Genomic DNA, 52,659 nt, shown 5'->3' with positions numbered 1-52,659 from the left:
GCAAAGCCCGTGAGCGGGACGACTACCTGGTCTACAACAAGAAGACGGGCGTGCTCTCCTATGATGCGGACGGCTCCAGCCGGGGCGCAGCGGTGGAGTTTGCCCAACTGTCGAAGAACCTCTCCCTCACCTACAAGGACTTCTTCGTCATCTAACTCTAGCTCACCCAAAAAGCCCCGGCCGAAAGGTCGGGGCTTTTTCGTATCGGTCAAAGATATTCCGCCTTGCGCTTCACCGGGACCCGAACCTGCGGATCGCGGTTGAGTGATCGGGAGGAGAGGTGACAATTTACTCCGGTATCTATAATGACGAGGCAGTTTCACGACGAAAAGAAACGATTTAGATATTTCACATCTGAAAGATGATTAATATGGCTGCCCATGGAGCCCTGGATCTGATCGGCAGGACCCCTCTCGTCGAGGTGACGAGCCTCGATACCGGTCCCTGTAGGCTCTTCCTGAAGCTGGAGAGCGCCAACCCCAGCGGCTCCATCAAGGACCGGCCGGCGCGGGCCATGATCGAAGCGGCCGAAGCCGATGGCCGCCTGAAACCCGGCGGCACGATCATTGAGGCCACCGCAGGGAATACGGGCGTCGGCTTGGCTCTGGTCGGCGCCAGCAAAGGCTATCGCACCCTTCTCGTGGTGCCGGACAAGATGTCCCGGGAGAAGGTGCTGCACGCCAAGGCGCTTGGGGCCGAGGTGGTCATCACCCGCTCCGACGTGGGCAAGGGCCACCCGGACTATTACCAGGACCTTGCCCAGGCAATCACCGCCAAGACGCCGGGCGCCGTCTACATCAACCAGTTCGAAAACCCGGCCAATCCGGCTGCCCACGAGGCAAGCACCGGCCCGGAGATCCTGGAGGGAATGGGCGGCGATGTGGACGCCGTTGTTGTCGGCGTCGGCTCCGGCGGCACATTGACCGGTGTCGGGCGGTTTCTCCGGAAGGCCTCGCCGAAGACCGCCATGGTCCTGGCAGACCCCGCAGGCTCGATTCTTGCGCCGCTGGTCGAAACCGGAGAGATGACCGAGGCCGGCTCCTGGGCCGTGGAGGGCATCGGGGAGGATTTCGTGCCGCCGAACTGCGACCTCTCTTTGGTCAGGAAAGCCTATTCCATCACCGACAAGGAGAGCTTCACGGCGGCCCGCGAACTGCTGCGCAAGGAAGGCATCCTGGCGGGATCCTCGTCCGGAACCCTGTTGGCTGCGGCGCTCCGCTATTGCCGCGTACAGACCGAGCCGAAGCGGGTCGTCACCCTCGTGTGCGACACGGGCGCCAAGTACCTGTCGAAGGTTTTCAACGATGCCTTCATCGCCCAGGAAGGTTGGCTCGACCGCAAGGTCACCGGCACGGCGCGGGATGTGGTGATCAATCCCTTCGGCGAAGGCGCGACCATCTTCGTCTCGCCCACAGAGACCCTGCGCTCGGCCTTCGCCCGCATGCGCTCCTCGGACGTCTCGCAACTGCCCGTGATCGACAATGGCCGCGTGGTGGGACTGGTCGATGAAAGCGACATCCTGGATGCGCTGGTGGCCAGCGAGGGCGCGCCGCAGAGTGTGTTCGACAAGCCGGTGCGCGACGTGATGGTCTCGCGCCTGCAGACCATTTCGGCCGATGCTCCCGTCCGGGAGCTTCTCCCCCTCTTCGCCTCCGGCCTCGTGCCGGTGATCATGGATGGCGATTCCTTCGTAGGCCTCGCCACCCGCATCGACCTTATCAACTTCTTCCGGATCCAAGCCCAATGACCGCCCGCAATCAGCTCGATTTTGCCACCCGCTGCATCCATGCGGGCCAGTCGCCGGATCCTACCACCGGCGCCGTCATGATGCCGATCTACGCCACCTCGACCTTCGCACAGGAGAGCCCCGGCGTTCACAAGGGCTTCGAATATGCCCGCTCGCAGAACCCGACACGCATGGCCTTTGAGCGCTGCATCGCGGATCTGGAAGGGGGCACGGCGGCCTTTGCGTTCTCCTCGGGTCTGGCGGCGAGCGCCACCGTGCTCGATATGCTGGAGCATGGATCGCACATCGTCGCGTCCGACGATCTTTATGGAGGCACGCGCCGTCTGTTCGAGCGCGTACGCCGGAAGTCGGCGGGGCTCGACATCACGTATGTCGATCTGGGCGATGCCGACGCCGTGAAGGCGGCCCTGCGCCCCAACACGAAGCTCGTCTGGGTCGAGACGCCCACCAACCCGCTCCTCAAGCTCGCCGACCTCGAAGCGATTGCGGCCGCAGCGCGTGGGCATGCCACCTGGCTCGTCGCCGACAACACCTTCGCCAGTCCTTATGTACAGCGTCCGCTTGAGTTCGGCTTCGACATCGTGGTGCATTCCACCACCAAGTATCTCAACGGACATTCCGACATGGTCGGCGGCGTGGTGATCGTCGGCCAGGACCAGGAGATCCGCGAGAAGATCGCCTTCCTGCAGAACGCCGTCGGCTCCGTCTCCGGACCTTTCGACAGCTTTCTGGCCCTGCGCGGCCTGAAGACCCTCTCGCTGCGCATGGAGCGCCACTGCACCTCGGCCCTCAGGATCGCGCAGTTTCTGGAAGCCCATCCGGGCGTCGACGGGGTGATCTATCCGGGCCTCGCCTCGCATCCGCAGCATGAGCTCGCCAAGCGCCAGATGCGCGGCTTCGGCGGCATCATCACGGCCCGCATCAAGGGCGGGCTCGACGGGGCGACGCGCTTCCTGGAGCGCTGCCAGCTGTTCACCCTGGCCGAGAGCTTAGGCGGGGTGGAGAGCCTGATCGAGCATCCGGCCATCATGACCCATGCCTCCGTGCCGCCGGAGGTGCGGGCGGAACTCGGCATCGACGACGGGCTCGTGCGCCTGTCGGTGGGCATCGAGGATGCGGACGACCTGATCGATGATCTGCGCTCGGCTTTGGGGTAAGCGTTGCCTAAAGCGAAATTCCTCCCATCTCGTCATCACCGGCCTTGTGCCGGTGATCTCGATTTGAGGCACATCCACTGTCATTCCGGGGCCGCGCAGCGGAGCCCGGAATCCATAACCGCTGACGACTCAGAATAAGAGGTAACGGCGTTCATGGCGTTCTAAGCTGCGGCGTCGTGTTTATGGATTCCGGGCTCGGCTCTACGAGCAGCCCCGGAATGACAGTGAGGGTATTATCCCAGTCCCTGCGAAAGCCGGGGATAATACGCCCCGTTCAAGCAACGGGCGAGAACCGTCCCACAAGCTGGTGCCTGTCGCCGGGATAGGTGATCCGGGCCTCGGTCACGAAGGCACCTGCCTGCCAGGTCCGCCGCTCCAGCATGAGACAGGCTGATCCGGTCTGGATTCTGAGCCGTTTGGCCATTGCGCTGTCCGCATTGACCGCGCGGACGATGTGCTCCGCATCCGTCCACGGCACGCGCCGCAGCAGCCAGGTGCCGGGCGGGTCGTCTTTGAACAACTCGTCGCCGGCTTCAGGCACAGTGGCAAGGTTGATCAGACGTTGCTCGAAGGCTTGCGGCACGTCATCCATCACGTGAAGCGTCGAGAGACAGAGCATCTCCGTCCCAGCCGGCAGCCCCGTGCGCTGCGCCGCGGCGGCATCGATGGGCTCGATGGAGCGGCTCAGGATCTTGAAGCGATACTCCACTCCAGCGCGGGCCGCCTCCAAGGCGAAATCCTGGATCTGCAGCACGGCCTGCTGGTTGCTCGGCTCGGCTACCACGGTGCCTGCCCGGCGCCGGCGCGTGATGAGGCCGTTGGCGGCGAGCGTCGAGAGCACCTTGTTCACGGTCATGCGCGAGCAGCCGTACTCGCCCATCAGCTCATGCTCGAAGGGAATGCGGTGCCCCGGAGGCCACTCGCCGGACATGATCCTGGCCTCGATGTCGTCGCGGATGCGCTGGTGCAGATGCTTCATGCCTGCGTGATCTTTCCTCATCCAAGGATGCGGGCCATGGCCCGCGCATAGCGGGCATGGATCGTATCGCGGTTCAGATGGCGGCCGCTCCTTACCACGGGCCTGCCCGCAACGAACACCGTATCGATGGCGGCCTTACCGGCCACGAAAACATAGGAATCGAGCCAGCGATCGCCTGAGATGGCGGCGAGATCGGCATGCTCCCCATCGAGCACGACGAGATCGGCACGATACCCCTCGGCGATTGCACCGATGCGCCGCCCGAGCGCCTGCGCTCCGCCCGACAGTGCCTTCTCATAGAGGCTGCGTCCCGTCGACTGCCCCTCCCGCTCGGCCAGAACGTTGCGCGCGCGGTGCTTGAGGCGCTGACTGTACTCGAACTGCTTGAGTTCTCCCGGCGCTGAAATCTCGATGTTGGAATCGGACCCGACGCCGAAGCGCCCTCCTGCTGCGAGATGACCGACACCCTCGAAAATACCGTCGCCGAGATTGGCCTCGGTGATCGGGCACAGGCCCGCCACCGCGCCGCTCATGGCGATGCCCCTCACCTCCTGCGGGTCGAGATGCGTGGCGTGGATAAGGCACCAGCGGTCGTCGACGGTCGCATGGTCGAGCAGCCACGACACCGAGCGCTGCCCTGACCATGCGACGCAGTCCTCAACCTCCTTCACCTGCTCGGCGATGTGGATATGGACCGGCCCCTCGCCTGCCAATGCTATCACTTCGCTCAGGCTCTCGGGCGTCACGGCGCGCAGGCTGTGCGGCGCAATGCCGACGATCGCATCATCGAGAACGGCAACGCTTTGGCGGGCGCCCTCGAGGAGACGCCCATAGCGCTCGACGCCGTTGACGAATCTCCGCTGACCCTCCGTCGGCGCAGCACCGCCGAAGCCGCCCTGCGCGTAGAACACCGGCAGCAGCGTCAGGCCCATGCCGGTTTCCTGCGCGGCGGCCGCGATGCGTCCGGAGAGCTCCGCGATGTCGGCGTAGGGGCGGCCTTCCGCGTCGTGGTGCAGGTAGTGGAATTCTGCGAGCGCGGTGAAGCCGCCTTCCAGCATCTCCATCATGGCGAAAGCCGCGATGGCCTCCGCGTCGTCCGGCGTGAGGGAGCCGAGGAAGCGGTACATCACCTGCCGCCAGGTCCAGAAGCTGTCGCCCTCCGGCCCGCGGGTTTCGGCAAGCCCCGCCATGCCGCGCTGAAAGGTATGGCTGTGCAGGTTCGGCAGGCCCGGCAGCGCGATTCCGGCGACGCGCTCGCGGCCATCGGGTGAAGCCTCCGGTTGCACGGCCGTGATCGTTCCACCCTCGATGTCGAGGCCGACATTCCGGGCCCAGCCGCGGGCAAGGAGGGCATGATCGAGAATGAGCCTGCGCATCGCTGTCACCTTTGCTGACGGGTAGCCTAGCCGTTGGCAGCCGCCAAAAAGCCACGCCGCCGCCCGACCATCAGAGCCGATCGAATACGTCTAGACAATATCGATAGTTCGCGATTATGTATAGACATTATCGCAACCGCACCGGAGCAGGAACATGCGCTTCGACCGGGTCTGGCTCAACGCCCGCCTCGCTACGCTCAGAGGAGACAGCCTCGGGATCGTCGAGAGCGGAGCCGTCGCCGCCAAGGATGGCCGCATCGCCTTTGCCGGACCGGCCCAGGACCTGCCGAGCGGCTGGGATGCGGCCGAGCAGATCGATTGTGAGGGCCGCTGGATCACCCCTGGCCTCGTCGATTGCCACACCCACCTGGTCTATGGCGGCGACCGGGCGCACGAGTTCGAGCTGCGCCTGCAAGGCGCGAGCTACGAGGAGATCGCCCGGGCCGGCGGCGGTATCGTGTCAACCGTGAAGGCCACCCGCGCGGCAAGCGAGGACGTGCTTGTCGCCAGTGCCCTGCCCCGGCTCGATCACCTCATCAGTGAGGGCTGCACCACCATCGAGATCAAGTCGGGCTACGGGCTCGACCTCGAGACGGAAGCGCGAACCCTTCGCGCCGCGCGGCGTCTTGCCGGCGAGCGCCTCGTTTCCGTCACCACCACCTTCCTCGGCGCCCATGCCCTGCCGCCGGAAGCGAATGGCGACAAGGACGCCTTCATCGAAAAGATCTGCACCGAGATGCTGCCGGCCCTGGCCCGCGAAGGATTGGCCGATGCGGTCGATGCCTTCTGCGAGGGCATCGCGTTCTCGCCCGCGCAGACCGCTCGCGTGTTCGATGCGGCAAAGGCGGCTGGACTCAGCATCAAGCTGCACGCGGACCAGCTCTCCAACCTGCATGGCGCCAAGCTCGCGGCCGATCATGGCGCGCTCTCGGCCGATCATCTTGAATATACGGACGAGGACGGCGCCGCCGCGATGGCGAAGGCCGGCACCGTGGCCGTGCTGCTGCCGGGCGCCTTCTACATGCTGCGGGAGACCAAGGTGCCGCCCATCGCTGCGTTCCGCAAAGCCGGCACACACATGGCGCTCGCAACTGACTGCAATCCCGGCACCTCGCCGCTCACCTCGCTGCTGCTGACCATGAACATGGGCGCCACCCTGTTCCGCCTGACCGTCGAGGAATGCATCGCGGGCGTGACGCGCGAGGCCGCCCGCGCGCTCGGAAGGCTCGATGAGATCGGCACGCTGGAGCCCGGCAAGAGCTGCGACCTCGCCATCTGGAACATCGAACGGCCCGCGGAACTCGTCTACCGCATCGGCTTCAACCCGCTTCACACCCGTGTCTGGAGGGGACAGTGACACAAACCATCATGCTTCATCCCGGCTCGGTTTCTCTGGCCGACTGGCGCAGCGTCTATTTCGGGGCGGATATCGCTCTGGATCAGGATAGCCGCCGGGCTATCGAGGCCAGCGCCAAGACCATCGAGACCATCGTGGCCAAAGGCGACCCGGTCTACGGCATCAACACCGGCTTCGGAAGGCTCGCGAGCGTACGCATCGGCACCGCCGATCTGGCAACCCTCCAGCGCAACATCGTGCTCTCGCATGCGGCGGGCGTCGGCGAACCTTTGCCCGCTTCCGTTGTGCGCCTCGTGATGGCGCTCAAGCTGGCAAGCCTTGCGCAGGGCGCGTCGGGCGTGAAGTGGTCCACCATCGAGCACCTGACCGCCTGCCTCAAAGCGAACCTCGTTCCCGTCATTCCCGGTCAGGGATCCGTCGGCGCCTCGGGCGATCTCGCCCCCCTCGCCCACATGACCGCAGCCCTCATGGGCGTCGGCGAGTTCTTCGTCGATGGTGTGCGGGTGAAGGCGGAGGCGGCTCTTGCGCATGCCGGTCTTTCGCCGCTGACCCTCGGCCCCAAGGAAGGCCTGGCGCTTCTCAACGGCACCCAGGTATCGACGGCTCTCGCGCTCGCAGGTCTGTTCGAAGCCGAGCAGGTGTTCCGTGCTGCACTCATCACGGGAGCGCTCGCCACCGATGCGGCCAAGGGTTCGGACGGCCCATTCGACGAGCGCATCCAGAAGCTGCGCCGTCACCGCGGGCAGATCGAAGTGGCCGCCTCTCTGCGCGCTCTGATGCAGGGCAGCGCCATCCGCGCGTCGCACCTCACCAATGACGACCGGGTGCAGGATCCCTACTGCCTGCGCTGCCAGCCGCAGGTGATGGGCGCCGTGCTCGACCTGCTGCGCCAAGCGGCTGAGACGCTCGGCACCGAGGCGAACGGCGTCTCCGACAATCCGCTCGTCTTCTCGGATACCGGAGAGGTCATCTCCGGCGGCAACTTCCATGCGGAGCCGGTGGCTTTCGCCGCCGACATGATCGCCATGGCCCTGTGCGAGATCGGCTCGCTCGCCGAGCGGCGCATCGCCATGCTGGTCGACCCGACGCTCTCTGGCCTGCCCGCCTTCCTCACGCCGAAGCCGGGCCTCAACTCCGGCTTCATGATCCCACAGGTGACGGCCGCGGCACTCGTGTCCGAGAACAAGCAGCGCGCCTATCCGGCGAGTGTGGATTCCATCCCGACCTCCGCCAACCAGGAAGACCACGTCTCCATGGCGACTCATGGCGCGCGCAGGCTCCTGCCGATGGCGGCGAACACCGCCAACGTCATCGGCATTGAATACCTCGCGGCCGTCCAGGGCTGCGATTTCCATGCGCCGATGACATCGAGTGAGCGCCTGGAGCGCGCCCGCGCGCTGCTGCGCGCGCAGATCCCGCATCTCGACGACGACCGGCACATGGCGCCTGAAATGCAAGTGGCTACGGCCCTCATCGCCTCCGGGGCGCTGGCCGATGCCGTAGGCCACGACGTGCTGCCGCTCGTGACGGACGAGGCAAGGTGATGAGCATGGAGCATCCGGACTGGCTCACCGTCGTCCGTGGCGACGCGCCGCTCGTGGTGAGCCTGCCGCATACGGGCACGGACATTCCGGCTGGGTACGAGCATGGTCTCGTGTCACCCTGGCTGTCGCGCAAGGATGCGGATTGGTGGATCGAGCAGCTGTACGATTTCGCAGCCGGCCTCGGCGCCACGGTGATCCGCACGACCATCTCCCGTACGGTGATCGACGTGAATCGCGATCCGTCCGGCGTCTCTCTCTATCCGGGACAGGCGACCACGGAGCTTTGCCCGACAACAACCTTCGACGGCGAGCCGCTCTACGAGCCGGGCGCCGAGCCGACAGCGGAGGAGATCGCCGAGCGTCGCGCCCGCTTCTTCGATCCCTATCATGCGGTGCTGCGCGCTGAGACCGAGCGGCTGCGGGCCAGGCAGGCCAACGTGGTGGTCTATGATTGCCATTCGATCCGCTCGGTCATACCCCGCCTCTTCGACGGCACCCTGCCCCACTTCAACATCGGCACGAATGGCGGAACGACCTGTGACCGGTCCTTGAGCGACGCCATCGAAAAAGTCTGCGCGAGCAGCGGCTTCAGCCATGTGGTCAACGGCCGCTTCAAGGGCGGCTACATCACGCGAAGCCTTGGTCATCCTGATGCGGGTGTCCATGCCGTCCAGATGGAGCTCGCCTGCCGCGGCTACATGCGCGAGCCGCTCGGCCCCGTATCCGAGGGCCAGTGGCCGACACCGTACGACGAGGCCTATGCGGCACCCCTACGCGCTGCGCTCACCCTCATCCTCCAGACCTGTCTCACCTTCGCCCAATCCAAAGCCTGAGGATCCGTCTCATGACCCGCATCGATAACGCCCGCGTGATCCGCGCCCCCCACGGCACCGACCTGTCGGCCAAGAGCTGGCTGACGGAGGCTCCGCTGCGCATGCTGATGAACAACCTCGATCCAATGGTCGCCGAGAAGCCCGGCGAGCTCGTGGTCTATGGCGGCATCGGCCGCGCGGCGCGCGACTGGGACAGCTTCGACCGCATCGTGGCCGCTTTGAAGAACCTGGAAGAGGACGAGACCCTGCTCGTGCAGTCAGGCAAGCCCGTGGGCGTGTTCCGCACCCATGCGGACGCACCGCGCGTGCTGATCGCCAATTCCAACCTGGTGCCGCACTGGGCCACCTGGGACAAGTTCCATGAGCTCGATCGCAAGGGGCTCATGATGTACGGTCAGATGACCGCCGGCTCCTGGATCTATATCGGCACGCAGGGCATCGTGCAGGGCACCTACGAGACCTTCGTGGAAGTGGGCCGCCAGCACTACAACGGCGATCTCTCAGGACGTTGGATCCTTACCGGCGGCCTCGGCGGCATGGGCGGCGCACAGCCGCTTGCCGCCACCATGGCGGGTGCGTCGTGCCTTGCGGTCGAGTGCCAGCCGAGCCGCATCGAGATGCGCCTGCGCACAGGCTATGTGGACCAGCGCGCCGACAACCTCGACGAGGCACTCGCCATCATTGAGCAGTCCTGCCGCGACAGGAAGCCGGTCTCCGTCGGCCTCCTCGGCAACGCCGCCGAGATCTTCCCGGAGATCTACCGGCGCGGCATCCGCCCCGATGCGGTCACGGATCAGACCTCCGCGCACGATCCCATCAACGGCTACCTGCCGAAGGGCTGGACGCTTGCCGAATGGGAGGCCAAGCGCGAGACCGATCCCAAGGCCGTGGAGCATGCCGCCAAGCAATCCATGGCCGAGCACGTGCGCGCCATGCTCGACTTCCACAAGGCCGGCGTCCCGACCCTCGATTACGGCAACAACATCCGCCAGATGGCGAAAGAAGAAGGCGTCGACAACGCCTTCGACTTCCCGGGCTTCGTTCCGGCCTATATCCGCCCGCTCTTCTGCCGCGGCATCGGGCCGTTCCGCTGGTGCGCGCTCTCGGGCGATCCGGAGGACATCTACAGGACGGACGCCAAGGTGAAGGAGCTGCTCCCGGACAACAAGCACCTGCACAACTGGCTCGACATGGCGCGTGAGCGCATCAAGTTCCAGGGCCTGCCGGCGCGCATCTGCTGGGTCGGCCTCGGCGATCGACACCGCCTCGGCCTCGCCTTCAACGAAATGGTGGCCAAGGGCGAGCTGAAGGCCCCCATCGTGATCGGCCGCGACCATCTCGATTCCGGCTCGGTGGCGAGCCCGAACCGCGAGACGGAGGCCATGAAGGACGGCTCGGATGCGGTCTCCGACTGGCCATTGCTGAACGCGCTTCTCAACTGCGCCTCCGGGGCTACCTGGGTGTCGCTGCATCATGGCGGCGGTGTCGGCATGGGCTTCTCGCAGCATTCGGGCATGGTGATCGTGTGCGACGGCACGCCGGAAGCGGCCAAGCGCGTGGAGCGCGTGCTCTGGAACGATCCGGCGACCGGCGTCATGCGCCATGCGGATGCGGGCTACGACATCGCCGTCGACTGCGCCCGCGAACACGGTCTCAACCTGCCGAGCCTGCGCTGATGGAGGCGCGCGTCATCCGCAGCGAGGACCTCGTCCGCGTTCCGTGGAAGAACGGCGGCGGCACCACTGCGGAGGTCGCGGCCTTTCCGGAGGGCTCCGGCTTCGACACGTTCGGATGGCGCATCAGCATGGCGGATGTAGCCTCCGACGGACCGTTTTCGGTTTTCCCGGGGATCGACCGCACGCTGATCGTGGTCGAGGGCGACGGCATCGAGCTTGAGGTGGAGGGCATCGCCTACCGATTGGACAAGGACGTTCCCAAGCTCTCCTTTACCGGCGATGACACCACGAGCGGTCGGCTCCTTTTGGGACCGATCCGCGATCTGAACGTCATGACCCGGCGTGGACAGTTCCGGCACCGGACGCGGTTCGTGGAGTCGGGCGTGGCGCTGCTGTCGGAAGACACCGTGACCGCCTTCATTGTCGCCCTCGACGGCTCCTTCGACGTGACGCTCGGCTCGACGATTCATTCGCTGCATGTGCTCGACACGCTGATGCTGGAGGCGATGCAGGATCTCATCCTCCTCTCCGGCACTGGACGGGCGATCTTGGTGGAGATTGCGTCGGACCAGCCTGAAACTCTGGCTCATGACCCTCATGCCTCATCCTGAGAATGTGGCTCACAAAGATAGGCCACGTGTTTCCCTCCCCTTGTGGGGAGGAGGGCTGCCGGTGCCTTATGAGCCGGCCTCTCAGGATGAGAGCTCAGGGGAAGGCATCACTTCTGGCCAGACTTTTAGAAGCGCAATTTTTGGCGGGCGCTGCCCAAAACAACGGCAGGTCCAAATGTATAGACATTTGACATTGCCGCTCCGGCATGGTGCCATTCGCCCGCTCGAAGACAATGCACGATGCGAGAAGCGCAAAACCCTCCAGTGGGTGCGGTCGGCAAACGAGCCAGGGAACTTGGATAAATCGGAGGCTGCAATGAAGGCGGTATTGGGTGGTTTGGCCGTGTTGGCGCTGGCGGTCGGGTCCGCCTCGGCGCAGGAGACGAAGGTGACCGTCGGCATCTCGGGCTGGACGGGCTTCGCCCCCCTGACGCTCGCGAAGGAGGCCGGCATCTTCAAGAAGAACGGCCTCGACGTGACGATCAAGAAGGTCCCGCAGGCGAGCCGCCACCTTGCCATCCAGTCCGGCGACATCCAGTGCGCCGCCACAACGGTGGAGACCTGGATCGTATGGAACGCCAACGGCGTGCCCACCAAGCAGATCTTCCAGCTCGACAAGAGCTTCGGTGCCGACGGCATGGTGGTCAGGAACGACGTGGGCTCGATCAAGGACATCAAGGGCAAGCAGGTGGCGGCCTCCGCGCCCGGCACGTCGCCCTATTTCGTGCTGGCCTGGATGCTGAAGAAGAACGGCCTCTCCGTGAAGGACGTGACCGTGGTCAACATGGAGCCGGGCCCTGCGGCTCAAGCCTTCATCGCCGGTCAGAACGATGCGGCCATGACCTACGAGCCGTATCTCTCCTCCGTGCGCGCAGCGCCTCAGTCCGGCAAGATCATCGCCACCACCCTCGACTACCCGGCCGTGATGGACACCTTCGGCTGCACGCCCAAGTTCCTGACCGACAACCCGAAGGCCGCGAAGGCCCTGGCCGACAGCTATTTCGAAGCGCTCGACATGATCGCCAAGGATCAGGCGAAGGCCTACGAGATCATGGGCGCCGACGTGAAGCAGACCGGCGAAGCCTTCGGCAAGTCGGCACAGTACCTGCGCTGGCAGGACCGCGAGGCCAACAAGAAGTTCTTCGCGGGCGAGTTCAAGACCTTCTCGGCCGAGGCCGCGGACCTGCTGCTTGAGACCGGCATCATCAAGCAGAAGCCGGACATGGAAGCGCTCGCCGATACGAGCTTCATCCAGTAAAGCATCCTTCCGGCGGTGGCTCTCTTCCATGCGGGCCGCCGCCTGATCCATTCTTCACAAGCGTCGTCCGGAACACACATCCGGATCGCAGAGCAGATCCCTCATGCCTCGTCCTCTCGAACCGGTCAGCCAGGGCACGCGCGTCACGCTCGGCATTTCCTTCTTCGTCCTCTTCGTGGCGGCCTGGGCCTTCGCGACGCTCGGCGGTTTCGTGTCGCGCACCTTCCTGGCCGATCCCATCACCATGCTGCAGGACGGCTGGCTGCTGCTCACGCGCTTCGGCTTCCTGAGCGACATCGGCATCACCGTCTGGCGCGTCGTCGGGGGCTTCGTTCTCGCTGCGGCCATCGCCGTGCCGCTCGGCATCATGATGGGCGCCTATAAGTCCTTCGAGGCGTTCCTCGAGCCCTTCGTGTCCTTCGCACGCTACCTGCCGGCTTCCGCCTTCGTCCCGCTGCTCATCCTCTGGGCCGGCATCGGCGAGATGCAGAAGCTCCTCGTCATCTTCATCGGCTCGGTCTTCCAGATCATCCTCATGGTGGCGGTGGCCGTGGGCAACACGCGGCGCGACCTCGTCGAGGCCGCCTACACGCTGGGTTCCAGCGACCAGGGCGTCGTGAAGCGCGTGCTCATTCCGGCGAATGCCCCGGAGATCGCCGAAATCCTGCGCCTCGTGCTCGGCTGGGCCTGGACCTATGTGATCGTCGCCGAACTCATCGGCTCCTCGTCCGGCATCGGCCACATGATCATCGACAGCCAGGCGCTGCTCGCCACGGGCCAGATGATCTTCGGCATCATCATCATCGGCATCATCGGCCTCATCTCCGATTTCCTTTTCAAGGCCGTCAACCGCAAGCTCTTTCCTTGGAGGCTCGCATGAGCAACGCGATCCTCAAGATCGACAACGTCTCGCGCGTCTTCCCCGGCGTGCGCGGCGGCGCGCCCGTGCGGGCGCTCGAGCCCACGAACCTGCAGGTGGCGCAGAACGACTTCATCACCATCCTCGGCCCCTCCGGCTGCGGAAAGTCGACGCTCCTGCGCATCGTTGCAGGCCTCGATCGGCCGACCGACGGGCGCGTGCTGCTCAACGGGCGCGAGATCAAAGGTCCCGGCGCCGACCGGGGCATGGTGTTCCAGTCCTACACCCTCTTCCCCTGGCTCACGATCGCCGAGAACATCGCCTACGGCCTGCGCGAGAAGGGCACGCCGAAAGCGCGGCGAGACGAGATCGTCGCCTCCTACACCGAGAAGGTGGGCCTGCGCGGCTTCGAGAACCACTTCCCCAAGCAGCTCTCCGGCGGCATGCAGCAGCGCACCGCCATTGCCCGCGCGCTCGCCAACGATCCGGAGATCCTGCTTCTCGACGAGCCCTTCGGCGCCCTCGACAACCAGACCCGCGGCCTGATGCAGGAGCTTCTGCTCGGCATCTGGGAGCGCGAGCGCAAGACGGTGCTCTTCGTCACCCACGACATCGAGGAAGCGATCTTCCTCGCCTCCCGCGTCATCGTCATGTCGGCCCGACCCGGCCGCATCAAGGCGGACATCCCGGTCGACCTGCCGCATCCGAGGCACTACAGGATGAAGACGACGCCGGAATTTTCCAGCCTGAAGGCGCAGCTGACGGAGGAAATCCGCGTTGAGGCCATGCAGGCGGAAGGCGTCCACTGATATTGTTTGTGGGTGCGACGCGCTTCCGAGATATCCCTTCCGGATGAATTGACCCGGCACCCCCGTTCAGGAGACGCTTCGTGTCTCTGAGCGGGGAAGGCACGATGCTCAAGCGCCTGTTAGCCGGATCCATCTTCATCGCGAGCATGTCTCCCGCCATGGCCGATATCCTCATCGACCAGGCGATGATCACGGGCGGGGAGTTGCGTGTCATCGGCCGATTGAGCAAACCGCGCCAGACACCGATCACCCTCGACGAGCAGCATCAGACGAGAACCGATGCGAATGGACGTTTCACCTTCCGTCTCGCCTATCATCCCGCCACCTGCATCGTGAACATCCAGACTGAGGACGAGCAGCGTCAGGTGGTGATCGGCTTCTGCGGGCAGAAAGGCCCTGCTGCCCCAGCCGAAAGGGCCAGTGCCGCAGCGGTTGCTCCGCCCCAGCCTGGACCGGCCGGGCCGATGGGGCCCCAAGGCGAGCCCGGACGCGACGGAGCCCCGGGTCCGCAAGGCCCCGCCGGACCGGAGGGGACTCAAGGCCCGCAGGGTGTCGCCGGTCTCCCAGGACCTCAGGGAGAGCCCGGACGAGATGGTGCTCCGGGGCCCGCCGGCCCAATCGGCCCGCAGGGTCCTGCCGGCCCTCCCGGCCCTCCTGGACCTCCCGGCAGCCCCGAGGCACGAACCGCAGCAGAGGGACAATCCGGTCCTGCTGGCCCGATGGGTCCTGAAGGACCGCCCGGACCTCCCGGGCCCCAGGGCCCGCAGGGTCTGGCAGGGCATCAAGGACCCCAGGGGCCTCAAGGCGCCCCGGGACCTCGGGGAGAGCCAGGCCCGGCCGGGCCCCAGGGTCCTGCTGGACCTCCGGGGCCTGTGGGACCCGTAGGCATAATGGGGCCTGCAGGCCCGCCCGGCCCCCAGGGCGTCGCCGGGGAGATCGGACCGATCGGGCCTCCGGGTCCCATGGGCCCGATCGGTCCTGCCGGACTGACAGGCCCTGCCGGCCCGCCTGGGCCCGAGGGAAGACTGGGCCCGGAGGGCAAGCCTGGTTCGGCGGGGACGTTTCTGAGGGTCTTCGTGCAGGAATGCGCCGCTCAGGCGCGCTGCACGGCACGCTGCGAAGAGGACGAGTACCCGGTCAATGGCACCTGCAACCGCGGCGACCGCTTCGATATGGACGAGTCGGGCGTGTACTGCTTCTCCACGACCGAAACCCCCAAAGGCATGATCGCGCGAGCGATTTGCGCGAGGAAGTAGGCCGGGCCGGCGTTCGGAAGAGGCTCGGGATCGCCACGGCTAGGCCGATCCCATGAAGCGTCAGCGCAAGCTGCGTTGAGCTTTACTCGCCTGCAGGCGTGGCGCTTCGTGATGTGCCGGAGCAAAGGAACTGCTGTGCGGGTGCGGATTCCAGGTCTCGCCTGAGGAGGCCATCGCCTTCAGCACACCGGACCAGCGCAACTTGAAATGGCTTGCCGCCTTTGCGTCCTTGAACCCTACGAGGCCCCAAGTATCGAGCAGGTGATAGAAGTCGCACGCGCCTCCGTGCTGCTGCAGCCAAGTGTCCACCTCAGGCTTCAGGCTCTTCCGCTTCTCGCCCCATACGTCCCAATGATTGATGAAGTAAATGAAGGGCCAGCGCTTCGCATAGGCATCGATGCCGTAGCAGGCTGCCGAGGCCATCTCCTCGTCCCGCCACGTCTAACTGATGACGTCCTTCAATGATTTCAGATCCGTCATCGGCTTCATCCGCTGTAGGATCGCCCATTAGGGCTAGAGAATGTGCCCACCTTTGGGCATGGCGCAGGATTTACGTACCTCCTTTGGGCTAAAGGAAAAACCACTCTTTTCGTTCTTGCCCTGTGGTAGCTTGGCGCACGAGCAGGAGAGTCCCTCCCCGCAGCGAAGAGATGACGGCTTCCAGGCATCAGCTCGGCTGAAGGAATGAAGGGCTGGACGATCTTGCCGAGAGACCACGCCATCCGTGCGGCTGTCGCTCAACTGCGTACAATGAGGGTTTCACCATGAGCAGGCCTTTACCGAGACCACGGGTCAGCTGGCGGCAGCTGCCGCTGATCATTATCAGCGGACTTCTGATCGGCGCCGTCTTTGGCGAGGCGATCAAGGCTTTCGCACCGGAGAAGACCACGGTGATGGCTCGCGCAAAGCCGCGTCCTTGACCCTGCGGCCCACCGAACGCCATGCATGACAGCATGCCCGGCTGGACCATCAGCGCGGAGCTTCAAACCTTTGACAATTCAGGGAGCAGGAAGTGGTGCCCAGGGGCGGAATACACTTCTTGTTCAATCTCAATGACTTAGGCCAAAGTGGGACTCAGAGACATTCTCTGAATTCATTAAGCTTTTTAAGCCTTGAGTCCCACCGCTTTTCGACCCCTCTTTCTGCTGGGAGGGCGTCATGAGGGTTCTTGTCTGTGGCGGGCGCGACTTCCGCGATAGCCATTTGCTTCACAGGGCGCTCAACCCACACCGGAACCAGATATCAGCCATCATCACAGGCGGCGCACCCGGGGCCGACAGCCTTGCATTCGATTGGGCTTTCGAGAACGGCTTTGCCGTCGAGCGGTACATGGCCGATTGGAGGGCCCACGGCCGAGCGGCCGGTCCGATCCGGAATGCTCGGATGCTTACGGAAGGGAGGCCGGATCTCGTGATCGCCTTCCCTGGAGGGCGTGGCACTGCCGATATGGTCAGACGCGCCCGAGCTGCCGGTGTCGATGTCTGGGAGGTCCCCACTCCTCCCATGGCTGGGAGTACGGGTGATGAGTAGCCCCCATCGCTGCCCAGGCTGCGATGGGGAAGCCCACGTTCATGCCACCTGGACAACCTTACCTAGCCGAATGGTGGTGTATTCGATTAGCTGCGACGCTGAGGAAGGCCATCTCCTGAAGAACCAGTGCTTGGGCCAGTGGTTTCGGCTCCGCTCGTTTCGGAGCAAGGCGAACGCCATAGAGGACTGGAACACGGCTATTCTCGATATGGCGGCTTCCGCTCTCGGCATCACACGCCAGGATGCTCTTGCTCTCAAGGAGCGCCGCGCCTCCCTCTCTCTGGAAGGAGAGCGGAGAGAGAATGCGGCTAAGTGTTGTACGGCTACACTAGAGGTTAGGACATTTCCTGAATAGGACGGGCTTCAGGAGGCCGCTCATGAGCGACTGGGACATCATCACGATCACCGTTCTAGCGGTCTACTTTCTCCCGGCAGCCATCTATAGCCTGCGCTCCAGCGAGGGCATGGGCACGAAGATCGCCTTCGCGCTGCTCAGCGGCATTTTCAACTGGACGGTTATCGGCTGGCTTTTGGCTATGAGCGTCTCGCTCGATAACGAGGGCTGACCGCCTCACCCCTCCCTCTTCTCTTCCAGAGGGATAGAGGGGGGCGATCTCCCGGACAGGCAGGGACGGACTTACTCCGCCTCGGTTCCGGAAGACAGCGCTTGATTGCGCGCTGCAGAGCCCATAAACAGCAATAGAACTGCAGGGGTTACACTGTGTCAATAGCACTTCGACAAACAGCCGCGTACCGATCTTTGGCTGACTTACCAGACGTGACCCTAGAGCGCATGACACTCATCGTGGGCGAGAACGGCGCTGGGAAAAGTCACTTTTTACAAGCTCTTGCAAATAGCAGGTTCGATAACGCCCTATCGCCCTCGAGTAGCTTTGATGTAGATCCAAACGACTATTTCGTGTCTCGTTACATGAACTACAACTTGGAGCTTACGTACGGAGCCTCAGCGCCAGTCCGCAGCAAACTGCAGGAAGGTGACCGAGTGCAAGATATACTCAGCACTTACGATCTCAGCCCACTTCATGAGCTTCGGACGAGCATCTTTGGGACGGATAGAGATCGGGTTGAGCACTATGCAGCGTCTGAGTTCGTGAAGCTAGATTCAGAAACAGCTATCTCGCATTTCCGAGGCACAACGACAGAGTCAAAAATCGAGGCCTACATAAACGAGATCAATCTCAGGAATGCTAGATCTATATCTATAACACGGGGCCCTAATAATATTTGGGATCGCAACATAGCTTTTGCGCCGCTATTACACGAGCCAGAACTCGCCAACGTCATTACTGTGCTAGCATTCCAGCAGCCTGTTGCAAACGTCTGGCGGCCTGAAAACTCTCCTCATCCGGCGAGCATTGTCGACCTAACCTCGATATTCGCAGAATACTATGCGAAACAGCATTGTATCGGCTTCTATGGCACTCGCTTTTATTATAGCGATAGTACCCCAATCAAACTGGAAGGCGACAAATTCATATCTCGGTTTGGTAATCCACCCTGGGTCAGTTTTGATGCAATATTAGCCCAGTGTGGACTGCGCGGATACACTACTGCGCCACCGAACGGACTTGGCGATTACCAAGCGAAGGTTCGAAATGGAAATTCCGACCTAGATCTCTCTAGCCTTTCGAGTGGAGAGCGTGCGATGCTCGCTATTGGAGCAATCGCATTCGGTCAGAAGTCTGTTGATGGGAAAGCTATTCTTCTTTTGGATGAAGTTGATGCACTCCTCAATCCAACCCTGACGAAAAGTTTCATTGAAGTACTTCAGGCTATCGCGGCTACGGAAGGTGTTTATGTGTGCATTGCATCGCATTCTCCTTCCACAATAGCTTTGTGGCCGAATGATAATATTCTGCTTATGCGCAGGTCCGATCCTAGGATCGAAACTGTCACAAAACAGAGTGCGCTGAACATGATGTGCGCTAGCTTGTTCGGAGTTGTTACTGATCGCTTACGCATAGTCCTTGTTGAAGACAAGATTGACGTTCAATTTTACCACAAAGTAGCGGAAATTGCCGCAAGTCGTGCTTTGATGAAGGACAAGAACGTATTCTTCCTCAACGTCGGGACGCTGCAGGAAGGTGCCTCACATCGCAATAGTGGCGGCGGAAAAACACAAGTCAGGCATTGGTTAACCAATTTTCAAAACGTAGGCGACCTTGTCCGCGGGTTGTGCGATCAAGATACAGATGGTTCTACTCACAATCTCATGATCGTCACACGCCGGTACGCCGTTGAGAACTATCTATTCGACCCCTTGGTTCTCCTACACTCCAATTTGGCTTATTGGGAGCGGGACCTTGCTCCGTGCTTTTCAGGTATTGACGTAACCTTGAGCGATTTCGCGGCGCAGACGCCAAGCCCAGAACTACTTTCGAAGCTTCAACTTTGCATTACAAAGGTAACATCAGCGATAAAGTTTGAACTCGGGAACGTACAGCCTGCGTTAGATGAGACGTCGATGCCAGTACTAATGATCGGTGGCTTTACGTTAGACTATCCTGCATGGTTCCTAACGTTCCGTGGCCACGACATTGAAGAAGCTGCAAAAAGAGTGCTCGGCAGGCCTCGAACCCAGGTCTTCAGGGAAGACAATCTTTTGAAAAGCTTAGGCCAGATACAACAGTATGTTCCTAACGAATTGCTGGATCTTTTAACTTCAGTTCAAGATAACTAGCCGGCGGATAACGATCTACCCGAAGTCCCGAGCTATCCTGGCCATTTCAAAGCAGAACTAGGCGTCTTCTTCAACGGCCGGAAGGACGAGAATGGAAAGACCGTGGACCGGGGCCTGATTGGGATCAGAGGGTCTCAGGCAGCCGAGGCCATCATGGAGACGGCGCGCCGGCTGCAGGAAGTCCGGGCAGAAAGGAAAGGCTGACCAACCGACGAGCTCCGCCGAATTACCGTCGCCTGCTACTTCCTTTGACCGCGCGGCGGGCGGTATTATCCTTCCTCCGAACCAACACAGGGTTCAACGATGATAGATGATCCCCGCAATCGGCTTCTGGCTGTCCTGGCACCTGAAGATTTTCAGTGGCTGGAACCCCTGTTCGAGCGCGTGGAGCTGTCGAGGGGGGAGGTGCTTGCCGAGGAGGGTGAGCCTCTCCCGTTTACTTACTTCCCTCATAACGCCGTTGTTTCCCTTGTCCGAACGTTAACAGACGGTCGGGTCGCCGAGATGGCCACGTTCGGTCGCGAAGGTATGGTTGGCTTAGTCTTTGAGGGCATCCCGCTTCAATCCTTCGGTCGCTATATCGTGCAAAGCCCCGGCGCAGCCTTGCGGATCGATGCGGTGATTTTAATGAAAGCGGCCCGTACCCGGCCAGGCATCCAGAATATGCTTCTCCGGTATACCGAGCTCCTGACGTCTCTGACACTGCAGTCGGTGGCTTGCAACGCCGTCCACAGCGTTGAGGCACGAGCCTGCAGATGGCTCGTTGCGACCGGTGACCGCATGGGCCGTGATGAGATACCTCTCACGCACGAGTTTTTAGCATTGATGCTTGGCGTACAGCGCGCAACCGTCAGCACAATCCTTCGCAGCTTCCAGGCCAAGGGTTTCATTCAGCAAGGGCGGGGGAGCATTACGATTGTTGACCGCCCAAGCCTTCAGAAAGCAGCATGTGAGTGCTACGGCATCTTGCGTGAGAGATACCAAAAGCTGCTGCCGATTGCGCCAAGATCTGCCTGCCCGGACGCAGTAGGGCATTCCAGGTCATGATCAACGTGACCGAGTTCTATGACCTGGCATCTGGTACGGAGCCCAAAGACAAATGGCCCCGCCCGGCCGGAGCCAGAGAGGGGCGGCCAACGTTCTCTTCACCCCTCCCCGCTATACCCGCGGCAAGCCGCATCAGGAACGGAAGACAGTCTCGCGCCAGATTGTCTCCTTAGAGATGGCTCCCCTCAGGAGTGCCTGTGCATGAACCTTGGACCGCTAGAGCGCCGATCAAGTCAGGGGCTACATATGAGCCTTGAAGGATGGTTTGCGAGCGAGACGACTGGTGAACCGACCACGTGTACCGTCTGGGATCTGTCTGATACCGAAGTCCGCCTCGTAATCCCCCTCCGGCTGATGTGCCTCTAGAGTTTGAACTTAAGATCCCATGCGAAGGTGCGGCTGCCTGGGTCCGTCTCATCTGGAATAGCGGAGATCACTATGGGGCACGGTTCATCTGAGAGTTGATAACCGAGGTCAACACTCTCTTCCCCGGTCGCCGCTACACCCACCCTAAGATCTGCTCTCAGAACTGATCCTCCCGCCGTGCAGGCTACGTTCAGATTGGCTGACCTAGCCTGCCCCACATGATTCGATTGGAGGCAGCGGGATGTATGGATGGCGGCCAATCGAGACAGCACCTAAGGATGGAACAGTCATCCTTGGCAGGGTCATCCTTCCGGATGGCGAAACAACCGAAGCTCTAAGTTGGGACACGCAGGTTGAGGCATGGACCCGGCCGAACGCGGTTTCCCACGTGGCTCTGTTCCCCCAGCAGTGGATGCCAGCCCCGGCCCTATGATGCTCAGCGGTCAACATCCCCCTCTGCCACCACGAGGGTGAGTGACATCCTCATCAGGATCTGCCCAGCCTCATTGCGGAGGTTGACCACAAAGGTCCTGTGATTGCCACCGGGCAGGCCTTCCCTGGCCATCTCTGGGAGCAGCATCTGGGCCTCCGCTCGAGCGTCCTTCAGCGTCTCGAACTCCAGCCCTGTGTCATCGGACATGAAGCTCTCGCCATCATAGGTGTCGAAGAAGTAGCGCGGCATGGATCCCCCGTGGGTGTCCTACCAACCTCGACGGAGACCCTTTGTTCACCCTCTCAGTCTATCGTGGGAGCATGACCTACTCCCGCGACACCACCGCCATCTCCGAGCTCACCGGCCAGCCCTACTGAAATAGAGCGGTAGTGACTGCCGATCGCAGGGTCACGAGTATTCCCGGCTACAGGTCGTGAGGGCAGCAAAGTCCTTCCTCTACTGAGGGGAGTTCTCGTCAAGAGCAACGGGCGTGACCATTCCTATCGAGACCCAGCCGGTCCAAGCTTGCAAATGCGGCACCAAGTAAGCCCGATCTCCCTCAATCCTTTCGACGCGGCACGGATAGGCTCTCTGCTCTCCCTGCGGACGGTAAACGACAGTGGAGCCAACACGGACAATGTTGTCAGGGGTGGACGGCTCTCTCACAGGATTTGGCGGCAGCTCGGCTTCAACGGTGTCTGCCAACGCGTCACCTGCCTTTTGCGCTCGGTAGCGGTCGAGGGCTCCGATGGCTAACCGAGCTCGGTCGCGGTAACGATCCGATACAATTTTCAGAAGCGCCCCCCTCTCACGGCCAGGGTACCATGACACGCCACCTGCTTTGGCGAGCTCTTCAGCAACAGCCTCAATTTCGTCCTCTGTCATGACCTGTTCCCCAACTCTCGATCCACCTCCACGAAGTGAGATTTAATTTCCTGTGTTTCAATGCGGCAAGCATGATGCGTAGCTGTGCAGTTGATGTAGGACGTTTGCAGACCATGTCGGCTCAAACAAAATGCATGGCATCACGCATACAGAAACTCACGCGAACCTGCGTACGCCTCTCCCGCTGGTTGGCCCGGAATGCGTGTACCCAGATCTAGTGCTGAGTTCCATTTTCAGGATGAAAGGACTCTCGGGTGAAGTGGGCCGTGTTCCAGCGAGGTCTCCGATGAATTCAGAGAGATAGAGAGAAGAAGATACCCGGAGCAATCCGTAACGTTGAGGCGCCAGCCCCGCCACTCCTCCTCAGTGTTGTTGTCTTCTTGACGTATTTCTTGGATTGCCTTGAGAGCCTCAGCTTCCGCCATTCTCATGTCAGTGACTTCGACACCTGCGTCGTCGCGGATCATTCCATGGGGGCTCAACAGGTGAAAATAGCAGCGCATTGGCGGCCTCCACACTGAGGACGGCTGAGAGGAAGCCGCCCCTGTGCTCTTTGGAGGTAATCCGAACGGAGGTGCAAAGGTTCCTAGGAGGGGAATGATTTCGGGCAACCCAGCGTCAACGCGTAGGAAGGATCTATACTGCCGAGGAGATCATGAAGACGATGCGCCGGCTGCAGGAGACCAGAGAGGCCAAGAAGGGCTGAGGGCGCAGTCGACTAGTCCGTTCGCTTACCTGTGGACTACGGGGAAAAGCACTCTCCCCTGTTGGCTTTCCTCTTACGCACGGGAATGTTCCTGTTTCGTTCCTAGCGAGTCGGACAGGGCATGCCACAGACGAAGAAGCTGACCGTTGAACAGGTCTTAGAAGCAAGGCTGCGCTATGCGGCAGGAGAACAGGACTTCAGAAAGCTGGCTGCGGATTACCGGATAAGCCGCTCGACGATCACCAACGCGGTGCTCGGCAAGACCTTCAAGGACCTGCCTATGCCGAGGGCCGCTGATGCCCCTTAAGTGGAGACCTTGCGCATGGCACGTGGAAGGAAGCTGGGAGGGTGGGCTTGGCTCCCATAAGTTCTGCCTCGTCTATCAGCATATGGCAGGCGGCGAAGGCAGTGGCCGCTGGGTCTGGACGATGAATGGCATACCTCACAACGCGAGGGTGGATCGGCTCGGCTTCACCGATACCGCCGATGAAGCCAAGCAGGCGGCTGACAATGTCTTTGATCAGTGGCTGGAGAAGGCAGGACTGATGATCGGGCCGACGTCTTCCGATGCTGAGCGTCCGCAACCTACTACTTAATGACAACCCTGATCGGGAGCTTCCGGGTTGCCCCGGTCCTGTCGAGTGGATAGCCTCCCCATCAAGAAAAAGGGCCGCCCTTGCGAGCAGCCCGAAGTTTAGGGAGGAAACGCCCAAGAAGGGCAGCAACACTGCGACGCCAATCGCCGTGTTGCACTGCACAATCTAGTTCTTGCCTGAACGATAGGCAAGACCGAATAGGCAGCACCGCTGCCTCTTTTTTTGTCTGTAGCACACCTGCCGCATTGGTGCGCCGCCGGGTTCACTCCCGCCTATGCTTGATTACCTCTCGCAAAAGGCTATCAAAACGGTCCCCAAGCCGGTCGATGGCCCCGGTTAAGCGGTCCTCTACCTCCCGTAGGACTTCCCTTGAGACAAGCCGCTCGGCCTGGGTCACTTGATGGGCATTCACGAGGGACTGCAAGAGAGCGACCTTTTCGTGGGCAAGCCGCGCGCTTTCCATTGCCTCTTTCGCGCATCGATGCGCAACGGCGACCTCTTCCTGGATTTTCTGGTCAAGCCAGTCACGGACTTTGACTACCGACCAGACCGCCCCGCAGATGAAGATGAGACCGCCGACGGTTATAACTGTGTCTTGTAGGCTGGCGGCTCCGCCCATCATTACGCCCCTACGGCTTTCCTGCTGAACAGGGGCTTGAGCCCGGAAGCCAGTCGGCCATAGACGGAGTAAGCCACGCCGCCGAGGGCGATGATGGCGCCGGTGCCCTGGATGATCGTGTTCCCCTCCTCCGGTGTCACCAGGCCGAACATTTGAGCGATCGGGTCGATCCCCGCCACAACCGTGCCGATGCCGGCGATTGCATTGCCCCACAGCACGCGACTCTGGATCGGCTTCTCGGCGTTCAGCTCGTTCAAGACAACCGGATCGGTGGTGATGGCCTCTGCCACCGCCTCCCGGATCTCCGGCCGCACGATCCCGACATTGCTGCGGTCGACCGGCACGGACGGCTTCTGGATCAGCTTGTCGGTGATGACATTGGTCAGGACGTTGATCAGGGCGCCACCGAGGGCGGGGCCGATGAAAGCTTGCTTCTGCATGGTCAGGCACTCCTGGTCTTGAGGTAAGTCGAGATTGCGTTGACGATCGCCTGCCAGAGGCCGGCGGGGATGTCGTCGGGCACATCGCGGGTGTCGAGCGGCGGCTCAGGCGCGGCGATGACAATGGGCTCGTCAGAGCGCTCCTTCTGAGCGCGAGCGACAAGCAGGGCCTTCTCCACCGCCTCAGCAGAGACGAGCGACTTGTTCAGCCCGTCGCCCGCATAGAAGCTCTGGCCTCGAGAGACCGTGCGGCTGCCCCCCTTGACGGTGTACGGCACAGGGAACGAGGCCCACTCCTTGGCGAGGTTGAGCATGAACTCGCCATCGGAGAGCGTTCCCTTGATCCACCGGTCATAGCCGCGTCGGCGCAGGAGATGGAGGCCAAGACGGTCCTGATAGTCAGGGGTGAACTGGTCCTCGGCCTTCAGGTCGAGCTCTGCCGCCAAGTCTCGGAGCGTGGCGTCCATGAACTGATACCGGCCACACGCAGAAGAGCCGAAGGTCCTGGTTCGCCATCTCCCCTGATCGAGAACCTCCTTCATCGTCATGGAGGTCAGGGGCTTGGGCATCTGGCTCATGCGGTTGCCGTAAACCGTGTCATAGCCTCTGGGGGCTTCCTTGGACGTGATGAAGTCGAGCAGCATCGCCGCCGGTTTAGGGACGGTCTTATCCATGGGGATCCTCTTGGTGGTTTGGGAAGTGGGGGCGCCGCCCTAGCGGCCTGCTTGACGAGGCAGGTTCAGCCGATTACGAATGCGGTGTGGCCGCAAGGTCGCCAGACGCCCTGGCTGAGAGCTCCGCACGACCTCTCGCCGGGGCGTTCTGTTTTTGAGGCTACCCTGTGAGATACTGGGCGAGCCGCAGCGCCCGCCCGAATGTCTCGGGGGCATGGTGTCCTAGTGATGTGGATGTGAAAAAGCCGCCCAGAAGCGGCGTTGATGATCAGTGGGATGAGCGTAGGATTGGGGCGTGGAGCCTTCCGAGACCCACAGACGCCCTCGTTGAGGTTGTGTCGGCTCCTCTCAGCCGGGGCGTTCTCGTCTGCGAGCAGCCACTTGAGGCTAAACACGAGTCCTTTGCGCCGTGTCCCCCTCTCCTTCCGGAGAGTTGAGGCTCCTCTGGTACAGCCTAGCTTCTAGAGCGTGGCTCCTTCGGTCTGCGAAGTCGAGCCGCGGGCGCCCTGGCCGGAGGTGTTAACTCACCCCTCGGTCGGGGCGTTTCTATTAGGCTTGTGTAGAAGCGCCCGATGTTCTCGGTGGTCATGGTTTCCTCGTGATGTGGGTAAAAATGCCTCAGAGAGGCCTTATTGCCGCTTTGACCAATTCAGACTACGAGTGAAACTTGTTCGTCGACGTTATGGGAGGCAGGTTTGGCTACGCTTGTTTGGAGAAGCTGGGAAGATTTCGACTTGAAAAAACTGAACCTATCCAATGTTCAGTACGCCGATAACTATACGTCAACTTCCAACATATTCGTTGCAGACTACGGCAACGGCTATCGTGATGAGTTCAGAGGCTGGGGCTTGACCTATGGGGCTGATGGCTATCCAACAAGCGGGACGGTTACAAGCTATCACTTGAAGTCGTACTCTGGGACTGTCGGGTCCATCACAGGCGGCAAGATTTCTGCAGCCGCCTTGGCCGCAGCAGCCCGGACAGGCACAAGGTCGGACGACCTCGCTATCTACAAGGCTGCCCTCTCTGGCCATGACACGATCAAGGGCTATGAAGGGGACGACAAACTGGAAGGGTTTGCGGGCAACGACAAGATTACCGGCGGCTCGGGCAAGGACAAGCTCTACGGCGGTTCAGGCGCCGACACATTCATTTACAACAACGATTATGATGCCGCATGGCAAAATGGCGGCGATGTAATCTTCGATTTTTCCAAAGGCCAAAGAGACAAGATCGATCTACGCCGTGTTGATGCTGATATCTACACGGAAGGAAACCAAGGATTCACCTTCATCGGCAATCAGCAATTCAGCGGCAAAGCTGGAGAGCTTCGGTACGAGAATGTCTCCGGTGGAATAAAGATTTCTGGCGACAACTACGGCGATGGGGAAGCAGAGTTCTACATCGTTCTCAAAGGCGTCAGCTCGATCTCTGGGACCTATTTCATGCTGTGATCGGTCTCGGGGCGCTCTACGGAGCGCCCTTTTCGCTTATGCAGGCAGCGACGCCGCCTGCTCCTTTAGCTTGAAGGTGCCAGGATCTCCGCCGCCCGCTCAGCTCCATAGGCCTGCTCAGCCGCTGCCACGAGAGCCGGCCAGAACTCGTCATCCGATGACAGGTATTCGGCTGCGTCGAAGATTGCCTGCAGCCGCGGCGGGAAAGCGAACCGGATCTGCAGATAAGTCTCGTACTCAGCATCCGTCATCTTGCGGAACATGCGGGCTTTGTAGACGCGCGACGTAGGAGCGGGCAGCGGTGGGGTTGAAGCAACGTCCTCGAGCCAGGCCAGATCCTCTGCCGTCAGCGGGAGTTCCTCGCCGTCAACGATCTTGAATGGTTGGGTGCTCATGCCGCGCTCCTGATGCCTCTGAGAATGAGACGGCCACCGCCAAGGGGGGCGCCTGACCCGCCCCAGAACCGGAGCCCGGTGGCTGGCCCCGCAACAACTGCCATAGCCTCAACGTCGTACATATTGAGATAGTCGATAGACGAGTCGTAATTGCTCATGTGGGTTTGAACCCGCGGATAGGTAAACCCCGCCCCACCTGGCTCCACGATGATCCGCCCGCTTGAAGCCTCAAGCGCATTGTTGCGATGGCCACCCGTTAACTGCATCTGCGTGGTATTACGTCTGTTCACACCGGCATGAGGAACCGTCGCGGACGTATAAGTCAGGGTCTCGTAATGTATGCCGGTGAAAAGCCCAGCCGCCGTGAACAGTTGTGCGTAAACGACCTGATTATCGACATTGGCACGCAGAGCTCGCACCTCGATTTCATACTTCTCATAGCCAGCCGGGAGCGCGAGATCGAGGAATGCCACTCCTGCCGGGATGTCTGTTACTGAGAGCAGATCAACGACGGCCTTTAGAACGCTGCGTGCGTTGCTGGTGTCGAGGAAGGTGCGCATGACCCCTGCCCCGAGTGAGCCGCCGCCGTATTTGAACTGCCCGTCAACATCCACGCCGAAGTTCATGGCGATGATACCGGGGACGTGAAAAAGCATAGAGGCGGCGGAGCCTGCGGCCGTATCGGCTCGGACTTCCAGGGAGGAGCCGTCAAAGGCGCCGTACCCAACCGAAGCGCCAGGGCCAGATTGGAAAACCTGACGCTGCGAATACTCAAACGTCTGCCCAGCGATGCTCGACTTGCCGGCGATGAGGGCCGCTACATCCGGAGCGAGTTTGGGAGTGCTGACTGAACCGTTGGGAACAGTGCCTTGCGCGACCGCCGCCAATGCCTCTGCAATCGCCTGATCCACTGCGGCTTCGATTTCCTGAATGCCGGTCTCAACAGGCGCTTTGAGCCGCGTCAGGTACTCGGACACGCGGACTGCGTAGATGCGCGGGTCCGTGTGGCGTGTCCATCGCACCATGAAGTAAGGAACGCCCGTCAGCGTCGGCCCGGTCCAGGCCTTCGCCAGCCTGATCTGGTTGCCAGCGAGCACTTCCTTGATGACGCTCATGCCGCTCGTGCCGTTGTTCGGGAATAGGAAGTCGAACGGCAAGACGCTCGGATCCCACGCCACCAGATCGCCGGTCGCGATGTCCGAGCCGTTGGTGAGCGTGATTGTGCCGTCTGAATAGAAGAAGTAGTTCGGGTCTAGGGTCATGGGAAAGCTCCCGGCCAAGAGGGCTTGGCCGATGGTTCAGGCGTGGATGTGAAAGGGCTTAGCGGCCGAGCGTGATGCCGTTCTCGGTGAGCAGCTTGCGGATCTTCTCAGCCGTGAGGGCCTTGCGCACTTTGAGCTTCAGGGCGGTGCGCTGGTCTTCCATGGCCTCGTCTGCCTCTGCCAGCGCGATGATCTGGCGGGCGATGTCGTCGGCTTTGATGTGCCGGCGCTGGGCCTCGCGATTGAGCATGGCGGACGTCTTGCCGGCGAGGTGCTGCTCGGCACGGGCAACCTTGCGGGTGTAGAGTGCCATGCGCTGCCGAACGGGGTCGAAGTGCTTGTCGATCGCCTGCTCAGCCAGGTCGCGGAGCTGATCAACGGAGGGGCCGAACTCAAGACGGGCCATGATCAGGCTCCCCTCTCGGTCACTTCGACGATGATAGAGACCGGTTGCCAGGGGAACGGATCGAAGCTGACGGCGTAGGTGCCCGCGATCCGCAGCACGAGTTCAAGATCCTCACCGTCGGCTTCCACGCGCTGCTCACCTTTCGGACCGGTCACGGTGACAACGACACCGGCCGGGATGCCGGAAATCACCGTCACCTTGTCGTCGCCGTCCGTCGTTTCAGAGACAGTGCAGTCGAGCCGGGGGCGGATGGTCGGGACGCCTTCGGGGAAGTACCAGAAGTCAGGCCCGAATGGCGGGACATCCCACACTTGCCCTTCGCCCTGGTTCTTGCGCACGCGCTCCAGCATTTCAGCCGGCGCAGGATATTCGGCGTCGGTGTGCCCGACATAGCGCCCGTCATCATCGGTAAAAAGAAGCATGTTAGAACTCCAATACTGCCCAGCGAACGCGGATGCCGTAGGCTTGGAAGTTGTCGAGAAACAGACTTGAGTTATTCCACCGGATCCGCCAGCCGTTTGCTTCCGCGTATCCATCCGGAGCGTACTCAGCCGCAAGGCGCCACGGGGTACACCAGCCGATTTTGAGGTCGTCGTTCCATGACAGCGGGACGGTGGTGACTTGCCCATTGGCGACATTATTTTGGCGCTTCAGGCCAACCCACATCCCGGTATTCGTGTTCTGAATGTCCACATACGTTGATTGCGCAACGCCGATCGCGAGGCCAGGCTCGGCAACGCCGTGCGCGATCGTCGTAGTCGCCGGCGTCAGGGGGAAGGTGGATGCGGCAACCGTCGCCAGGCCGGTCGCGGCCACGCGGGCCTGAACCCCGTCTGCGTCGAAGATCAAGTTGCTCAGATCAGTCGTCGCGGCGTCGAACCCCGGGCGTGATACCCGGAAGACGAATTCGCTGCCGACTTTGCCCAGGACGACACGGCGGGCCATTCATCTTACTCCGTCTGCATCACAGCGAACCATCGAACCGTCTGACCCGCCGCCAGCCATGTGTTTGTGATCGGGTCAAAAAGGGTAGTGAGCGTGAAGCCCGTCCGGGTAGCACTCGTGCGCACCGTTGCATTGCTGGGGTAGTTGGTCAGTTGCCCGCAGAACACGAGAGGGATTGAAGGATACTCCCGGGCAAAGCTCACCGAGCGGGTTGCGCCTCCGCTCGGGACAACGGCCGTTCCCTCCTCAAGAACCATGCCGAGCCGTTGCGACATGTCGAAGACCAGATTGGTCCCGGCCGCCGTCTCGGCATCAATGCCCGCCTTTGACACCCACAAGCCATGAGCGGCGCCGCGCCGCCCGAGAATAATCCGCCGAGCCATCGCCTAGTTCTCAAGCGCGAACCAGACAAGCCGGTCGCCTGATTGGAGGGCTGCGTTCTCAAAACATGTCTTCGCGATCTTCAGCCGGTTTTCCTGCACAACGAAGCAGTACGGCGTGGCGTATCCTAGGACGCCATACTGATCCCCTGCATAGAGAAACCAGTTGAAATACATTTGGCCGCCCCGCCTCAATGTGGCGAGGACAGGCGGCGGGTTGCTAAACGTCTGCCCGAAGTTCACCCATGCCTCAAGGACGCTGGCAAATCCGGTGGAGGCTACCTTGGCTCGCGCCTGACTAACGGCAGAGAACGAGACCTTCTTGAAGTCGTTCGCATCCGCTGTCATGGCATCATAGCCGCGCCGGGAGATGCGGAGATCGAAGGAGCCGTTTGCCATCCGGCCCATCACGATGCGCCGCGCCATCAGGAATTGTCCCAGATTTCGAAGCGCTGGTTGGGGCCGTCGATGAGGAAGCCGCCACTGGTGTAGGTACTACTTGACGAAACAGTGCCGATCCTGCCGCTAACGGCTCCCAGCGTTTCGACCTCGATGTGCCTGGCGTTGATGGACTTGTCGGCGATAAGGTCAACCCGCATGGTGATGGCAGGCTGGCCGTTGCTGTACCCCACCTCGAAGACGCCTCTCTCTCCGAACCCGGCACCGGGATAGCCGACATTGAACTTGTCAACGGAGACCTTGAACTCTGAGTGATAGGTGCTGCCCGTGCCGTCCATCGTGACAAGCTGAATGCCGCCCCAATACCCCCCAGATTGAGAGACCACGCTCCACTTGCCGACCATCTGGCCAGTCACCGTGGTAACGGCTTGCATCGTCTGGCTGACAGTCGTCTGATCCTCGTCGTATTTGGCGACAACCTCGTTGCCGAAGATGGCGAGCGCCTTCTCGGCATCGACCTTAACGACAGCGATTTCCTTGATCGCAGCGCTGGCCCGATCATTGGCCTCGTCGGCAACAACCAGACCTTCGGCCGCCACATCAGCAATACCCCAGGCGGCTTCAAGGCTCTCCAGATCGCGGGCAAGCTCCGGGACCATATCATTTGGCCCGATCTTAAGACGCAAGTTGAAGTCGCCTGTTCGCACCGAGGACCACGGCGTCCATGTGACGGCGCGAGCCGGCGTGGTCACGACAGTTGCCCGGGCTTCATAATCAGTGCCGTTTACCACACCGCTCGTCGCAACATGCTCGCCGTCCGCCGGACTGTTATCGGTGATACGGGTTGCTCGCGTCGTCCCAACAATCCGATACTCGATCAGCACGCCGTCAACAGTCGGATCGACAATCGGGGTCCAGAAGAAGCGCAGGCCCGGGATCTCGGTGATGCCGTCGCCGCTTTTGAGGCCGATGGGCTGGAAGCCGAACCCATTGACCGTCGTAGCCCTGTTGCCGGGTTCCAGCCGGACCGGCTCCAGCGGCTGCGCGCCCTCATCTGCTGCCGTCCACGAGAACACGGATGCATTCGTCTCAGCCAGCTCCAGCGAGACCGCACGGGTGGCGGCATCAACAGATCGGTTGACGATGCGCCAAGTCTTCAGCCCGAAGCGGGCGGAGTTCCACGTGATCCAGTCGCCAACCTGCAGATCTATATGGTTGAACCCGATCGTAATAGAAGCCGAGGATTGGGCCCGCGCCTCCCGTAGCCGGATGCGGGCAATGCGCTCGGCCTGGGTGCGGGATGGCACCGAAAGCAGGTCGAGCTGGCCGCCCAACTCCTCGCCGTCATTGATCGTGCCGCCATCCGAGATCTGGGGCGAATAGCTCTGTGCCTCGTAGTTGAGGGAGCGGTCGAGGAACTGGCCATGAATGCGGTTGAGCAGATCCGCCCTGCTGCGCTTGGCCGAATACGTCACCGGGGCACCGACCACCAGATCGGCATCGGTGATGGTTTTGACGGGCAACTGTGCCGCGCCAGCCTGGCAGTAGTAGGAGCCGCCGTAATCGTACAGATAGCCGGCGAACGTGGACAGCAGCACCTCTAGCGAGGCCGCATACGGCACGTCCTGATCGGCGCTCAGGATCGTGGCGCAGCGGTAGCGACGCTCGGCCGGGCCATTCGTCGTGACCAGCTCGTCGCAGACGTTGGCTGCCGCCGTATAGGTCTCGTGGATGAGATCATAGGATGGCACACCCATGCCGAGAATGCGCTCGCCGTTGTGGTAAAAGCCGCGCTGGAAGTTGTAGGTGGCGACAACGGGGTTCTCGGAATACTCCCAGGTGTCGGGATCATCCCACCGGTGCGAGCCGCTGCCGCCGTTGGTCGAGTCCTTGCGCCAGTCGTACAGCCGTGCGCCCCTGAGGTCGAACAGGATCTCAGGGATGCCGCCTTCGTAGAGTTCCGAGTCCTTGTTGTAGGTCCAGTGCACTGCCGCATAGGTCATGCCGGCCAGGATCGAATTGGCATCCCAGCGTCCGGCCGGGTTAGCATGCTGGATCAGGGTGCCGTCTGCGCTGGCCTGCGTGCCCCGGTAGAAGTAGATCCGCGCCTGTCCGACGAGGCCGTTGACGTCGTAGACAACCCGGTGAGCCGACTCGCTGATCGAGGTCAGCCAGCGCCGGGTGCCGTTGATCACGACCGCAACCAGTTCTTCGGATATCCAGTCGGACAGCACGAACACCTGCTGATAGTGCTCGTTCACGGCGCCATCGGTGTTGTGGTAGACGAGCTGGCCGCGCACGCCGGCACGGCCGATGACAATCTGGCGCGGGATGTCGCCGCCGATCTGGACGCTGGTCTCCACGCCCGACAGGGTGTCGCCGGCCTTGGGCTTGGGCGCCATGGCGCGCGATAGGGCCCCGAGACCAAGCGAGACACCAACCGCCAGAGCCGTGTTGATGGCAAAGGCTGCAATCGTGCCCGCGCCCGCAATGGCACCACCGATCGAGCCGGCCGCCGCGATGGCGCCGATGGCTGCTCCGATAAATGGCATGGACTAAACCTTGAAGGCTCGAAGAACGAGGTAACGCGGAGCCCGACGAAGGCCTGTCTCAGCCTTGCCGATGACGCCCGTGTCCATGAACACGACGCCGGCAAGCCCGCGCGGGCTGTCCATGACGCCGATGTCGCCGCGTCCGGCGAGAGCGGGCGGGATTTCCTCGAACTTGGCCGCGAATGCATCGGCCAGGGTCTTGAAGCCGCGTTGCCGCAGTTGCTTTGCTGCCCCGCGCTCGGTGGCATAGGTGCCCCGGACCTCTGCCCACGGATCCGCGTCGGTCATCGCCAGAACGCAGTCCATGGGCAACAGGAAGCAATCGGAGACGCTCCACTGGAACGGCAGGTCACTGTGAGCCTCAATGGCCTCGATCAGGCGCTCAGGCCAATCCTCGCGGCGGGTCATCCGAAGATCCTCTGCAGCCATGACTTCTTCTTGGGCGCCGGGGCCGGCTGCTCGGATCGTCCGAACAGCACCTTCTCGGTCGAGACGGCCGTCACATGGCGCAGGCCGTTGTCGGTGGGGTGGATGCGCTTCTGGTCGGTGTCGGAGCGGATGCGGTAGCCGCTGCGCTGGTGATCGCGGAACCGGCTCTCCAGATGCGCCTCGAGCACCGCCTCGCCATTGACGCTCTCGGTGTGGACGATCCGGTCGATGTAGCCGCGGTACTCCACCTCGACCGACAGCAGCTCGTAGGTCTCGGCATTGAAGTAGGCGGTCGAGATCGTGCAGGGGCGCTGGTGATAGACCTCCTGCTCGATGGTGGCGAGGATATCCGGCGTCAGGTCGGTATTCTCGATCGCGGTCAGGCGGGCGACAACCTGCACCGAGGACAGGTCGGAGGTTTGCCGCACCCCATCAACCGAGATCAGGGATCCGGCGCCGACATAAGTGACGCCGCCATGGGTGAAAGGCCCCACCCCGGTCCAGAAGCCGTAGAGGCCGGAGCCGAGATTGAACAGGATCATACCCCGGTCGACGATCAGCCCGCCGTCGAGGGCGTCAGCAGTTGCGAGGGAAATGGCGCGGGACATCAGTAGATCTTCTGAATGCCAGAAAAGGAGATGGAAGAGCGGATCATGGCGGTCCTGCTGGCCGAGATGCTGTCGGGGTCGAGCGTCATGAGACAGGCGGGCCGTTGGAAGTTCGCCCTTGCCGCCGTGGTGAAGATGCCCGGCACGATACGCGGCTCGACCGTGAGGGTGACCATACCAAGGCCGGATGCCACGGCATCCTCAAGGATCCGATAGAGACCTCGATTGCCGCCCTGTACTAATCCGACCATGTCGCCGGCTCGGAGAGTGAACCCGGCCGGCAAGGTCCCTATCCCTACCCTGTCGGACCCGTCGAAGCTGAGCACGCTGCCCGTTCCGTCGAAGGCTCCGCCAGTTGCCCGGGACAGGCCTGAGAACCCGCCTCTGTAGGTCACAGGGAACGGCTTCAGGGCATCATGGCCAAGGAACGTGCGCAAGCCGCCCCGGAGGCTATCGAGCCACGCCTGAAGCGCCTGGAACTGCTCGCGCTTCATGGGCGCGTAGGTGAAGGATCCCCGCCAGCGCGGCTCGCCCATCTCACGCACCTGCGTCAGGCCGCCGTAGAGCATATTTTTGGACACGGCGCGGGCGATGTCGAACTCGATGCTCTGCACGCCGCAGGGCATCTCGCGGGGATACGTTATCGGCATCTGTTAGCGTCCGAGATGACCGCGCTGCTGCGCATTGCGGATAAGGGCCGGCAGCTTGGTCACCATGGCACGGTCGCGCTGGTCGAGCATGGCGGCGATCAACTGCGGGTCTCCGCCGGGGGCGTGAACCGTGGTGGGAGCCATGTGGACGGTGACGGCGCCACCGCTTTGTCCTCCTTTTGGAAGGGCTGAATTGGGGATCACCGTCCCATTCCTCCCAAAACGGGCGAGTTCCGGGCCTCTCTCACCGACAAGATAAGTCTTGCCAGACTGGACAGGCCCTCCAGAAGCGCGCGCTCCACCGAAACTGCTGTACAAGGCGCTGAAAATGTTGCCGCCCCCTGCGCCCTTGATGTCGAAGAGAGAGTTGATCGCGATATCAACGAGTTTATCTGCCACCCGCCCTAAAGCGTTTTGCAGGGCTTCTGCTGCGCTCACACCGTTCATGAGGTCGGATACGAAACCCTTGAGGGTGGAACTGGCAAGCTGCTGAAGTTCCTGCTGGGTAGCATTGGCCTCCTTGAGCTTGTCGCTCATTTCGGCATATTTCTGCGCTAACTGCTCAACGTTGGCACGCTGCTCGCCCGAGAGAATGATGCCCTCGCGTTGGAGAGCGTTCTCGATCTGCATGATCGTGCGGGCTTTCTCCCGTTCGACATTGCTCTTGCCGCGCATCTCGAACTCAAGTTCAAGGGCGCGGGTGGCATTCTGGATGTCGGTGATCTCCTGAGCGTAAGCTTCGCGGGCGCGCTCAGCGTCACTCGCGGCCCGCCGGGCACCCTGCTCCGCCTTCCGCTCGGCCTCCCTGCGGGCTTTCTCGGTTGCGGCCTCTGCCTCTCGGTCACGGAGGCGCTGCTGTGCCTCAAGGTAGGCACTATCAACCTGCGCTCGCTCGCCGGGGGTGCGGGCGTTCTCAATCGCCCGCTTGTATGCCTCCTCGGCCCTGAATTCGCCTGTAGTCGGAAGGCCGATCCTGGCAAGGTCGGACAGAGCGCTTTTGAGTTCCTTGACTGAGCCGACTTGTCCCGCTGCAACATCACCGATGAGCCCGATGGCGCGGCGAGCAGTATCAAGGGCGGTCTCTACATCGTAGGCCTCTTTCGACAGGGAGAGCAGTTCGGCACCCAGCTTGGCGATTTTCTCATCGCCCGTATTCTGGTTCACGATCTCCGCAACAGCCGCCTGGAACGCCCGAATATTTGGCGTGCCGTTCTGTGCCTCGTCGCGCATTCTCTGGATTGCAGCGGCGAAGGCGTCGTACTTGGCCGCTGCCTGATCCACTTCCGCAGTATCGACCTCGATCGTGCCGATGTTGGTCATAACGCCGCTGGGAGTGGCGCTCGCTGCTCGGGCAATGGTCCTAGCGAGCTTTTCTAGATCGTCCTGTAGTTTAACGATGGAAGCGCGGGTCTGCGCCTCAAGGACCGCCGTGCTCTGCTTAGCATAGTCCTCAAGTCCCTCGGCCGCCTCGCCATAGGCATCCTTGATCTGCTTGATCAAGTCGGCATGAGTTTTCAGCTTGTCGTCGAGGCTCTCTGTATCGCTGACCATACCGGCGACGTACTGGATAGCGGCGCCGCCGAGCGCGATGATGCCGATGGTGGCAAGGCTGATCGGGCTGACAACCGAGGCAAAGGCAGCCCCGAGTGATTTGACTGCGCCCGCAGCTCCTCCCTTGCTCTCCCCTAGGACCGCAGCGATCTGAGTACCCTGCTGTAGGGCTACCGTCAGTGGAGAAGTGCCGCTAGCCAGCTGCACGCCGATATCCTGGAACTGCGCCGCGAGGTTAGCCGTCTGCCCCTGGAGGTTGTCATTGAGCGCCTTGAAACGCCCCTGGATCTTATTGGTTTCCTTCTCGACCGACCCGGTTAGTTTCTGCATCTCCTTGTTGAAGGTCGTAAAACGAGCCTCCATTGATACAACAAGTCGCTGAAGATCCGTTGATTCGGCCATTGGAGAAACTCGATGTGGGGGAAAGTGGCCACGGCCACGGTCGTATTCGGCCTCGCGGGCTGCAATCTGTTCGGATCCTCAGACGATCCAGCAGTCACAGCCTGCGAAGTGAGCGTCAAAAGCCTTATGCGGGCTCCGGCGTCATATGAGCGCGAGAGCGGCTTCGTGGATAGGAACGAGGCTATACTCGTCTTCCAGACTAAGAGCGCGGCTGGAGTGCCTATTAAGCAGGCCGCCACCTGCCGGTTCGATCTGGGAGATGGAGAGTTCAGACTCGCCAGCATCCAATTGAACGGGAAAGCCCTGAGCGAACTTGAGTTCACCGCCGCCCTACTGGCTCGACATGAGGCAGGGCTAACGTCGATTAGAGGCGATAGAACCAAATTGAAGCGTCTCTAACCGAGCCGCGCCACGAGGTCGTAATATTCTTCTGCCGTTGGAGCTTCAATGGGTTCTTCGCCCCCTTGCGAGGCATTCCACCCGTCCACCGCTGCCGCGAACTCCCAGAGGGTCATCTCGCGAACCTGCGCTGGCGTGAAGCCTAAGACTGCGCCTGTTCCATAGAGGGCGGCGGCGGAGAGGCGTTCTGCCCCGGCGCTTCCGTCGCCGCGTCGTCTTTTCCCACTGTCTCGCGGGTGTCGCCTACCAGAGCCTTCAGGAGGATGGCTCGTGCCAGGACAGCCGCATCGAGCAACCGCCCGGGGACGACATTTTCCTCAACGAGGGTCTTCGCCCGCTTGGCATCCGTACCGCCACCCATCAGGCCGAGCCGGATAGGCTCCTTCAGGTCGGCAATGCGCCATTCGCCGCTGCCGATCCGGTTCAGGACCGCAGCACAACCGCAGTCGAGTTTCTCTTCCAGCGCGAGCAGCTCGCCAATGCCCAGCCGGAAGACGCGCTCGTCTCCCGCCCAGACCTGTTCAAACGATGCGTCAGCACTCACGGGGTCACCGGCACCACATTAACCGGGCCGTCTGAGGTGAGCTCAATCTCGTACTGGATCAGGCCGTCTTGATCGCCGGTGATGTTGAATGTGGTCAGATGATACCGGCCCTGATAGGTGCGCGGTCCGACAGCATAGTCGATCACGACGCGGACGTTGCGCGAGTCCACGTCCTCAAAGAACTCTTCCCAGGTGTCGATGCTTTCCTTGGCCAGCGTGCCGGATCCGCTGATCCCCGACGACAGGGCGCCCTTGGCTCTCTCTGTCCACACAGGTTGGTCGGGATCGCTACAGTCGGCAACGTTGAAGTCGTTCGTGGAGGCCGAGCGGTTGAATGACTTCGTGTTCAGGGCGCAGGGAGCAGCGAAGACTTCGGGATCGGCACCGTCACCGATCATGATGAGCAGCTTCGAGCCGCGCAGAGTAGTTGGGCGAGCCATGGCAGTTCTCCGATGTGAGCTTTGGTTAGTCCGAAGGCTGTGTCACAGCTCGGATTTGGATACGCGCCCGGCTGGTTAGGCCATCTCGGTCGCGCTCATAGAAGGTGTTCTCCACCTTCAGGATCTCCAGCGTATGACCGCTGAGGATTAGTTCTCCATTGTGGAGCCGTGTTCTGACTGCGGAGGCAATCCGTTTGGCCTGCGGAAACCCCACCTCCCGCGACCAGACGCTGACCTCGATGGTGCTCTCACTTCCATCATAGCAATCAGCATCGACCGGAGTGGTCTGGCCCTCCCCTACGGTGACGCGGGGGAAAGGGTTCCGGCTTGGGACCGTATCGAAGACGTTCTCGCCTGCTTCAGTAGCCAAGTCCTTGATCGCATCAATGATCGCGCCTTGGAGTGCGAGGGCCGGATCGCTCATTTGCTTCCTGCTATCTTGCGGGCTGCTTTGCGCGTGGCTCTCGTCAGGCGCGACCGAACTCGCCGCCTCAGCGCCCTGTAGGACACAAAGAAAAAGGGGTTAGCTGCCATGTTTGCGGTCCCGTGCTCCTGCCATCTGGCGTAGAATGCACGGTTACTCCCGGCGAACACGATCACTCGTAAATCAGCATCGCTAGACTCTGCCTCAGCAAGGACCATGGAGCCCTTGGGGGCAGATCCGAAGGTCCACCCGATAGAGGCCTTCAGATCGCCGTCCTCATATGGGGCGAGACGGCGAGCCATATTGACGATCTCCTCCGCATTCTCGGCGAGAACCTTTCGGATTTCGTCCTTGGCTGCCTCGGGCAATGCGCGGAGCTTTGCCCGTACGGCCGCGATGCCTTCTACGGCCATCAGGTCAGCCCTTTGTCTTGCTCTCAGCCTCCGCGGACACCTCGGCCACATCCTCGATCACGCCCGCTACCTTCGCGGCCTCATAGTGGGCTTCGGGGATGCGGTATTCTTTGCCGCCCTCGTATGCGACTTGGCGCTGACCGTCGATGCGGTAGGTGTACGGCTTCGTGAACTTTACTTTCTGTGCCATGTTGACCTCCAGGCGTAAAACAGGCCCGCGGGGCGGGCCTAGTGAACTTCCATGTAGAGAACCTGCGATATTATTCGCCTGCCCCGACTTGGTACGAAGGCCAACTAGGGTCTGAGCACCGACCGCGAATAATGTGCCTAGGTATTTGTGTCGCTTTACTTGCAGCATTTATCGATCTGTACGCTACGCCATCAATTCTCACATTGAGAAGCGAAGGCCTGCCATCTTTTGGCGCACGTTTCGCTAAGGCGGGATCCAACGATTCATACTCTGGGAAGGCGGGGCTCATGCACCTTTTCTTTAGCGTGTTTATATCGATGCCGTTGGCCTGAGCAGCTTCACTCTGACTCCCATACACTCTGCCAGCCACGGTGACGCTCTTGCGCAAAGATGAAAAGGCGGCATTTCCAGCAAGTTCGCTCTGTCTCTCGGGATCTGCAAAGCGCCACTCTGGATAGTTTGAACTGACGCAGCGATAAACAACGCCACCCCTGGTTAGCCCAAAGGTCGAGGCTGCAGCACCTATAGACTCAAAGACCTGTTCACCTACTATAACTTTTTCGGGCACTCTCGGCGGGGCTTGTCTCTGTTTTTTCGGACCGCCATCGGCATACTTCCAATCTGGGTAATTGGAACTCTCTGCTCTCTTGTCTACCATGCTGACGGAAACGCCCAACTTGCGGGCCGCTATAGTGGTTGTCGCGTAACGCTGGCCGTTGATGATGATCGCTGTTGAGTCTGATCGGATGCCTTTCTGCTTTCGCTTTCTCTGGCCCTCGTCAATGTAAAAGTAGCCCTCCCACCCTGCGGCGATGCGGCTATGGATCATGCGAACATCCATGCCCGTTGCGCGGCCTGCTTCACTTAGAGAGGGAAACTCAGTTCCCTCGACAATCACAGGGCGGCGGTAGCGCTCAAGAAGCTTAACTCTCGCCGGGCGCTGACCTTCCGCTTCATAATAATAGCCGGGCCACCCGTTCTTTATGCGATGCGCTATGACGCTACTGTGAGCGCCCAGAGCTTTGGCTGCCGCGCCGAGCCATCCGTATCGAACTCCAGCGGCAACAACTGCTTTTGCCGTTGGGTTAGCTTCCCCGCGTAAGCCCGTATGGCCAGAGGTGCCGTCGCCGCCATCCGTCAGATTGGTAAGCGGGCCAAGCTCACGGTCGCGCCGCCCGATCTTCGCAATCAGGTCACGTTCGATTTCAAAGGCTTCGTCCTCATTCAGATCCGTTGCGTCAAATGAATACCCGAGCGAGAGACCTAAGCGGCGATGTTTCGCAATGATACGCAACTTGATTGGATTCTTATGGATCTCACTATCAAGCTCGTGATGCAATACTCGGCTATTCCTGCCCTTGCCTACATAGAAAGGAACAGGAACTGCCTGATCCATGCGCCACAAGATGTACACATACCAAGTTTGATCGAGGCGCTTTATGAGAGGTGCGGCATCTGCTCGGGTGAGGATACCCTCAAAACCAATATCAAGTTCACGGAAGTAATCTCTGCGCGTCATCATAAGGCATATTGGCAGTTCATTTGACCAGCTGCAACAGATCTCAGTAGATCCTCAGTTTGCTCCTCCCAAGGTACAGGTCAGGATGTTCCACGCCCGCTTGCCGTCAGGGTCGCGGATGTCGTGAATGTTATAGATCTCAGTCGGCTTTCTCGCATTTACGCAGCGCCATTCAGGTTGAACCTGCACGGTCTGAGACGACCAGCGGACCTCGATCTCGACCGGCCGCACGCCCTGCAGGCGCTGAGCGAGTACCTCTTCCCGGCCTCGGGCCGGCCGGATGTTGGCGGCAACGGTGAACTGGTCTTGCCAACCGCCAGACGTGGGGTTGCCATAGGGGTCATCCGGCGTCTCGACGCGGCGCTGAAAGGTCACTCGGTCGCGAAGCTGTCCCGATGAAGGCATTCGTTAACCCTGTTTTACGACCTCAGAGGCCGCATTGTGGATAAAGATGGGGACAATCATTCACGGCACTTCGGCGTGAAAATCGGCGCTATTGGTTCCATCCGAAGACCACGAAATTTTCGTTTCAGCAGCAAGGTTTGATTTAGGATCTGGGCCCAAAAACCGCGCCTGTTCTTGCGTAACCAGGTGCTTTCGTGTCCCCATCAAAGCTTCATTTTCTCTTCACTGTCGTTGCCTTGATCACCCTCGGGAAAGCTCCCATCGTTGCTCCAGTCAGAAATCCAGATGCTCAGACCATGATTAGAATGTCGATCACTCGAGACCCAGATGCGTAGCGCTGTTGACGACGATGCTGTGGGCATATCTCAGGCGTCCATAATATGGCCACGGTTGGTGAGCGTTATTCGGCCTTGCGCTGTTGCCCCCCAAGAGCGCAGACGCCCCGGCTGAGGATCCCTGAACCCGATCGCCTCAGCCGGGGCGTTATCATTCTTGGCTAACCCGCATGCCAGATCGGATTTTCCGGGAATGCATCCCTCGCCTTCTGAGACGTTGAGAGACGTGTAGAACGGTCTATCCTCTTACTCGTGGTTTACTTTTGACCGTAAGGAAGCCACCAGCGCCCCAGCTGAGATTTCGAGCGTGTTTCGCTCGGCTGGGGCGCCCCACTCCAAACACCAAAAGTTTACCAGCCTCGGTCATTATGCTCTCACCGGGTGCGTTGCATATCAGCCCGGGTAAGTGCGGTGTTGCAACCGACATCGCATGCGCTCTGGCCAAGAAACCCAAGACAGCACTTGGCCAGAGCGCACCGTCGCTTACTCTCGCGCCTAGGCGATTGCAGGATCCCGGTGGCGACTTAGAAGTCGTGCTACTGGCCCACCAGCAGCCAGATAGTCTCCGTCTCCGCTTCCGTCGCGATCTTCATAGAGTGCGGTCAGCACCAGTAAGATGGCCGCCTGCACGGTCTTCGGAACCGTCTGCACGGTCCATCCGTGATCGGGCTTCTTCAGGTAGTCCAAAATGATGGCGCTCGCCTGCTCCATCTTCATGGTCAGGTCAGCGTCTTCATCCGTGTGATCGATGCGCAGCTGCTGCTTCGCCTGTTCAATTGTGATCAGGGCCATATCAGACCACCTTCCCTGGCACGCCGACTCGCACAGGCCCCTTCGGCTTTGCTTCCTTCATCACGCCGTCGCGGCCGTCCCTGCCCTTCTTCACAGCAAGGCGGAAACCCTTGCCGCTATCGGGCTTGTCAGCTGTCTCTTCCTGGCAGATCCAGAACGATCCGCCCCAGGTCACGCCGTCACCAGGCCTGTAGGTCTGGCCATCCTTGTAGACGCCGCGATCCACGATGATGGGGAGGCGGAAGTCCTTCACCTCGTCGGCACGCATGAAGCGCAAGACCACGCCCTCATCGGTGTCGAGCAGATCGATATCCTCGAAGCCGAAGCCGTCGCGCCCGTCCTTGCCGTCGATGCCCTTTTCACCAGGTGCGCCATCCTTGCCGATCACGGGCCCAAGGCTTCGCGTTTCGCCGTTAGTCAGGGTTACGACGAGCTCGCCGGCCCGGTCAATGATCGCACCAGCCAGGCCGATGCCGTCTTTCCCATCAACGCCATCCTTGCCGTCCTTTGGCATGGGGATGGAGGATGCGGCTTTCTCGACGGCCTCGGATACCATCCGCTGCACTGCAGCAGGATCGATACTCTCACCATCCCTACCCGGCTCGCCATCCTTTGGTCTGGGAAGCTCACTGACGCGCTTCTCCACTTCGGAAGCGATCCGGGGCAAGACATCCTCGATAGTGACGCTCTTGCCGTCCTGCGGGGCCGGAAGACCTGCGACGGCCTTCCCGACCTCCTCCGCCACAATAGCGGTGACGTCCGGCAGGTCAGGCACCTTGATGCCCTCTATGGCCGTCTTAAGCCCTTTTACCTCGGCAGCGATTATCTCTCGGACCTCGCCAAGATCGGCGTCCTTGCCATTCTTTGGGGCTGGCAACTCGTCAAACCGTTTCTCGAGCGCTTCCATCCGGGCGAGGATCGGCGCCATCTGCCCCTTCAAGATTTCGGCAAGCTCTTGGCCGAAAGCCTTGGCGTCAATCATGCCGCGAGACCCTTCTGAAATGACAATGCGGCCTCAGCGAAGAAGGCGCGCTGCTCTGCCTGCTGTCGCGCAGCATCGTCTACCTCAGAGCCCTCGCGCGGCGCAGTGGGCGCACCTCCAAACGGATCAGCCTGAGCATCACGTTTGGCGAGCGCCTCAAGGCTATAGTTCTGCTGCTGAAGATAGGGGCTGTTCCCGCCTGCCTTCGGACCAAGATTGAGCCGCTTCCGAGCTTCGTTCGGCGCCTTGATGCCTGCACCCACGGCTTCCTTCTCGGCATTGATCAGCGCCGTCGTGTCCATCCGGAGCAGATTATCGACGTCGAATTCGGTGCCGATGTTCTCGCCCATGCCCAGACCTTCATCGAGGCAGAGCTCAATCGACTCGATAAGGACCTGGAGACACTGTGAGTAGTATTCAATATTGAGCGCTTCGACGTTGTTATTGGCCGGCATCGTGCCGACACCTATCTTATAAGGCGGGACGTGGTAGGTCGAGCAGACGACCTCGGCGGACCATTTAAGCTGCTCTATGAGCTGAGCGTCGACAGCCTTGGCCTTCATGGCCTCATACTTCAACCCATCGCCAAGAACAGCCACCTTGCCGGAGTTCTTCCCAGCGAAGTTGGTATCCCAGTGTTCCTTGAGGCGCTTGGCAGTCTCGTCGCTGATTGAGCCCGGAGCTGTCAAGATACCGCCTGGCTGAGCACCGTTCTGGAAGAACGTCGTACTGTCATTCTGGATCGCAAGCCCGTGCATGGCAGCAAGCCCGCCGGCAAAGATCGGGGAGAGGCCAATTAGCGGGTGGTAGAAGCAATTGAAGCGGTCGTGGATGATCTCACGGGCAGGCACCGTCACCGACTGCGGGAGCCCTACCAAATTGTCGGTGTTGAGTTGATAGAACACGCTGCCGTCATCTGCCACGAGAGGCGTGACGAGGGCCCAATCCAGCACATACAGGCGTTGTACCACGCCGCGTCCGTCCCGCTGCTTCAGGATTACGGCGTTGCCGCGCTGGAGCTTGGACAGGACCCAGCTCTCCATGAACTGGATCCGGTTCTGGAAGTGGTTCGGCTTGCGAAGGACAGGCGAATAGGCCGAGTTGGTCGTCTCCGTCCAGATATCGTTCTCGTCCTTCTTGACGAGCTTGATCCGGAGCTTGGAGATGTCCGAAGCTATAAGGGTACGACAGGCGAAATCGGCATGGTTCGACAGCACGTCGTCATACCGGACCTCAACGTTCCGCTGCCAAGCACCCGCAAAAGCCTCAAGGATGCGGAACCAGCCCCCGCGCCCCTGCGAGATAGGGGTAGCGGCTGTCTGGCCCGCCGCCTTTGCGCGGGAGATGTTCAGACCGAGAAGGCGCATGGGTTAGGCCTTGGAAGCTTCAGCAATCTTGGCCTTCAGTGTCTCAGCATCCCAGCCCCCAAAGGGCTTCTTGCCGATGACGGCTTGGTACTGCTTGCGCAGAGCCGCCATGTCATCACCTGTTCCGGCCTTGTTGGCCGAGGGCACCGACGGACGGACCGCGGTCTTCTTCGCCGGAGGCGCATCGTCAGCGGCAAGATCCGCCCGCTCGTATCCGAGCCTGGATAGCACTCGGGCATAGCGAGGATCTTGGGCTTTCATGGCCCGCGTCATATAGGATGATTTCTTCATGGCCATCTCCGCCTAAAGGAACCGGCCCCGCTGACGGGACCGGTCGTCTCAATACGAGTTTTTGCCTTTAGGGAGCTGCAGGAGCACCCCAGGTCACGTTGTCCATCCAAGCGACTGCGCTTGCACGGCGTCGAGCCCAGTTCATGGTGCGCTCGGCGCGGAAGGCCACGCTGTTCGTCTGGAACATCGACACAACGGTGGTCTCGACCGGATCGGCAGCGCCGGAGTCCTGCGTCGGATTATCCACCATCTCGAGCGAGGCTTCCGTCGACATTGCGATGTCCACGCCACCTTCGTCGGCCAAGTAGATGTCCTCGGCATTCACGAGCGCCACGTAGTCGGTCAGGTAGTTCGACACGATGACGGGGAGCTCGAAGAACGTGCCACCCTGCATGGTGATGCCGGGGAATTCGCGCTGACCGAGCGGGTTCAGCATCATCATGAGCCGCAGAGCGTAGGTGGCAGACATGATCCAGACGCCAGACTGCAGCGGGTTGTTGGCCGAGACGAAGGAGCCGATGATGCCCTGCGCATCGGCGCGAACGCTATCCGCGTCAGAGCCGCCGCCGCCGGTGACGGCCGTCACGCCGTTGAGGATCGAGGCAGGCCGGACATTGGCCACAGCCGCCGAGGCCGGGTCAATGAAGGACAGGTCCGAGCGCTTGGCAATGGCCTTGGCAAGGGAGTTCCGCAGAAGCACGTCCGAGGACGGCGAACTGTCGCGGATGAGTTCCATCGTCTGCACCGCAATGGTGGCGATCTTCAGCGGATTGATCTCGCTGCGACCGACCGTGAACTTGGTCAGCGGCTTGCCCTTGCCCTCACCAACCCACTGCGCATCGGTCTCAGAGGTCTCCGAGATGAGGGGCACCCGGAACGGTACACGGGTCAGGTTGGGGATATTGCCGGTGCCGAAGCGCCCGACAATCGTCATTGGGCGGAGGAACTCCACGAAATCAGCGAAGCCCCCTTCGTTGCCGATTAGGGCATCGGTGTTGGCCGATGTCATCGCGGAGACAGCTGCCTTTACGATGTCAACAAGGTCCGGATCGGCCTTGCCGTAGATGCCCTCGGCTACCCGGTCGATAGGCTGGTGGGTCTTTGTTGAGATGGCCAAGCATTTTGCATAGCGGGCAAAGCGGATGCCTTTCTCCGGGGGCGGCTTCGGCAAAGCGACGCCAGAGCGGACGGCAGCGCCTTCGGCGCCCGTCTTGATCTGGCTGTGAACAACAGGCCGGGCAGTCGTAGCCTGAGCCTTTTCGAGCGCGCGGAGACGCTTCAGGTCACCGTCGATGGCGTCAACTTCGCCTTCGAGCGTGTCGAACTCTTCCTGCTCGGCCTGATCGGTGGAGCGGCCTTCGTCGATGGACTTCTGCATGACAGCAGCCATGCGGGCGGACTTGGCATTTCGTGAGGCCTCAAGCGCCTCGATCTGCTCTGCGATGGTTTTCATGGTCGTGCCCTCCTTCGGGCGCAAGTTGACGGATTTGACGGTTTTTCCGGTAGCGCCCGGACGGACAGGCCGATCAGTTGCCTTGGGCTCTTTGCCGGTCGCGGCGAGCAAGGGGGCATCGATCGACTTGATGGTGGAGATCACCGCGTCAGCATTTGCTGGCACTGACACTAGGGATAGTTCCAAAACCTCGCTTTTGTTGAAGCGGATGCCGCCTTCATCAAGAAACGAGTATTCCAGAGCGCGGAAGCCGATGGAGACGGCGCGGACCAGGCCGGCCTTGATCTCGCCCCATGCGGTTTCCACGCGGTCGCGGAGGGGGCCGGCCTGTTCGATGATCGGGAGCCTTGCCTCGAAGGTGATGCCGTCCTTTGTGGGTCTGTCGAAGGTGACAGTGCCAACCGGCTTGTCGTGGTCATGTTGATGCAGGAGTGGCATCGGGTTCTTGAACTGGACGCCCAAGGGCTCAACGATATCCCCTACCCGGTCTGGGTTGGGTGTCGTGGCCACGCCGCGGATAATGCGCTGGTCCTCCTCGACCGCTTTCACGGTCAGGATCGAGTACATGCGGTTCATTCTTGGGTTCCTTCTCAGCCCAGCACGAACATCTGATATTCGGGCGGACGTTCGTCCGTTCGGTCCCTCGACTTGAGGCCGCAGAGCATCGCCACCGTGACGGCGCCGTCGATGCGGAAACGGGCTTTGTTCTTATCGATCTTGCGATTGCCGGCCGGATCCATCGTGGCGACCGCGTTCGCCATGTTCCAGTTCAGTACCGGACTGGATGGATGCTCGAGCTTGCGTTCGATTACCGCGAATTCCAGGGCGTCGATGGCTGGCGCCATGTCACGATAGCCCTGCCCCCACGGTATGAGGCGTAGACCGTCACCCTTTTCGCCTTCTTGGAAGGCTTGGAGACCGATGCGATCAAGCTCTCGGAGAAGATCATTGATGCGCCAGCGGTCATACGCGAGACCAAGGACTTTGTACCGTTGGCACAGTTCTGCGATCTTGAGCGCCACCACCTGTGGGTCAATCGACCTTCCTGGCGAGACATCGAGCCACCCTCCATCGCGCCACTCGACATATCGGAGATTACCAGAGCCGAAGTCCCGATTACTATGCTCCTTCAGGAGATCAGCCGGCTTCCAAAAGAAGGGTTTGAGCCGCGTGAGGTCCCCTGCACTACCCATCACGAGTGAGGTCAAGTCGATGACGCCCGACATGTCGAGAGCGAGATAGACTTCTTCGCCGTCCTCAAACTCAGCTTCCCCGACACAGGCCATCCATTCGGCCCGGGAGATCAGCGAGGCGACAGGCGCCACACGCTGATTGAGATAGAGATTCAAAAATTTGGGCTCTTCGGCAGGCATTCGCTGTGCTTTTTCAGCGATTGCCTTCAAGTCATCGAAGTCGCGGAAGTCTCCAAGGGCCGGATTGGCTAGTTTCCAGATGTTCGGATCGTAGACGTTCGGGCAGTCCTCCGGAACGGCGTAGAGATGGCAGACGATGGTCGGATCCTTGGACCCTAGGCCGTCGTCAATGAGCTTCGACAGGATGTGCTCCGGGTCGTTGCTCTGCGTCGAGATGGTCACAAAGAGCGGCTCCGCACGAGCACCCATCGAAGTATCAAGAACATCATAAAGTTCGCGGTCTTTCGCTTGAGCCAGCTCATCGAAGATCACCAGACTAGGCGAGAGGCCATGTTTCGTGCCCGCTTCGGCTGAGATGGCCTTGTAGAAAGAGCCGTTCCCGTAGCAGGCAACCGTCTTTGTGGAGTCCACGCACCGGAGCATCGCGGAGAGCTCCGGATCCGCCTTCACAATCTGCGAGACGAATTTATAGACCTGCCCAGCCTGCTCCCGATCATTGGCCGCGGAGTAGATTTCGCCGTTCTGAATGGCTTCCGGCCCGACCAGATGGGTGAGTACAAGGGCCGCGATCAGCGCTGTCTTGCCGTTCTTTCGGGCGATCGAGAAGATGGCCCGTCGAACCTGGCGCCGATATTGTCCCTTGCGAAGTGTATGCGGCTCGTAAACATCCCGGATGAAAGCCTTCTGCCAATCCCGAAGGACGAACGGCCCGCCTTGGCCTTCGCCAGATGGGACATTCAATGCTTCGATGAAGCGGATAACTCGTTCTGCCCGATCAGGCCGTCGAACTTGCTGGCCGGTTTTTCCTCGGGCAGTTTTAGCGCCGCCCTTGCGACCGGATCGAGGAACAGGCGGGCGCCGATTGACAGCAGAAGCCTCGCCTGCTCGTTCATGTGCTTGAGCCATGGGTTCAGTACTGGTTGGCCTTGAGACCCTGCCTCGACTTGCTTGAACTCGGGCTTGTTCACCTCCTCTACGCAGCGCTTGTGTTCCGACCAGGCGCTCGCGTAGGCCGAGAGCAGGAAGGCGTCACAGGATGCGTAGGTTTTTGGCGGCAGCGAGCGCTTGATGATCTCGATGCAAGCCTTCGCGTCGTCGCTCAGATGATCGGGGGCGACCACAGAGCCGCCAGCCACGATGCTCGTCTCAGGAATGGGCCGCTTGCCGGGGTTGCCCTCAAGGCGGCGAGCCTCTGGGGACTTCCGTGGGCGTCCCATGTTACATCATCCTAAAAAGGTTCGGAGTTTTGCGGAAACTAAATGAAAACTATGGGCGCCGGTCCGGGACTGAAAGGTTCTATACTTTCGAGAGCCCCCCTTACCTCGTCGGAGAATGCCGCATGTGGGGGCTGGACTCAGTATGCTGTCCTTGGTCATAGGGGCAACCAACATGCAACGTTTCGAAGTCTTTCACCTTCAGGAAGACCGCTGGCTAGTGATGTGCCAGGGTAGAGCTATTTACTCGTACATTACGGAGGAGGAAGCTCGCGAGACAGCACTTACGCTCGAGACGATCTCCTACAACTCGGGCCGTCAAGCACCGATTGTCATATTGCCGGTGGAGTTGAATAGAGCCGTTCATCGCCAGCCACGCGCACTTCACTCCACTGGGATGTAGGCCATCTGCCTTCTCCATCACCTGCAACCTACACTCTGCGAGTGCCTTTCCCATTACTTGTGTCGGCTTGCACGTAGTTCCACAATCCGCGCCGGATCAGGAGCGAGCGGATGCCCATTTACAAACGCGAGTTAGCCTTTAGAGCCGAGAACCCAGGAGGGCATACAGGCGAATGGTGGCACCTGATCCTCGATACAGAGGCCTCTGGATTGTGGGTGGAACACACGCGAATTCACCAAAACCCACATTCGGAGAGTGCTGAGCAGCAAAGTGAGCAGCGCTTTGGGATCAATGACTTTCTTATGCTGGCCGAGGGGCAAGAGGCCCGGACTACGCTTCTGGCAGCGCTGACCGGATTGTTTAAAGATGCGGCGCGAGATCACTAGGGGACTGCTTAGACTGGCCATCCATCGGCATCGACTGCTTGGAACCTGCTTCGCTCTTCCCTTTGCTTGTCCCTGTCGTGATGGGGCTTGCATAAGGCCTGCCAGTTGTTCTCGATATCCCAGAACAGTTGCTGATCCCCTTTGTGGGGAATGATGTGATCGACCACCGTGGCCAGGGTTACTCTTCCGTCCTTCTTGCACATGACACAGAGCGGGTTGCGCATCAGGTAGGTCTTGCGGGCTTTCTCCCAGCGGGTGTTGTAGCCTCGCTGGCGGGCTGAGCCGCGATTGGTGTCGTGCTCTTTCTGCCTTGCCCTTTGGTCAAGAGGCTTTGACATTCGGGTTGCGTCACTCAATGATGGGTCGTGTCATAAAACTGAAACGCTCAGGCAGTACCCGCATCCGCATCATGAGACCTTCCAGCAAAGACATAGTAGATCCTCGCCTCGACGCTGAGGATTGCTCCCACCACTGCCCTATGTGGTTCGTCTTATCCTTGGCCTCGGTCGGGGTTCTCAGCCTCGCCGGCACTTACTTCCTCGGCTAAGCTTACCCGCGTCAGGCCAGCTTGAGGTCCCAGCGCATGGTAGGCCAGTTGTCGTACTGGAGCATGTAGACCTGATTGCGCCGCAGCTCAGAGCGCTGGAGCTCTGTCTGATTTTCCCTGAGTGTCAGAGTGAGGAAACGGCGAAGGATGCACATGGCTGTAACCCTTTCGCGCAGTTGCTTGCAAGGATGCAGGATAGCTAACACGCCTGCATGGACACGAAAGACAAGAGCCCAGCCAACGACCGCATCGCTCATATTCTGAGGTGGGCCGGCCTATTGGCGGCCTGCGCTATGCTGGGATATCTGTTCTTGGCCTCACACTGAGCAGGGCTGACTTACCTCAACAGCCCCAGCCTCTCCGCGAGGCTTTACGAAACTGGGGACGTGGGCAGTAGGCCCCGATTGACCCATTGGCATTCCTGCGATTCACTCAAACCAAGTGACGAAGGGTGTACCATGTCAGCTAAGTGCCCAAACTGCGCAGAGCCACTACTGAGCGTGAAGTGCTACAGCGTCGATATTGAGAGCTCAGGAGTTCTCCAGAGCGGCACGGTCTATGCTTGCCCTGCGTGCTCTGCCGCCATCACCATCTCGCTAGGGGCACCCCCAATTGTAGCCGGAACCGTCTTGGAAACTGTGACGGATGTCTCAGTCAACCCAGAGGACGTGCCTCCGAGCCTACCTCAGTAGCCCTAACCTCCCAGCGATGCTCTCTTACACGAAGAGGTTAGGGCAACGATCTGGTAGTCATGCCTGGCGAAGGCACATCACCATCGCCAGGCAACTGGATCATTGAGAGCGACAACGACCGGTCTTAGTTGTCTCGCGGTCGCCGTCATCATAGTTGATGCCGATGGTCTCACCACCCAGTGACGCGATCTTTCCAGGATACCACTTTCCAGCACCCTTGAAGTTGCACTCAACTCGACCACCGATAGCCCAGTTGTACGGTCTTACAGCACTGACAGAGAGAGTCTCGCGATCACCGTCGTCGTAAGCCACGGTGATATTCCCACCCGATACAGCTTGGATGACGCCAGGGTACCAGTAGTTGCCACCCTTGTACTGAGCTAGAACCCAGTCGCCTTTCGACTGCGCTTGAGCCGACCCGATGCCTGCGATAAGGCCCAGGGCAATGAGCCCGAGCTTATAAGAATTCTTCATTTTGCCCCCACAGCGGCCGCATTATCGCAGCCAACATATGGGGTATAGATACCTAGTTCAAAGAGCAATCACGTTTTGCCATCTTGGTTGCTTAACTTATTCAATACTTAATGTTTTCAGTAAATATCAATCGACGGCTTCTTCCCTTTGAGCCGCCGCCACCTGTCTCAACAGCCGGTGCAGATGCCTCTCGTTGCTTTGCGTAACCGAGCGTCTCTAGCGCGCTCCGCGGCTTCGTCCTTCTTACGGACGGCGGCACCCATAGCAGCACTCTCTTCAGCGCTATATACCTTTTCGGCTGGCTTTCCTGATCCTGTTACTGCCCTCCCTTGAGCTTGTGCCGCTTGGGAGGCCAAGCCGAGAGCCAATATGGTGACAAGGGTGAGGATGCGCATAGGTCCATTCCGGGGAGGCTTCGGAGCGCCGAACCTAGCACAGTCATCCAGACGATCCGGTGGCTATTTCGCCTTGGCGTGCTCACTTAAGAGTGACTGCTGCAGCTAACGGAGAAGCCCCATTCGTTCCGCAATGCTCTCTTCAACGTACTCGTGAGGACGGATCTCTATCATGAGACGACCATCATCACGGGTGCAGGACTTGCGTTTGGACATGGAGCGGGCATAAAAAAGCCCGCCGGAGCAAGGGCTCGACAGCGGGAAGTCATAAAGCTAACGCACTCCGGGTGAAAATCACCGAGAGTGCTTTGAGAACTTATTTCTAGCGTAGTGGTTCGATCCTGACAAGAGTCAAGCGACGTTATCCACTCACTCTGCCGGTTCTGGACACTGCGGCTCCATCGCCTTTATTTGCACCAAAGCGCGCAGTTAGGTGCGGCCTGTAGAGTCCGCGGGGCTCCACCTCTGAATGTAACGAAAAAGGCCCGGGTTTCCCCGGGCCTCTTCTGTCTCTGTAGGAGGCGGACCTTAGTAGGATCCGAACTTGTAGCTGAGGCCAGCACGGACCGTGTGGAATTCAATGTCGTTGCTGCCGAGAGCGACATTGTTGAAGAAGTTATCACCACCATCAAACTTGGTGTAACGGTACTCCAGACGGGTGGTCAGGTTGTTGGTGAAGGCATATTCGATACCAGCACCCAGGGTCCAGCCGGTCAGCGTGTCGTCGTC

60 protein-coding genes are annotated in these 52,659 nt (G+C 60.8%); 23 read left to right on the top strand and 37 right to left on the bottom strand.

Annotated features, from left to right (window positions below; genetic code table 11):
• Window positions 1-370 precede the first annotated feature (370 nt).
• Together AC0QTX_RS21465 and AC0QTX_RS21460 are read left to right on the top strand one after the other, a co-directional pair.
• Entirely contained in the window at window positions 371-1,747 is a 1,377-nt protein-coding gene (locus tag AC0QTX_RS21465) for a pyridoxal-phosphate dependent enzyme (RefSeq protein WP_474605854.1), read from the top strand.
• Entirely contained in the window at window positions 1,744-2,904 is a 1,161-nt protein-coding gene (locus AC0QTX_RS21460) for a cystathionine gamma-synthase (RefSeq protein WP_474605853.1), read from the top strand. The genes AC0QTX_RS21465 and AC0QTX_RS21460 overlap by 4 nt, the downstream gene beginning before the upstream one ends.
• A gap of 274 nt (window positions 2,905-3,178) precedes the next feature.
• Here the strand turns inward: AC0QTX_RS21460 and hutC are convergent, their stop codons facing one another.
• Together hutC and AC0QTX_RS21450 are read right to left on the bottom strand one after the other, a co-directional pair.
• Window positions 3,179-3,883 carry a histidine utilization repressor gene (gene hutC / locus AC0QTX_RS21455; protein WP_474605852.1) on the bottom strand — a complete coding sequence of 235 codons (705 nt, stop codon included), beginning with the start codon at window positions 3,881-3,883 and terminating at the stop codon, window positions 3,179-3,181.
• 17 nt (window positions 3,884-3,900) lie between these two features.
• The gene (locus AC0QTX_RS21450) at window positions 3,901-5,259 is read right to left on the bottom strand and encodes a formimidoylglutamate deiminase (protein ID WP_474605851.1); all 1,359 of its coding nucleotides are present in this window, start codon (window positions 5,257-5,259) and stop codon (window positions 3,901-3,903) included.
• 154 nt (window positions 5,260-5,413) lie between these two features.
• Here AC0QTX_RS21450 and hutI point away from each other — a divergent pair, with 154 nt between their 5' ends.
• From hutI to AC0QTX_RS21410, 8 genes are all read left to right on the top strand, one after another.
• On the top strand, window positions 5,414-6,616 hold the full coding sequence (gene hutI / locus AC0QTX_RS21445) for an imidazolonepropionase (protein WP_474605850.1): 1,203 nt from the start codon (window positions 5,414-5,416) through the stop codon (window positions 6,614-6,616).
• An 11-nt stretch (window positions 6,617-6,627) separates the two neighbouring features.
• Window positions 6,628-8,160 carry a histidine ammonia-lyase gene (gene hutH, locus AC0QTX_RS21440; protein WP_474605857.1) on the top strand — a complete coding sequence of 511 codons (1,533 nt, stop codon included), beginning with the start codon at window positions 6,628-6,630 and terminating at the stop codon, window positions 8,158-8,160.
• A 5-nt stretch (window positions 8,161-8,165) separates the two neighbouring features.
• Complete coding sequence (gene hutG / locus AC0QTX_RS21435; protein WP_474605856.1) at window positions 8,166-8,993, top strand: N-formylglutamate deformylase; 828 nt, start codon at window positions 8,166-8,168, stop codon at window positions 8,991-8,993.
• Between the two features lie 11 nt (window positions 8,994-9,004).
• Window positions 9,005-10,669, top strand: a complete 1,665-nt coding sequence (gene hutU / locus AC0QTX_RS21430; protein WP_474605849.1) for a urocanate hydratase — start codon at window positions 9,005-9,007, stop codon at window positions 10,667-10,669.
• Complete coding sequence (locus AC0QTX_RS21425) at window positions 10,669-11,280, top strand: HutD/Ves family protein (RefSeq protein ID WP_474605848.1); 612 nt, start codon at window positions 10,669-10,671, stop codon at window positions 11,278-11,280. Before hutU ends, AC0QTX_RS21425 begins: the two co-directional genes overlap by 1 nt.
• A gap of 316 nt (window positions 11,281-11,596) precedes the next feature.
• A complete protein-coding gene (locus AC0QTX_RS21420) occupies window positions 11,597-12,538 on the top strand; it encodes an ABC transporter substrate-binding protein (protein ID WP_474605847.1) in 942 nt (313 codons plus the stop codon).
• Window positions 12,539-12,641: 103 nt separating this feature from the next.
• Window positions 12,642-13,418, top strand: coding sequence for an ABC transporter permease (locus AC0QTX_RS21415; RefSeq protein ID WP_474605846.1), 777 nt, complete (start codon window positions 12,642-12,644; stop codon window positions 13,416-13,418).
• Window positions 13,415-14,206, top strand: a complete 792-nt coding sequence (locus tag AC0QTX_RS21410; protein ID WP_474605845.1) for an ABC transporter ATP-binding protein — start codon at window positions 13,415-13,417, stop codon at window positions 14,204-14,206. Before AC0QTX_RS21415 ends, AC0QTX_RS21410 begins: the two co-directional genes overlap by 4 nt.
• Before the next feature lie 119 nt (window positions 14,207-14,325).
• On the opposite strand, the gene AC0QTX_RS21405 is transcribed toward AC0QTX_RS21410, so the two are convergent.
• Window positions 14,326-14,523 carry a hypothetical protein gene (locus AC0QTX_RS21405; RefSeq protein ID WP_474605844.1) on the bottom strand — a complete coding sequence of 66 codons (198 nt, stop codon included), beginning with the start codon at window positions 14,521-14,523 and terminating at the stop codon, window positions 14,326-14,328.
• A 103-nt stretch (window positions 14,524-14,626) separates the two neighbouring features.
• On the opposite strand from AC0QTX_RS21405, the gene AC0QTX_RS21400 reads away from it, so the two are divergent.
• Complete coding sequence (locus AC0QTX_RS21400; RefSeq protein WP_474605843.1) at window positions 14,627-15,091, top strand: hypothetical protein; 465 nt, start codon at window positions 14,627-14,629, stop codon at window positions 15,089-15,091.
• Window positions 15,092-15,096: 5 nt separating this feature from the next.
• Window positions 15,097-15,462, top strand: coding sequence for a hypothetical protein (locus AC0QTX_RS21395; RefSeq protein ID WP_474605842.1), 366 nt, complete (start codon window positions 15,097-15,099; stop codon window positions 15,460-15,462).
• A gap of 60 nt (window positions 15,463-15,522) precedes the next feature.
• Here the strand turns inward: AC0QTX_RS21395 and AC0QTX_RS21390 are convergent, their stop codons facing one another.
• The gene (locus tag AC0QTX_RS21390; RefSeq protein ID WP_474605841.1) at window positions 15,523-15,885 is read right to left on the bottom strand and encodes a hypothetical protein; all 363 of its coding nucleotides are present in this window, start codon (window positions 15,883-15,885) and stop codon (window positions 15,523-15,525) included.
• 341 nt (window positions 15,886-16,226) lie between these two features.
• On the opposite strand from AC0QTX_RS21390, the gene AC0QTX_RS21385 reads away from it, so the two are divergent.
• The 5 genes from AC0QTX_RS21385 to AC0QTX_RS21365 all read left to right on the top strand — a co-directional run bounded on the left by AC0QTX_RS21385 (window position 16,227) and on the right by AC0QTX_RS21365 (window position 20,740).
• Window positions 16,227-16,382 (top strand): hypothetical protein, encoded by a 156-nt coding sequence (locus tag AC0QTX_RS21385; RefSeq protein WP_474605840.1) that lies wholly within the window; start codon window positions 16,227-16,229, stop codon window positions 16,380-16,382.
• 238 nt (window positions 16,383-16,620) lie between these two features.
• A complete protein-coding gene (locus AC0QTX_RS21380) occupies window positions 16,621-16,992 on the top strand; it encodes a DUF2493 domain-containing protein (protein WP_474605839.1) in 372 nt (123 codons plus the stop codon).
• A 377-nt stretch (window positions 16,993-17,369) separates the two neighbouring features.
• Complete coding sequence (locus AC0QTX_RS21375) at window positions 17,370-17,558, top strand: hypothetical protein (RefSeq protein ID WP_474605838.1); 189 nt, start codon at window positions 17,370-17,372, stop codon at window positions 17,556-17,558.
• 227 nt (window positions 17,559-17,785) lie between these two features.
• The gene (locus tag AC0QTX_RS21370; RefSeq protein WP_474605837.1) at window positions 17,786-19,693 is read left to right on the top strand and encodes an AAA family ATPase; all 1,908 of its coding nucleotides are present in this window, start codon (window positions 17,786-17,788) and stop codon (window positions 19,691-19,693) included.
• A gap of 303 nt (window positions 19,694-19,996) precedes the next feature.
• Window positions 19,997-20,740, top strand: coding sequence for a Crp/Fnr family transcriptional regulator (locus AC0QTX_RS21365; RefSeq protein WP_474605836.1), 744 nt, complete (start codon window positions 19,997-19,999; stop codon window positions 20,738-20,740).
• Between the two features lie 802 nt (window positions 20,741-21,542).
• Here AC0QTX_RS21365 and AC0QTX_RS21360 read toward each other — a convergent pair.
• Both AC0QTX_RS21360 and AC0QTX_RS21355 read right to left on the bottom strand, forming a co-directional pair.
• Entirely contained in the window at window positions 21,543-21,788 is a 246-nt protein-coding gene (locus AC0QTX_RS21360; RefSeq protein ID WP_474605835.1) for a DUF6894 family protein, read from the bottom strand.
• An 869-nt stretch (window positions 21,789-22,657) separates the two neighbouring features.
• Window positions 22,658-22,927: a DUF6894 family protein gene (locus AC0QTX_RS21355; protein WP_474605834.1), complete on the bottom strand. Its 270-nt coding sequence runs from the start codon at window positions 22,925-22,927 to the stop codon at window positions 22,658-22,660.
• 324 nt (window positions 22,928-23,251) lie between these two features.
• Here AC0QTX_RS21355 and AC0QTX_RS21350 point away from each other — a divergent pair, with 324 nt between their 5' ends.
• The 3 genes from AC0QTX_RS21350 to AC0QTX_RS21340 all read left to right on the top strand — a co-directional run bounded on the left by AC0QTX_RS21350 (window position 23,252) and on the right by AC0QTX_RS21340 (window position 24,327).
• Window positions 23,252-23,437, top strand: a complete 186-nt coding sequence (locus AC0QTX_RS21350) for a hypothetical protein (protein ID WP_474605833.1) — start codon at window positions 23,252-23,254, stop codon at window positions 23,435-23,437.
• Window positions 23,438-23,519: 82 nt separating this feature from the next.
• Complete coding sequence (locus tag AC0QTX_RS21345) at window positions 23,520-23,726, top strand: hypothetical protein (RefSeq protein WP_474605832.1); 207 nt, start codon at window positions 23,520-23,522, stop codon at window positions 23,724-23,726.
• A 400-nt stretch (window positions 23,727-24,126) separates the two neighbouring features.
• On the top strand, window positions 24,127-24,327 hold the full coding sequence (locus AC0QTX_RS21340) for a hypothetical protein (protein ID WP_474605831.1): 201 nt from the start codon (window positions 24,127-24,129) through the stop codon (window positions 24,325-24,327).
• A 20-nt stretch (window positions 24,328-24,347) separates the two neighbouring features.
• Here AC0QTX_RS21340 and AC0QTX_RS21335 read toward each other — a convergent pair whose 3' ends face one another.
• On the bottom strand, window positions 24,348-24,785 hold the full coding sequence (locus tag AC0QTX_RS21335; RefSeq protein WP_474605830.1) for a hypothetical protein: 438 nt from the start codon (window positions 24,783-24,785) through the stop codon (window positions 24,348-24,350).
• 2 nt (window positions 24,786-24,787) lie between these two features.
• The gene (locus AC0QTX_RS21330; protein WP_474605829.1) at window positions 24,788-25,459 is read right to left on the bottom strand and encodes a lysozyme family protein; all 672 of its coding nucleotides are present in this window, start codon (window positions 25,457-25,459) and stop codon (window positions 24,788-24,790) included.
• 695 nt (window positions 25,460-26,154) lie between these two features.
• Between AC0QTX_RS21330 and AC0QTX_RS21325 the strand changes: the two genes are divergently transcribed.
• Window positions 26,155-26,913: a calcium-binding protein gene (locus tag AC0QTX_RS21325; protein ID WP_474605828.1), complete on the top strand. Its 759-nt coding sequence runs from the start codon at window positions 26,155-26,157 to the stop codon at window positions 26,911-26,913.
• Window positions 26,914-26,978: 65 nt separating this feature from the next.
• Here AC0QTX_RS21325 and AC0QTX_RS21320 read toward each other — a convergent pair whose 3' ends face one another.
• Genes AC0QTX_RS21320 through AC0QTX_RS21265 form a run of 12 tightly spaced genes read right to left on the bottom strand, consistent with a single transcriptional unit; the run spans window position 26,979 to window position 36,853 of the window.
• The gene (locus AC0QTX_RS21320) at window positions 26,979-27,308 is read right to left on the bottom strand and encodes a hypothetical protein (protein WP_474605827.1); all 330 of its coding nucleotides are present in this window, start codon (window positions 27,306-27,308) and stop codon (window positions 26,979-26,981) included.
• Window positions 27,305-28,570, bottom strand: coding sequence for a hypothetical protein (locus AC0QTX_RS21315; protein ID WP_474605826.1), 1,266 nt, complete (start codon window positions 28,568-28,570; stop codon window positions 27,305-27,307). Before AC0QTX_RS21315 ends, AC0QTX_RS21320 begins: the two co-directional genes overlap by 4 nt.
• Window positions 28,571-28,628: 58 nt before the next feature.
• On the bottom strand, window positions 28,629-28,976 hold the full coding sequence (locus AC0QTX_RS21310) for a hypothetical protein (RefSeq protein ID WP_474605825.1): 348 nt from the start codon (window positions 28,974-28,976) through the stop codon (window positions 28,629-28,631).
• A 2-nt stretch (window positions 28,977-28,978) separates the two neighbouring features.
• Window positions 28,979-29,398, bottom strand: a complete 420-nt coding sequence (locus AC0QTX_RS21305; RefSeq protein ID WP_474605824.1) for a hypothetical protein — start codon at window positions 29,396-29,398, stop codon at window positions 28,979-28,981.
• Window position 29,399: 1 nt separating this feature from the next.
• Window positions 29,400-29,921, bottom strand: coding sequence for a hypothetical protein (locus AC0QTX_RS21300; protein ID WP_474605823.1), 522 nt, complete (start codon window positions 29,919-29,921; stop codon window positions 29,400-29,402).
• A gap of 5 nt (window positions 29,922-29,926) precedes the next feature.
• Complete coding sequence (locus AC0QTX_RS21295) at window positions 29,927-30,304, bottom strand: H-type lectin domain-containing protein (protein WP_474605822.1); 378 nt, start codon at window positions 30,302-30,304, stop codon at window positions 29,927-29,929.
• A gap of 3 nt (window positions 30,305-30,307) precedes the next feature.
• Window positions 30,308-30,727: a hypothetical protein gene (locus AC0QTX_RS21290; RefSeq protein WP_474605821.1), complete on the bottom strand. Its 420-nt coding sequence runs from the start codon at window positions 30,725-30,727 to the stop codon at window positions 30,308-30,310.
• Window positions 30,727-33,252: a phage tail protein gene (locus tag AC0QTX_RS21285; RefSeq protein ID WP_474605820.1), complete on the bottom strand. Its 2,526-nt coding sequence runs from the start codon at window positions 33,250-33,252 to the stop codon at window positions 30,727-30,729. The genes AC0QTX_RS21290 and AC0QTX_RS21285 overlap by 1 nt, the downstream gene beginning before the upstream one ends.
• A gap of 3 nt (window positions 33,253-33,255) precedes the next feature.
• Entirely contained in the window at window positions 33,256-33,660 is a 405-nt protein-coding gene (locus AC0QTX_RS21280) for a DUF6950 family protein (RefSeq protein ID WP_474605819.1), read from the bottom strand.
• The gene (locus AC0QTX_RS21275) at window positions 33,657-34,289 is read right to left on the bottom strand and encodes a DUF2163 domain-containing protein (RefSeq protein ID WP_474605818.1); all 633 of its coding nucleotides are present in this window, start codon (window positions 34,287-34,289) and stop codon (window positions 33,657-33,659) included. The genes AC0QTX_RS21280 and AC0QTX_RS21275 overlap by 4 nt, the downstream gene beginning before the upstream one ends.
• Window positions 34,289-34,939 (bottom strand): hypothetical protein, encoded by a 651-nt coding sequence (locus AC0QTX_RS21270; protein WP_474605817.1) that lies wholly within the window; start codon window positions 34,937-34,939, stop codon window positions 34,289-34,291. The genes AC0QTX_RS21275 and AC0QTX_RS21270 overlap by 1 nt, the downstream gene beginning before the upstream one ends.
• Window positions 34,940-34,942: 3 nt before the next feature.
• Entirely contained in the window at window positions 34,943-36,853 is a 1,911-nt protein-coding gene (locus tag AC0QTX_RS21265) for a phage tail length tape measure family protein (protein WP_474605816.1), read from the bottom strand.
• A gap of 51 nt (window positions 36,854-36,904) precedes the next feature.
• On the opposite strand from AC0QTX_RS21265, the gene AC0QTX_RS21260 reads away from it, so the two are divergent.
• A complete protein-coding gene (locus AC0QTX_RS21260) occupies window positions 36,905-37,291 on the top strand; it encodes a hypothetical protein (protein WP_474605815.1) in 387 nt (128 codons plus the stop codon).
• Window positions 37,292-37,433: 142 nt separating this feature from the next.
• Here AC0QTX_RS21260 and AC0QTX_RS21255 read toward each other — a convergent pair whose 3' ends face one another.
• From AC0QTX_RS21255 to AC0QTX_RS21190, 14 genes are all read right to left on the bottom strand, one after another.
• Window positions 37,434-37,835: a gene transfer agent family protein gene (locus AC0QTX_RS21255; RefSeq protein ID WP_474605814.1), complete on the bottom strand. Its 402-nt coding sequence runs from the start codon at window positions 37,833-37,835 to the stop codon at window positions 37,434-37,436.
• Window positions 37,832-38,275 (bottom strand): phage tail tube protein, encoded by a 444-nt coding sequence (locus tag AC0QTX_RS21250; protein WP_474605813.1) that lies wholly within the window; start codon window positions 38,273-38,275, stop codon window positions 37,832-37,834. Before AC0QTX_RS21250 ends, AC0QTX_RS21255 begins: the two co-directional genes overlap by 4 nt.
• A gap of 25 nt (window positions 38,276-38,300) precedes the next feature.
• Entirely contained in the window at window positions 38,301-38,699 is a 399-nt protein-coding gene (locus AC0QTX_RS21245) for a DUF3168 domain-containing protein (protein WP_474605812.1), read from the bottom strand.
• Window positions 38,696-39,112: an HK97-gp10 family putative phage morphogenesis protein gene (locus AC0QTX_RS21240; RefSeq protein WP_474605811.1), complete on the bottom strand. Its 417-nt coding sequence runs from the start codon at window positions 39,110-39,112 to the stop codon at window positions 38,696-38,698. Before AC0QTX_RS21240 ends, AC0QTX_RS21245 begins: the two co-directional genes overlap by 4 nt.
• A gap of 4 nt (window positions 39,113-39,116) precedes the next feature.
• Entirely contained in the window at window positions 39,117-39,302 is a 186-nt protein-coding gene (locus AC0QTX_RS21235) for a hypothetical protein (RefSeq protein ID WP_474605810.1), read from the bottom strand.
• Between the two features lie 70 nt (window positions 39,303-39,372).
• On the bottom strand, window positions 39,373-40,824 hold the full coding sequence (locus AC0QTX_RS21230) for a GIY-YIG nuclease family protein (RefSeq protein ID WP_474605809.1): 1,452 nt from the start codon (window positions 40,822-40,824) through the stop codon (window positions 39,373-39,375).
• Between the two features lie 51 nt (window positions 40,825-40,875).
• Window positions 40,876-41,226, bottom strand: coding sequence for a phage head closure protein (locus tag AC0QTX_RS21225; protein WP_474605808.1), 351 nt, complete (start codon window positions 41,224-41,226; stop codon window positions 40,876-40,878).
• A gap of 830 nt (window positions 41,227-42,056) precedes the next feature.
• Window positions 42,057-42,353, bottom strand: a complete 297-nt coding sequence (locus tag AC0QTX_RS21220; protein WP_474605807.1) for a head-tail connector protein — start codon at window positions 42,351-42,353, stop codon at window positions 42,057-42,059.
• Window position 42,354: 1 nt separating this feature from the next.
• Complete coding sequence (locus AC0QTX_RS21215) at window positions 42,355-43,335, bottom strand: collagen-like domain-containing protein (protein WP_474605806.1); 981 nt, start codon at window positions 43,333-43,335, stop codon at window positions 42,355-42,357.
• Window positions 43,332-44,702, bottom strand: a complete 1,371-nt coding sequence (locus AC0QTX_RS21210; protein ID WP_474605805.1) for a phage portal protein — start codon at window positions 44,700-44,702, stop codon at window positions 43,332-43,334. The genes AC0QTX_RS21215 and AC0QTX_RS21210 overlap by 4 nt, the downstream gene beginning before the upstream one ends.
• A 3-nt stretch (window positions 44,703-44,705) precedes the next feature.
• Window positions 44,706-44,993 (bottom strand): hypothetical protein, encoded by a 288-nt coding sequence (locus AC0QTX_RS21205; protein WP_474605804.1) that lies wholly within the window; start codon window positions 44,991-44,993, stop codon window positions 44,706-44,708.
• Between the two features lie 67 nt (window positions 44,994-45,060).
• Window positions 45,061-47,022, bottom strand: coding sequence for a phage major capsid protein (locus tag AC0QTX_RS21200; RefSeq protein ID WP_474605803.1), 1,962 nt, complete (start codon window positions 47,020-47,022; stop codon window positions 45,061-45,063).
• A gap of 14 nt (window positions 47,023-47,036) precedes the next feature.
• Window positions 47,037-48,560: a terminase large subunit gene (locus AC0QTX_RS21195; RefSeq protein ID WP_474605855.1), complete on the bottom strand. Its 1,524-nt coding sequence runs from the start codon at window positions 48,558-48,560 to the stop codon at window positions 47,037-47,039.
• Complete coding sequence (locus AC0QTX_RS21190; RefSeq protein WP_474605802.1) at window positions 48,557-49,036, bottom strand: P27 family phage terminase small subunit; 480 nt, start codon at window positions 49,034-49,036, stop codon at window positions 48,557-48,559. The genes AC0QTX_RS21195 and AC0QTX_RS21190 overlap by 4 nt, the downstream gene beginning before the upstream one ends.
• A 510-nt stretch (window positions 49,037-49,546) precedes the next feature.
• Between AC0QTX_RS21190 and AC0QTX_RS21185 the strand changes: the two genes are divergently transcribed.
• A complete protein-coding gene (locus AC0QTX_RS21185; protein ID WP_474605801.1) occupies window positions 49,547-49,822 on the top strand; it encodes a hypothetical protein in 276 nt (91 codons plus the stop codon).
• A gap of 8 nt (window positions 49,823-49,830) precedes the next feature.
• Here the strand turns inward: AC0QTX_RS21185 and AC0QTX_RS21180 are convergent, their stop codons facing one another.
• The 3 genes from AC0QTX_RS21180 to AC0QTX_RS21170 all read right to left on the bottom strand — a co-directional run.
• Complete coding sequence (locus AC0QTX_RS21180; protein WP_474605800.1) at window positions 49,831-50,178, bottom strand: HNH endonuclease; 348 nt, start codon at window positions 50,176-50,178, stop codon at window positions 49,831-49,833.
• 982 nt (window positions 50,179-51,160) lie between these two features.
• Window positions 51,161-51,535, bottom strand: a complete 375-nt coding sequence (locus tag AC0QTX_RS21175) for a tudor domain-containing protein (protein WP_474605799.1) — start codon at window positions 51,533-51,535, stop codon at window positions 51,161-51,163.
• Between the two features lie 923 nt (window positions 51,536-52,458).
• Window positions 52,459-52,659: outer membrane protein (locus AC0QTX_RS21170; RefSeq protein WP_474605798.1), on the bottom strand; the 201-nt coding region annotated here is incomplete at its 5' end.

The sequence above is a fragment of the Microvirga sp. jy35 genome (genome assembly GCF_056148915.1).
The sequence above is the reverse complement of the archived record's forward strand: the minus strand, read 5'-3'. Positions and strand labels throughout refer to the sequence as shown.

What these genes read in the sequence shown, in the direction of transcription:
- AC0QTX_RS21465 (WP_474605854.1), top strand. Translation starts at nt 371, where the DNA reads ATGGCTGCCCATGGAGCCCTGGATCTGATCGGCAGGACCCCTCTCGTC.
- AC0QTX_RS21460 (WP_474605853.1), top strand. Translation starts at nt 1,744, where the DNA reads ATGACCGCCCGCAATCAGCTCGATTTTGCCACCCGCTGCATCCATGCG.
- hutC (WP_474605852.1), bottom strand. Translation starts at nt 3,883, where the DNA reads ATGAAGCATCTGCACCAGCGCATCCGCGACGACATCGAGGCCAGGATC.
- AC0QTX_RS21450 (WP_474605851.1), bottom strand. Translation starts at nt 5,259, where the DNA reads ATGCGCAGGCTCATTCTCGATCATGCCCTCCTTGCCCGCGGCTGGGCC.
- hutI (WP_474605850.1), top strand. Translation starts at nt 5,414, where the DNA reads ATGCGCTTCGACCGGGTCTGGCTCAACGCCCGCCTCGCTACGCTCAGA.
- hutH (WP_474605857.1), top strand. Translation starts at nt 6,628, where the DNA reads ATGCTTCATCCCGGCTCGGTTTCTCTGGCCGACTGGCGCAGCGTCTAT.
- hutG (WP_474605856.1), top strand. Translation starts at nt 8,166, where the DNA reads ATGGAGCATCCGGACTGGCTCACCGTCGTCCGTGGCGACGCGCCGCTC.
- hutU (WP_474605849.1), top strand. Translation starts at nt 9,005, where the DNA reads ATGACCCGCATCGATAACGCCCGCGTGATCCGCGCCCCCCACGGCACC.
- AC0QTX_RS21425 (WP_474605848.1), top strand. Translation starts at nt 10,669, where the DNA reads ATGGAGGCGCGCGTCATCCGCAGCGAGGACCTCGTCCGCGTTCCGTGG.
- AC0QTX_RS21420 (WP_474605847.1), top strand. Translation starts at nt 11,597, where the DNA reads ATGAAGGCGGTATTGGGTGGTTTGGCCGTGTTGGCGCTGGCGGTCGGG.
- AC0QTX_RS21415 (WP_474605846.1), top strand. Translation starts at nt 12,642, where the DNA reads ATGCCTCGTCCTCTCGAACCGGTCAGCCAGGGCACGCGCGTCACGCTC.
- AC0QTX_RS21410 (WP_474605845.1), top strand. Translation starts at nt 13,415, where the DNA reads ATGAGCAACGCGATCCTCAAGATCGACAACGTCTCGCGCGTCTTCCCC.
- AC0QTX_RS21405 (WP_474605844.1), bottom strand. Translation starts at nt 14,523, where the DNA reads ATGATAGGCGAGACGGAAGGTGAAACGTCCATTCGCATCGGTTCTCGT.
- AC0QTX_RS21395 (WP_474605842.1), top strand. Translation starts at nt 15,097, where the DNA reads ATGGGGCCTGCAGGCCCGCCCGGCCCCCAGGGCGTCGCCGGGGAGATC.
- AC0QTX_RS21390 (WP_474605841.1), bottom strand. Translation starts at nt 15,885, where the DNA reads ATGGCCTCGGCAGCCTGCTACGGCATCGATGCCTATGCGAAGCGCTGG.
- AC0QTX_RS21385 (WP_474605840.1), top strand. Translation starts at nt 16,227, where the DNA reads ATGAGCAGGCCTTTACCGAGACCACGGGTCAGCTGGCGGCAGCTGCCG.
- AC0QTX_RS21380 (WP_474605839.1), top strand. Translation starts at nt 16,621, where the DNA reads ATGAGGGTTCTTGTCTGTGGCGGGCGCGACTTCCGCGATAGCCATTTG.
- AC0QTX_RS21375 (WP_474605838.1), top strand. Translation starts at nt 17,370, where the DNA reads ATGAGCGACTGGGACATCATCACGATCACCGTTCTAGCGGTCTACTTT.
- AC0QTX_RS21370 (WP_474605837.1), top strand. Translation starts at nt 17,786, where the DNA reads ATGACACTCATCGTGGGCGAGAACGGCGCTGGGAAAAGTCACTTTTTA.
- AC0QTX_RS21365 (WP_474605836.1), top strand. Translation starts at nt 19,997, where the DNA reads ATGATAGATGATCCCCGCAATCGGCTTCTGGCTGTCCTGGCACCTGAA.
- AC0QTX_RS21360 (WP_474605835.1), bottom strand. Translation starts at nt 21,788, where the DNA reads ATGCCGCGCTACTTCTTCGACACCTATGATGGCGAGAGCTTCATGTCC.
- AC0QTX_RS21355 (WP_474605834.1), bottom strand. Translation starts at nt 22,927, where the DNA reads ATGCGCTGCTATTTTCACCTGTTGAGCCCCCATGGAATGATCCGCGAC.
- AC0QTX_RS21350 (WP_474605833.1), top strand. Translation starts at nt 23,252, where the DNA reads ATGCCACAGACGAAGAAGCTGACCGTTGAACAGGTCTTAGAAGCAAGG.
- AC0QTX_RS21345 (WP_474605832.1), top strand. Translation starts at nt 23,520, where the DNA reads ATGGCAGGCGGCGAAGGCAGTGGCCGCTGGGTCTGGACGATGAATGGC.
- AC0QTX_RS21340 (WP_474605831.1), top strand. Translation starts at nt 24,127, where the DNA reads ATGGGCATTCACGAGGGACTGCAAGAGAGCGACCTTTTCGTGGGCAAG.
- AC0QTX_RS21335 (WP_474605830.1), bottom strand. Translation starts at nt 24,785, where the DNA reads ATGCAGAAGCAAGCTTTCATCGGCCCCGCCCTCGGTGGCGCCCTGATC.
- AC0QTX_RS21330 (WP_474605829.1), bottom strand. Translation starts at nt 25,459, where the DNA reads ATGGATAAGACCGTCCCTAAACCGGCGGCGATGCTGCTCGACTTCATC.
- AC0QTX_RS21320 (WP_474605827.1), bottom strand. Translation starts at nt 27,308, where the DNA reads ATGAGCACCCAACCATTCAAGATCGTTGACGGCGAGGAACTCCCGCTG.
- AC0QTX_RS21315 (WP_474605826.1), bottom strand. Translation starts at nt 28,570, where the DNA reads ATGACCCTAGACCCGAACTACTTCTTCTATTCAGACGGCACAATCACG.
- AC0QTX_RS21310 (WP_474605825.1), bottom strand. Translation starts at nt 28,976, where the DNA reads ATGGCCCGTCTTGAGTTCGGCCCCTCCGTTGATCAGCTCCGCGACCTG.
- AC0QTX_RS21305 (WP_474605824.1), bottom strand. Translation starts at nt 29,398, where the DNA reads ATGCTTCTTTTTACCGATGATGACGGGCGCTATGTCGGGCACACCGAC.
- AC0QTX_RS21300 (WP_474605823.1), bottom strand. Translation starts at nt 29,921, where the DNA reads ATGGCCCGCCGTGTCGTCCTGGGCAAAGTCGGCAGCGAATTCGTCTTC.
- AC0QTX_RS21295 (WP_474605822.1), bottom strand. Translation starts at nt 30,304, where the DNA reads ATGGCTCGGCGGATTATTCTCGGGCGGCGCGGCGCCGCTCATGGCTTG.
- AC0QTX_RS21290 (WP_474605821.1), bottom strand. Translation starts at nt 30,727, where the DNA reads ATGGCGCGGCGCATCGTGATGGGCCGGATGGCAAACGGCTCCTTCGAT.
- AC0QTX_RS21285 (WP_474605820.1), bottom strand. Translation starts at nt 33,252, where the DNA reads ATGCCATTTATCGGAGCAGCCATCGGCGCCATCGCGGCGGCCGGCTCG.
- AC0QTX_RS21280 (WP_474605819.1), bottom strand. Translation starts at nt 33,660, where the DNA reads ATGACCCGCCGCGAGGATTGGCCTGAGCGCCTGATCGAGGCCATTGAG.
- AC0QTX_RS21275 (WP_474605818.1), bottom strand. Translation starts at nt 34,289, where the DNA reads ATGTCCCGCGCCATTTCCCTCGCAACTGCTGACGCCCTCGACGGCGGG.
- AC0QTX_RS21270 (WP_474605817.1), bottom strand. Translation starts at nt 34,939, where the DNA reads ATGCCGATAACGTATCCCCGCGAGATGCCCTGCGGCGTGCAGAGCATC.
- AC0QTX_RS21265 (WP_474605816.1), bottom strand. Translation starts at nt 36,853, where the DNA reads ATGGAGGCTCGTTTTACGACCTTCAACAAGGAGATGCAGAAACTAACC.
- AC0QTX_RS21260 (WP_474605815.1), top strand. Translation starts at nt 36,905, where the DNA reads ATGTGGGGGAAAGTGGCCACGGCCACGGTCGTATTCGGCCTCGCGGGC.
- AC0QTX_RS21250 (WP_474605813.1), bottom strand. Translation starts at nt 38,275, where the DNA reads ATGGCTCGCCCAACTACTCTGCGCGGCTCGAAGCTGCTCATCATGATC.
- AC0QTX_RS21245 (WP_474605812.1), bottom strand. Translation starts at nt 38,699, where the DNA reads ATGAGCGATCCGGCCCTCGCACTCCAAGGCGCGATCATTGATGCGATC.
- AC0QTX_RS21240 (WP_474605811.1), bottom strand. Translation starts at nt 39,112, where the DNA reads ATGGCCGTAGAAGGCATCGCGGCCGTACGGGCAAAGCTCCGCGCATTG.
- AC0QTX_RS21235 (WP_474605810.1), bottom strand. Translation starts at nt 39,302, where the DNA reads ATGGCACAGAAAGTAAAGTTCACGAAGCCGTACACCTACCGCATCGAC.
- AC0QTX_RS21230 (WP_474605809.1), bottom strand. Translation starts at nt 40,824, where the DNA reads ATGATGACGCGCAGAGATTACTTCCGTGAACTTGATATTGGTTTTGAG.
- AC0QTX_RS21225 (WP_474605808.1), bottom strand. Translation starts at nt 41,226, where the DNA reads ATGCCTTCATCGGGACAGCTTCGCGACCGAGTGACCTTTCAGCGCCGC.
- AC0QTX_RS21220 (WP_474605807.1), bottom strand. Translation starts at nt 42,353, where the DNA reads ATGGCCCTGATCACAATTGAACAGGCGAAGCAGCAGCTGCGCATCGAT.
- AC0QTX_RS21215 (WP_474605806.1), bottom strand. Translation starts at nt 43,335, where the DNA reads ATGATTGACGCCAAGGCTTTCGGCCAAGAGCTTGCCGAAATCTTGAAG.
- AC0QTX_RS21210 (WP_474605805.1), bottom strand. Translation starts at nt 44,702, where the DNA reads ATGCGCCTTCTCGGTCTGAACATCTCCCGCGCAAAGGCGGCGGGCCAG.
- AC0QTX_RS21205 (WP_474605804.1), bottom strand. Translation starts at nt 44,993, where the DNA reads ATGAAGAAATCATCCTATATGACGCGGGCCATGAAAGCCCAAGATCCT.
- AC0QTX_RS21200 (WP_474605803.1), bottom strand. Translation starts at nt 47,022, where the DNA reads ATGAACCGCATGTACTCGATCCTGACCGTGAAAGCGGTCGAGGAGGAC.
- AC0QTX_RS21190 (WP_474605802.1), bottom strand. Translation starts at nt 49,036, where the DNA reads ATGGGACGCCCACGGAAGTCCCCAGAGGCTCGCCGCCTTGAGGGCAAC.
- AC0QTX_RS21185 (WP_474605801.1), top strand. Translation starts at nt 49,547, where the DNA reads ATGCCCATTTACAAACGCGAGTTAGCCTTTAGAGCCGAGAACCCAGGA.
- AC0QTX_RS21175 (WP_474605799.1), bottom strand. Translation starts at nt 51,535, where the DNA reads ATGAAGAATTCTTATAAGCTCGGGCTCATTGCCCTGGGCCTTATCGCA.